The sequence below is a fragment of the Coleofasciculus sp. D1-CHI-01 genome, assembly GCF_040218875.1.
GTDB lineage: Bacteria > Cyanobacteriota > Cyanobacteriia > Cyanobacteriales > Coleofasciculaceae > Coleofasciculus.
Genome location: NZ_JAVJQP010000150.1, coordinates 1 through 57671, shown reverse-complemented (window position 1 = coordinate 57671; position 57671 = coordinate 1). Strand labels below are relative to the sequence as shown.

Annotated in this window: 46 protein-coding genes and 1 pseudogene; 20 read left to right on the top strand and 27 right to left on the bottom strand. The window is 46.1% G+C overall.

What is annotated here, in order from left to right:
- Positions 1-337: 337 nt before the first annotated feature.
- Both pckA and RIB93_RS26410 read right to left on the bottom strand, forming a co-directional pair.
- On the bottom strand, positions 338-2005 hold the full coding sequence (gene pckA, locus RIB93_RS26415; RefSeq protein ID WP_446377260.1) for a phosphoenolpyruvate carboxykinase (ATP): 1668 nt from the start codon (positions 2003-2005) through the stop codon (positions 338-340).
- 540 nt (positions 2006-2545) lie between these two features.
- Positions 2546-2773 carry a hypothetical protein gene (locus RIB93_RS26410; protein ID WP_446377258.1) on the bottom strand — a complete coding sequence of 76 codons (228 nt, stop codon included), beginning with the start codon at positions 2771-2773 and terminating at the stop codon, positions 2546-2548.
- Between the two features lie 418 nt (positions 2774-3191).
- On the opposite strand from RIB93_RS26410, the gene RIB93_RS26405 reads away from it, so the two are divergent.
- Positions 3192-4892, top strand: a complete 1701-nt coding sequence (locus RIB93_RS26405) for a glycosyltransferase family 39 protein (RefSeq protein WP_446377256.1) — start codon at positions 3192-3194, stop codon at positions 4890-4892.
- A 140-nt stretch (positions 4893-5032) separates the two neighbouring features.
- Positions 5033-6241 (top strand): glycosyltransferase, encoded by a 1209-nt coding sequence (locus tag RIB93_RS26400; RefSeq protein ID WP_446377254.1) that lies wholly within the window; start codon positions 5033-5035, stop codon positions 6239-6241.
- A gap of 169 nt (positions 6242-6410) precedes the next feature.
- Here RIB93_RS26400 and RIB93_RS26395 read toward each other — a convergent pair whose 3' ends face one another.
- The 5 genes from RIB93_RS26395 to RIB93_RS26375 all read right to left on the bottom strand — a co-directional run bounded on the left by RIB93_RS26395 (position 6411) and on the right by RIB93_RS26375 (position 10950).
- Complete coding sequence (locus RIB93_RS26395; protein ID WP_446377252.1) at positions 6411-6863, bottom strand: DUF2267 domain-containing protein; 453 nt, start codon at positions 6861-6863, stop codon at positions 6411-6413.
- Between the two features lie 317 nt (positions 6864-7180).
- Positions 7181-7714 (bottom strand): cation transporting ATPase C-terminal domain-containing protein, encoded by a 534-nt coding sequence (locus RIB93_RS26390; protein WP_446377250.1) that lies wholly within the window; start codon positions 7712-7714, stop codon positions 7181-7183.
- Positions 7680-8072: an HAD family hydrolase gene (locus tag RIB93_RS26385; protein ID WP_446377248.1), complete on the bottom strand. Its 393-nt coding sequence runs from the start codon at positions 8070-8072 to the stop codon at positions 7680-7682. The genes RIB93_RS26390 and RIB93_RS26385 overlap by 35 nt, the downstream gene beginning before the upstream one ends.
- Positions 8069-9307, bottom strand: coding sequence for an RNA-guided endonuclease InsQ/TnpB family protein (locus RIB93_RS26380; protein ID WP_446377246.1), 1239 nt, complete (start codon positions 9305-9307; stop codon positions 8069-8071). Before RIB93_RS26380 ends, RIB93_RS26385 begins: the two co-directional genes overlap by 4 nt.
- A 116-nt stretch (positions 9308-9423) precedes the next feature.
- Positions 9424-10950 (bottom strand): cation-translocating P-type ATPase, encoded by a 1527-nt coding sequence (locus RIB93_RS26375; protein WP_446377244.1) that lies wholly within the window; start codon positions 10948-10950, stop codon positions 9424-9426.
- An 836-nt stretch (positions 10951-11786) separates the two neighbouring features.
- Between RIB93_RS26375 and RIB93_RS26370 the strand changes: the two genes are divergently transcribed.
- Together RIB93_RS26370 and RIB93_RS26365 are read left to right on the top strand one after the other, a co-directional pair.
- On the top strand, positions 11787-12788 hold the full coding sequence (locus tag RIB93_RS26370) for an adenosine kinase (RefSeq protein ID WP_446377242.1): 1002 nt from the start codon (positions 11787-11789) through the stop codon (positions 12786-12788).
- Positions 12789-13139: 351 nt separating this feature from the next.
- Positions 13140-14252 carry a matrixin family metalloprotease gene (locus tag RIB93_RS26365; protein ID WP_446377240.1) on the top strand — a complete coding sequence of 371 codons (1113 nt, stop codon included), beginning with the start codon at positions 13140-13142 and terminating at the stop codon, positions 14250-14252.
- Between the two features lie 225 nt (positions 14253-14477).
- Here the strand turns inward: RIB93_RS26365 and tumE are convergent, their stop codons facing one another.
- From tumE to RIB93_RS26330, 7 genes are all read right to left on the bottom strand, one after another.
- Positions 14478-14855, bottom strand: a complete 378-nt coding sequence (tumE, locus tag RIB93_RS26360; RefSeq protein ID WP_446377238.1) for a toxin TumE — start codon at positions 14853-14855, stop codon at positions 14478-14480.
- Positions 14845-15075 (bottom strand): antitoxin TumA, encoded by a 231-nt coding sequence (gene tumA / locus RIB93_RS26355; protein WP_446377236.1) that lies wholly within the window; start codon positions 15073-15075, stop codon positions 14845-14847. Before tumA ends, tumE begins: the two co-directional genes overlap by 11 nt.
- Positions 15076-15118: 43 nt before the next feature.
- The gene (locus tag RIB93_RS26350; protein ID WP_446377234.1) at positions 15119-15385 is read right to left on the bottom strand and encodes a ribbon-helix-helix domain-containing protein; all 267 of its coding nucleotides are present in this window, start codon (positions 15383-15385) and stop codon (positions 15119-15121) included.
- Positions 15386-15486: 101 nt separating this feature from the next.
- Positions 15487-16446: a ribonuclease Z gene (locus RIB93_RS26345; protein WP_446377232.1), complete on the bottom strand. Its 960-nt coding sequence runs from the start codon at positions 16444-16446 to the stop codon at positions 15487-15489.
- A gap of 127 nt (positions 16447-16573) precedes the next feature.
- Entirely contained in the window at positions 16574-16726 is a 153-nt protein-coding gene (locus RIB93_RS26340) for a hypothetical protein (protein WP_446377230.1), read from the bottom strand.
- Positions 16713-17288, bottom strand: a complete 576-nt coding sequence (locus RIB93_RS26335; RefSeq protein ID WP_446377228.1) for a DUF421 domain-containing protein — start codon at positions 17286-17288, stop codon at positions 16713-16715. Before RIB93_RS26335 ends, RIB93_RS26340 begins: the two co-directional genes overlap by 14 nt.
- Positions 17289-17302: 14 nt before the next feature.
- A complete protein-coding gene (locus RIB93_RS26330) occupies positions 17303-17965 on the bottom strand; it encodes a DUF389 domain-containing protein (RefSeq protein ID WP_446377226.1) in 663 nt (220 codons plus the stop codon).
- Between the two features lie 322 nt (positions 17966-18287).
- On the opposite strand from RIB93_RS26330, the gene RIB93_RS26325 reads away from it, so the two are divergent.
- The 3 genes from RIB93_RS26325 to RIB93_RS26315 all read left to right on the top strand — a co-directional run bounded on the left by RIB93_RS26325 (position 18288) and on the right by RIB93_RS26315 (position 20581).
- Entirely contained in the window at positions 18288-19436 is a 1149-nt protein-coding gene (locus tag RIB93_RS26325; protein WP_446377224.1) for a SpoIID/LytB domain-containing protein, read from the top strand.
- A 442-nt stretch (positions 19437-19878) separates the two neighbouring features.
- Positions 19879-20178, top strand: a complete 300-nt coding sequence (locus RIB93_RS26320) for a type II toxin-antitoxin system HigB family toxin (RefSeq protein WP_446377222.1) — start codon at positions 19879-19881, stop codon at positions 20176-20178.
- On the top strand, positions 20162-20581 hold the full coding sequence (locus RIB93_RS26315; protein ID WP_446377220.1) for a helix-turn-helix domain-containing protein: 420 nt from the start codon (positions 20162-20164) through the stop codon (positions 20579-20581). Before RIB93_RS26320 ends, RIB93_RS26315 begins: the two co-directional genes overlap by 17 nt.
- Positions 20582-20609: 28 nt before the next feature.
- Here the strand turns inward: RIB93_RS26315 and RIB93_RS26310 are convergent, their stop codons facing one another.
- Both RIB93_RS26310 and clpX read right to left on the bottom strand, forming a co-directional pair.
- Complete coding sequence (locus RIB93_RS26310; RefSeq protein ID WP_446377218.1) at positions 20610-20747, bottom strand: hypothetical protein; 138 nt, start codon at positions 20745-20747, stop codon at positions 20610-20612.
- A 39-nt stretch (positions 20748-20786) separates the two neighbouring features.
- Positions 20787-22127 (bottom strand): ATP-dependent Clp protease ATP-binding subunit ClpX, encoded by a 1341-nt coding sequence (gene clpX / locus RIB93_RS26305; protein WP_446377269.1) that lies wholly within the window; start codon positions 22125-22127, stop codon positions 20787-20789.
- A 423-nt stretch (positions 22128-22550) separates the two neighbouring features.
- Here clpX and RIB93_RS26300 point away from each other — a divergent pair, with 423 nt between their 5' ends.
- Together RIB93_RS26300 and dxs are read left to right on the top strand one after the other, a co-directional pair.
- Entirely contained in the window at positions 22551-23078 is a 528-nt protein-coding gene (locus tag RIB93_RS26300) for a transcriptional repressor (protein ID WP_446377216.1), read from the top strand.
- Positions 23079-23339: 261 nt separating this feature from the next.
- Complete coding sequence (gene dxs / locus RIB93_RS26295; protein WP_446377214.1) at positions 23340-25247, top strand: 1-deoxy-D-xylulose-5-phosphate synthase; 1908 nt, start codon at positions 23340-23342, stop codon at positions 25245-25247.
- Positions 25248-25321: 74 nt separating this feature from the next.
- On the opposite strand, the gene RIB93_RS26290 is transcribed toward dxs, so the two are convergent.
- From RIB93_RS26290 to RIB93_RS26280, 3 genes are all read right to left on the bottom strand, one after another.
- On the bottom strand, positions 25322-28549 hold the full coding sequence (locus RIB93_RS26290) for a response regulator (protein ID WP_446377212.1): 3228 nt from the start codon (positions 28547-28549) through the stop codon (positions 25322-25324).
- A gap of 123 nt (positions 28550-28672) precedes the next feature.
- The gene (locus RIB93_RS26285; RefSeq protein WP_446377210.1) at positions 28673-29515 is read right to left on the bottom strand and encodes a DUF3598 family protein; all 843 of its coding nucleotides are present in this window, start codon (positions 29513-29515) and stop codon (positions 28673-28675) included.
- A 106-nt stretch (positions 29516-29621) separates the two neighbouring features.
- Positions 29622-30404 carry an ABC transporter permease gene (locus RIB93_RS26280; RefSeq protein WP_446377208.1) on the bottom strand — a complete coding sequence of 261 codons (783 nt, stop codon included), beginning with the start codon at positions 30402-30404 and terminating at the stop codon, positions 29622-29624.
- Between the two features lie 91 nt (positions 30405-30495).
- On the opposite strand from RIB93_RS26280, the gene RIB93_RS26275 reads away from it, so the two are divergent.
- The 4 genes from RIB93_RS26275 to RIB93_RS26260 all read left to right on the top strand — a co-directional run bounded on the left by RIB93_RS26275 (position 30496) and on the right by RIB93_RS26260 (position 37400).
- A complete protein-coding gene (locus RIB93_RS26275; protein WP_446377206.1) occupies positions 30496-30855 on the top strand; it encodes a response regulator in 360 nt (119 codons plus the stop codon).
- A 251-nt stretch (positions 30856-31106) separates the two neighbouring features.
- Positions 31107-32000 (top strand): tetratricopeptide repeat protein, encoded by an 894-nt coding sequence (locus RIB93_RS26270; RefSeq protein WP_446377204.1) that lies wholly within the window; start codon positions 31107-31109, stop codon positions 31998-32000.
- A gap of 112 nt (positions 32001-32112) precedes the next feature.
- Positions 32113-34047, top strand: a complete 1935-nt coding sequence (locus RIB93_RS26265; protein ID WP_446377202.1) for a GTPase family protein — start codon at positions 32113-32115, stop codon at positions 34045-34047.
- 122 nt (positions 34048-34169) lie between these two features.
- Positions 34170-37400, top strand: a complete 3231-nt coding sequence (locus RIB93_RS26260) for a patatin-like protein (protein WP_446377200.1) — start codon at positions 34170-34172, stop codon at positions 37398-37400.
- Positions 37401-37472: 72 nt separating this feature from the next.
- On the opposite strand, the gene RIB93_RS26255 is transcribed toward RIB93_RS26260, so the two are convergent.
- The 4 genes from RIB93_RS26255 to RIB93_RS26240 form a co-directional block, all read right to left on the bottom strand.
- Positions 37473-38117, bottom strand: coding sequence for a hypothetical protein (locus tag RIB93_RS26255; RefSeq protein WP_446377198.1), 645 nt, complete (start codon positions 38115-38117; stop codon positions 37473-37475).
- 355 nt (positions 38118-38472) lie between these two features.
- A complete protein-coding gene (locus tag RIB93_RS26250) occupies positions 38473-39012 on the bottom strand; it encodes a DUF421 domain-containing protein (RefSeq protein ID WP_446377196.1) in 540 nt (179 codons plus the stop codon).
- A 327-nt stretch (positions 39013-39339) separates the two neighbouring features.
- Positions 39340-40596 (bottom strand): cation:proton antiporter, encoded by a 1257-nt coding sequence (locus RIB93_RS26245; protein ID WP_446377194.1) that lies wholly within the window; start codon positions 40594-40596, stop codon positions 39340-39342.
- Between the two features lie 252 nt (positions 40597-40848).
- A complete protein-coding gene (locus RIB93_RS26240) occupies positions 40849-41964 on the bottom strand; it encodes an N-acetylmuramoyl-L-alanine amidase-like domain-containing protein (RefSeq protein ID WP_446377192.1) in 1116 nt (371 codons plus the stop codon).
- 256 nt (positions 41965-42220) lie between these two features.
- Between RIB93_RS26240 and tpiA the strand changes: the two genes are divergently transcribed.
- The 3 genes from tpiA to RIB93_RS26225 all read left to right on the top strand — a co-directional run bounded on the left by tpiA (position 42221) and on the right by RIB93_RS26225 (position 45333).
- Complete coding sequence (tpiA, locus tag RIB93_RS26235) at positions 42221-42946, top strand: triose-phosphate isomerase (RefSeq protein WP_446377190.1); 726 nt, start codon at positions 42221-42223, stop codon at positions 42944-42946.
- A gap of 209 nt (positions 42947-43155) precedes the next feature.
- Complete coding sequence (folP, locus tag RIB93_RS26230) at positions 43156-44004, top strand: dihydropteroate synthase (protein ID WP_446377188.1); 849 nt, start codon at positions 43156-43158, stop codon at positions 44002-44004.
- Between the two features lie 921 nt (positions 44005-44925).
- Positions 44926-45333, top strand: a complete 408-nt coding sequence (locus tag RIB93_RS26225; protein ID WP_446377186.1) for a hypothetical protein — start codon at positions 44926-44928, stop codon at positions 45331-45333.
- Positions 45334-45387: 54 nt separating this feature from the next.
- On the opposite strand, the gene RIB93_RS26220 is transcribed toward RIB93_RS26225, so the two are convergent.
- The 4 genes and pseudogenes from RIB93_RS26220 to RIB93_RS26205 all read right to left on the bottom strand — a co-directional run bounded on the left by RIB93_RS26220 (position 45388) and on the right by RIB93_RS26205 (position 54634).
- On the bottom strand, positions 45388-46500 hold the full coding sequence (locus RIB93_RS26220) for a tetratricopeptide repeat protein (protein ID WP_446377184.1): 1113 nt from the start codon (positions 46498-46500) through the stop codon (positions 45388-45390).
- A gap of 59 nt (positions 46501-46559) precedes the next feature.
- Entirely contained in the window at positions 46560-47444 is an 885-nt protein-coding gene (locus tag RIB93_RS26215; protein ID WP_446377182.1) for an RsmE family RNA methyltransferase, read from the bottom strand.
- 19 nt (positions 47445-47463) lie between these two features.
- Positions 47464-52890, bottom strand: a pseudogene (locus RIB93_RS26210) (CHAT domain-containing protein); the annotation flags it as partial.
- 181 nt (positions 52891-53071) lie between these two features.
- Positions 53072-54634, bottom strand: a complete 1563-nt coding sequence (locus RIB93_RS26205) for a DUF1565 domain-containing protein (RefSeq protein WP_446377179.1) — start codon at positions 54632-54634, stop codon at positions 53072-53074.
- Positions 54635-54820: 186 nt separating this feature from the next.
- On the opposite strand from RIB93_RS26205, the gene RIB93_RS26200 reads away from it, so the two are divergent.
- The 4 genes from RIB93_RS26200 (at position 54821) to RIB93_RS26185 (ending at position 57433) form a co-directional block, all read left to right on the top strand.
- Entirely contained in the window at positions 54821-55900 is a 1080-nt protein-coding gene (locus RIB93_RS26200) for a thiamine phosphate synthase (RefSeq protein WP_446377176.1), read from the top strand.
- Positions 55897-56118, top strand: a complete 222-nt coding sequence (gene thiS, locus RIB93_RS26195) for a sulfur carrier protein ThiS (RefSeq protein ID WP_446377174.1) — start codon at positions 55897-55899, stop codon at positions 56116-56118. Before RIB93_RS26200 ends, thiS begins: the two co-directional genes overlap by 4 nt.
- Complete coding sequence (locus tag RIB93_RS26190) at positions 56108-56230, top strand: hypothetical protein (protein WP_446377172.1); 123 nt, start codon at positions 56108-56110, stop codon at positions 56228-56230. The genes thiS and RIB93_RS26190 overlap by 11 nt, the downstream gene beginning before the upstream one ends.
- A gap of 252 nt (positions 56231-56482) precedes the next feature.
- On the top strand, positions 56483-57433 hold the full coding sequence (locus RIB93_RS26185) for a DUF1517 domain-containing protein (protein WP_446377170.1): 951 nt from the start codon (positions 56483-56485) through the stop codon (positions 57431-57433).
- Positions 57434-57671: the final 238 nt, after the last annotated feature.

The following is a 57671-nucleotide window of genomic DNA, read 5'->3' as shown; positions in this document are numbered from 1 at the left end:
TTTCACTATTCTGGTAGACTTTTCTATTCTGGGCAAGAAAGACTTCCCAAGTCAATTTTTTATGATAGTCTAGTGTAGTCTAGTCCTTCTATGTGCCCAGCGATCTCTCACGCTTGGGTTTCCTCAACTCTGCAAAGCTATTGCATCTCTACATCCTTCCCCTATAGGGGCGGGTTCAGTAGAGTTATCGGTTTTTTTCCAAAACGTTATCGGTCAAACCCGCCCCTACAGACCTAACTGGAAATGTAGAGACGTAGCATGCTACGTCTCTAAACGTTCATATTCTTGTCCACAACAACCCTAAAGTAAAGGGTGTTGCGGCAAAAACTGGGAACAGTTACTCAAAAACGGGTGCAGCTTCCTTCACTTCACGCGGCGCATTGGGAAACTTCTTAAAGTTTTCCACAAATCGTTTCGCCAAATCCTTCGCTTGTGTCTCGTAGGCTTGGGGCTCACTCCAGGTATTTTGCGGATCAAGAATATTGCTGTCAACACCGGGAACTGATTTTGGCACTAAGATTTTGAAGATTGGATGGTGATAGTATTGCACCTTTTCCAACTCTCCACTCAACGCCGCCGCAACCATGGCGCGACTGTCTTGAATCCGGATACGTGTACCAACGCCGTAAGGTCCACCTGTCCACCCAGTATTCACTAAATAGACATTGGCATCATATTTCACCAGTCGTTCAAATAACATCTCGCCGTAGACAGTTGGCGACAGGGGAAGGAATGGTTGACCGAAACAAGCGGAAAATGTAGCTTGGGGTTCAGTAATTCCCCGTTCTGTACCCGCTAGTTTGCTGGTGTAACCCGACATGAAGTGGAAAATTGCCTGATTATTGGTCAGCTTTGTAATCGGGGGTAATACTCCAAAAGCATCTGCGGTGAGAAAAATGACAGTTCCGGGATGACCACCGATACCCGGAATTACACAATTGGGAATATAATCGACCGGATAAGCGACTCGTGTATTTTCTGTGAGGTGACCATCATCATAGTTGGGATCACGGGTGGCTGGGTCAAGCATCACGTTTTCCATCATTGACCCAAAGCGAATCGCTGACCAAATCTGGGGTTCATTCGTCCGCGACAGCCGAATGGTTTTGGCGTAGCAGCCTCCCTCAAAGTTGAAGATACCCCGTTCTGACCAGCCATGTTCGTCATCCCCAATTAGATGCCGTGTGGGATCAGCTGATAAGGTGGTTTTTCCCGTACCCGAAAGTCCAAAGAATAACGCGGTGTTCCCTTTTTTGTCCATGTTGGCGGAACAATGCATGGGCAGAACATCGCGCTTCGTCATCAGATAATTCATGAATGAGAATGCCGATTTTTTGATTTCACCGGCATAGCGCGAACCACCAATCAAAACCAGCCGTTTGGCAAAGCTGACGACAATAAAGGCTTCACTATGGATACCATTAATCTCTGGATCTCCCTGTAAACCAGGAATCGCAATAATGGTTAGTTCGTGGTTATGGGTATTCAGTTCCTCTGGAGTGGGGCGGAGGAACATTTGATGAGCAAACAAATTTTGCGAGGCGAGTTCGTTAACAACTCGTACACCCAGGCGGTATTGCGGATCAACGCCGACATACCCATCAAAGATAAACAGATCTCTGCCTTGCAAATAAGCCAACATCTGTTTATAGAGTAAGTCAAATTTTTCCTGTGATATGGGAACATTGACTTTATTCCAGTTCACTTCCTCATGCAGCCCTGGCTCATCAACGATGAATTTATCCGCAGGAGAACGTCCGGTGTATTTGCCTGTTTCTACACAAAGAGCGCCATTGGCAGCGAGAACGCCTTCATGCCGTTTTAGGGCTTCTTCAATAAGCTGGGGAACCGGGAGATTGTGATACAGATGACCCAGGTTCCTTAATCCCAGAGATTCTAGTCCATAACTCCCATCATTCATGTGAGGATTGACTTCAGACAAGGTTTGATAGACGTGGTTCAACGTTTTAAGTTCGGATTCCAATTCGTAAGTATTTTCGTTCATATCAGTACCTTTTACACTCTATAAGCGTGAACTTGCGTTTGCCATAAGAAATATTTCCTAGGTCTATTTGTATCAGAAAAATCGTGTTGTATTTTACGAATTCACAATTATTTAAATTAGTTAATATTTTTTGTTTATTTTTTGTAAATATAAATGAGCATCAGTCTTCTTCCTGCTGAAATCCTAAAATTTGTCAAGCTTAAATGGTGCAAATATCAACGTTTGATGACAATTCAGCTTGGCTAATTATCGGGAATATATTATGCTGACAAAAAGTATAATACACTATTGTCGGAACAGCTCCATGTTCCTCGGTTTATCATGGTTGATAAACTTAACGGCAACGACGCTATCGCCACTGAACAACGGTTCGACCCAAAATCCTGCCAAATGGTAACATTCGCTACATATACCGCCCTTTTATGACGAGGGGCGGGTTTTGTTGAGAGGTTATCGGTAGGATTCCAACATTAAACGGCTAAACCCGCCCCTACAATTGATTATCTAAAGATACAAATTGAGATCATAAATTATCGCGATTTATTGAGCGGCTTGCTGACAATCATTAGTTTCGACATACCGGAGCAAAGTCTGAACAGTATGTTTAGCGCCTCTTGACAGCTTCTCTTGATTGAGACACCAATCCATAAAGGTTCTAAATTCAGTGGTTGATTGAGATAGCGCCGCCTGTCTAAAAGTAGGAAAGGAGAAAGGATTTAAACTGATAGCTAATCCTAAACCCAGCAATTGCGATAATTTTGTAATCATTTTATTTATACTACTTATTCAGTTGACCAGTAAAATGAGTGATCAACTCTTAGACTATTACTGGCGTGGGACTGAGTAGCCAGAAGAAGCTTTCACGGGAATTCACGAAACCTGGGAATCGGGGCGGGTTTAGTCGCATCTGGGTGCAACCTAAAAGATAGTAGTGAAACCCGCCCCTACATATTTACGTACCATGCCTGATTCTTCAGCGCGTTGGGTCAAAATTATATGCCGTGAAAAGTCAGATAGGGAAGAGGGGGAACTCCCCAGGGAAAAGAGCGATCGCACGATAAACTCTCTGGGAGGATGGATTGCACTCCCGCCTTTTTCGTCAAGATTAATGTAGCTACAGAAAAATACCGCCAAATGATCGATTAAACTGGCAAAGAACCTACTCTTGTGTCTATCGCCCTCTCTGATGAGCCGAAGTTTTCCCCTCTCTAAACTCTCCCGGACATTTTCTTGGGCATTACTGATCGCGATCGCGATCGCAGTACTGTTAAGACTCGTTAACTTAAGTCACCGAGAATTTTGGTACGACGAGGTGTTGTCCCTGCTGCTGTCTACGGGTCAAAAAGGATACTATTCTACGCCCAAGGAATTGCCTGTTACCTTAGCTGACTATACCCCGTTACTGAGTTTACCTGTAGAAAACGGCATCGGCGATATCCCCGCCACCTTGAAGAAATTACTCCAAGGATTAGCGGCTGAACCCCATCCCCCTCTATTTTTTCTGGGTCAACATCTGTGGTTGCGATTGTTCGGTAATGGGGTAGCCGCTACGCGCAGCTTAAACGTTTTATTAAGTATCGGTGCGATCGGTAGCGCTTACGGTTTAGGTCGTCGTGTGTTGGGTCATTACGGGGGCTTGTTATTGGCGGCTCTTTTAGGCACTAATGCCTATTATCTCTTTCACTCGCTCAATGTCCGTATGTATAGTCCACTGTTGCTATGGGTGATTCTCAGTGCTTGGGCGGCGCTGGAATTAATTGATCCCCAAAAGCAGAGGTTTCCCGACAAGGGACACCAAGACGGTAAGTCTTCGAGTTTCTACATTCAACTCTTATGGAATCTGGTCTTCATCGGTTCTATCACCGCCGGGTTTCTCACCTTTTATTACTTTGCCTTTTTTATTGTGGCTCTGGCTGTCTTAGTCTTATGGTTAGATCGGCAACATTGGTGGCAACATGGACTAAGGTTTGTGGCGGGGATCATATTAATGATTCCTTGGGTATTATGGGGAACCCGACAACAGCTACGAAATGCTGATTTAGAGCGGTTTGGCGGGACTCAAACCTGGATAGAAACGGTAGGGAAACATCTAGAAGGAGTGGTACAAACCCTAGGAATTCATTTAGTGTTGGGGGATTGGATTACCAGTTTGCCCGTGGAGAGTGCTACTATCGCTGGGATAGGCGCGATCGCACTCTTGGTTGTCTGTAGTATCAGGCTGTGGCGTCAGCATCACTACACAGTTTTGGGTGTGGCGTTGCTATTGGGGATTTTTCCCCTGGTTCTGGCGCTAATGGTAGATATCCTCAAAGGTCAGTTCACCGTTGGCTTTGGCTGGGGGCGATCAATGATCTTTATTTTACCCGGATGCTTGCTCTTAATCGCTGCCTGGATTGAGCGGACAATGGGAAAATGGCGACCCCTCGCCGCCGCGATAGTGTTAGGGTTCTATCTAGTGATCAGTATCGGGGATTTCACATTACGCGATCGCCGGATGTTCCATCAAATTGCCGACATCATAGCCCAAGAACCCACAACTCCCACCTTAATCGCTATGAATTCTCAGGCTTGGGGTCACGTCCTCCGCTTAGCCTATTATATTCCCCCAGATTTGCCCGTAACCTTATTGGCGCAATCCCCTGCGAAACTGGCTCCGGTATTAGAGAAAACCTTGAATACTCAAACGGGTAATTTTTCTCGTGTACTCTGGTTAGATAGCGGTGATCCGATATGGTCAAAGCCCAAAACAGAAGCCGAAAAACTGAAGTTTCAACAAAACATCCAGACCACTTTAAAGTCCCAATTCCAGTTGCTAGAAACCCAGCCACTAGTGGGAACAATGGAAGAAGACCAATTCATTCTTCACCTCTATCAACGTTCTCAATAAGTCGGTGAGAAAGATGAAAGTTAATGGATTTGATCGTCTTATGTCTTATGTTATACTCGCTCCTGCAAAGAAGCAAACTACGTCATACTCGCTGCGCGAAATGCAATAAAGCTGCTTAAATCAAACGTCAAAAACAGCTAATGAATGTCAATCCCCCGAATTCCCTGCTCCCTGTTCCATCCGGTTCCTTTGTGGTTCCGGATGTAACTACTGTCTTATCCACAACGGAAGAACGTCCCTTACGGTTTTCCCTAATTATTCCCACTTACAAAGAAGCGAAGAATATTCCCCAGATTGTCGAGCAATTGAGCCGATTACTCGATTCCCAATTAGCGGGAGACTATGAACTCATTGTCGTGGATGATAATAGTCCAGACGACACCTGGAAAGTGGCGCTGGAACTCACGGCGGATTATCCTCAGCTACGAGTCATGCGGCGGATTGATGAACGAGGACTGTCTACTGCTGTAATTCGGGGATGGCAAGCGGCGCGGGGAGAGGTTTTGGGGGTGATTGATGCGGATCTCCAGCATCCCCCAGAACTGTTATTGCAGCTATGGAGTGAGATCCAACGGGGAGCCGATTTAGCCGTTGCTAGTCGCCATGTTGAAGGCGGTGGCGTGAGTGATTGGAGTATTATCCGCCGACTTTTATCCCGTGGCGCTCAAACGATTGGGTTAATTCTTTTACCAGGAGTCATCGGGCGGGTTTCTGACCCCATGAGTGGTTATTTTATGGTGCGCCGTCAATGTTTAGTCGGTCGTCCTCTGAGTCCCCTGGGTTACAAAATTTTAATTGAAGTCTTGGGTCGAGGGAAAGTCCCTTGGATTGGGGAAGTGGGGTATGTGTTTCAAGAGCGTCAAGCGGGGGAAAGTAAGGTAACCTGGAAACAGTATGTAGAGTATTTGCAACACTTACTACGCTTACGTTTATCTCTCGGACATATTGGTCGATTTATTCGCTTTGGTGTAGTCGGCTTTAGTGGTGTATTTGTGGATATGGCGGTCTTTTATCTGCTGCGAGAGCATGTAGAATTGGGATTAACCCGCAGTGCGATTCTGTCAGCCGAAGTCGCGATTTTAAACAATTTTTTGTGGAATGATGTATGGACGTTTGGCGATATTTCTCGACATCAACGGGGATGGCGTAAGCGACTGAAACGATTTTTAAAGTTCAATTTAATCTGTTTGGCCGGACTCATTCTCAATGTTTTACTTGTGAATTTATTGTTTAATGTCTTTGGCATCAATGAATATGTTTCTAAGTTAATCGCGATCGCGGCGGTTACGGTGTGGAATTTCTGGATCAATCTTAAGCTGAGTTGGCGTGTAACCGATGTGCGACAGTAATTGACTACCGATTTGACCTCTCCTTAAATATTTAAAATTATCGGACTTGGTCGGGGCGGGTTTAGGTCAGTTAGTGGTTGGAACCCCAGGGTTATCGGTAAAACCCGCCCCTACACATTCAAACAAAGGACAAATGACCAAGGACAAATGACCAAGGACAAATAACTAACTACGCTTGCTGCCACATTTGTTTAATTTTAGGCGGTAAAAACTCAGCAACTTCTTTGACTCGTTCCTGAGATAACTCATCTTTTGTGGCGGAAAAGATAGCTTGAACCACGGTTTCTGGGCTAACGCCTTTGGGTAAGCTGGCTTCTTGACGGATTCTAAACAAGAAGGTATCAGCATCAAATTCGAGAGGGGGACGAATCCGACTCAGGAAGCTGACAATTGGATTAGTATCTTTCCAAAGATCGGCAATTTCTTTCTGCTGTTCTTCGGCTGGAGTCGGCACAGATCCATCATTTTGACGCAATTCTGATTCGACCCGATCTGAAGCGTCTGTGTTCATTAAGTCGCGCATGGTGCGGAATACGACTTCAGTTACATCGCGGGCGTCATAGATGTCTTCTAAGGAACCCTGCTTTTTGACTTTTTCTAAGAAAGCTGTATTGTCGGGCATAGTTTTCTCCTTGTGTTTCAGGTCATGGTTAAGGACTTTGAATGTCCTGATTTCCCAGTTTTATGTGAATGATCCAGTAAAGACAGAAAAACGATTTGTATGAATTTCAGATTATTTTGAGGATTTTTCATGTTCTGGGTTAACACTTTAACCTAGGATAGCAGCGTTAGGGCTGGCATCTACCTCAAGAGGCATATTTCATCTGTCAGGAAACAGGGAACAGGGAACAGGGAACAGGGAACAGGGCAATTGTAGAAACCTTGTCCTTTGTCATTTCACAGGGTTTGGTAACCCAACCGGGTTTTGGAACCAAACCCCTACGAGGATTTCTTTTGATCCGCGATTAACTTGGCAATTTGCCCAATGACTAAGGGAACTAAACTCATTCCCATGATGAGTAACCAACCCTGTAGGCTAGGGGCATGAGTTTGCAGGATATCGGAGAGGATGGGCAGATAAATGGCAATGGCGAGTAATCCAGTACACAGGATCAGGGCACCCCAGACGTACTTATTGCGGGTGACTTCGTTAACCAGTACACCTGATCCGCGATCGCGCATATTGAAGACGTGCCACAGTCGGGAAAAGGCGATGGTGAGAAAGGAAATGGTAACAGCCTGATTTTTGTCCAATCCTAACCAGTTGAATGCCAGGTAAAAGGAACCCAAAACCGGGGCAGCTATGATTAAACCATATCCCGCGATCGCAAACCAGTGACGCTTGCTGATAATCGACTCCTTAGGGTCACGGGGAGGTTGTTCCATGAGGGCGGGAGACCCTTCCCCCACACCCAGCGCTAGGGCGGGGAAAACATCGTTAATGATATTCAGATATAAGATTTGTAGGGGCAAGATGGGTAAGGGTTTTGATTAAACGCTGACGTTCCTCAGAAGAAGATTCATCGGGGCTTTTTAGGTCTTTCCCCTGCACCACATTCGCTTGTTGATCATCGGTTAAACCCACCGCTACACCAATATTTCGGGCGGTGACGGGTTGATCGCCTGTCACCATAATTACCCGAATTCCGGCGTCTTGACATTCATCTATTGCCGCCCGTACCTCTTGGCGAGGGGGATCAAGTAAGCCCACGACACCTAAAAAGGTTAGGTCTTCGTAGGGTTTAGCCTCTTCACTATTCACCCTTTTCTGTGCCAATGCCAGAATCCTTGACACTCCCCCGGCTGGAAGCACGGGGGATTCTTCGTTCATCCAATCACCTTTGAATATTGATTTTCATCAATACTCAAGAGGGCGAGTTGTCCCGAAGCGTTTATCCAGTATTCCTGGAGAGTTCCTGTATGCCCTACAGTACGAAGTGCTTCTTTGAGTATGTTTATTGCAGCGTTCCAATCACGGTCTAAAACACATCCACACTGACATTTATGTGTCCGAGTCGAAAGTGATTTTTTCACAACACAACCGCAATTGGAGCAATTCTGAGAGGTGTAGTGAGGTTTGACAGCGACCGTCGCCACCCCAAACACTTTCCCGAAATACTCAAGCCACCGCCTAAATTCAGACCAGGCGGCATCGCTAATCGATTTAGCTAGGTGGTGATTTTTGACCATGTTCCGCACTTGCAAATCCTCATAAGCTACCAAGTCGTTAGACCGGACTACGCACAATGCAGTCTTTACCGCAAAGTCTTTACGCTGCCTACTGACTTTCAAGTGCTTCAATGCTAATTTCTGTTTAGCCTTTTTGTAGTTGTTAGATTGGGGTTGACCCTTTTTAAACTTCTTAGATACTCTCTTTTGAAGCCGCTTCAGTTGTTTTTCCGACTTCCTTAGAAATCTTGGATTTTCAACTGTCTGTCCGTTAGAGTCAGTATAGAAATGATTCAACCCGACATCTAATCCTACGGTATTGCCCGTTGGCTTCTTGTCCTCTGTCCTGTCATGGTCAATACAGAACTGAGCATAATAACCATCGGCGCGACGCACTACCCTGACTCGCTTGATTTGGCTGAGTTGGTAGTCGTTCAGGTCACGAGTCCCATAAAGCTTGAACGTTCCCGCTTTGAACCCATCAGTGAATGTGATGGCGTCACGATTCTCTGATAGTTTCCATCCTGACGTTTTATACTCTACTGAACCATGATTGGGAAGGTTCTTTTTGTACTTAGGGTAGCCCTTCTTTCCGTGTACAGACGTGCCATGGCACGTCTGTACCTTTTTGCAGTTGTCAAAGAATCTAGAAATAGCTGCCCAAGTTCGCTCAGACATGGCTTGTCGAGCTTGAGAGTTTAATTTTCCCGCCCAGGGGAACTCTTTACTTTTACCAAGAATCGTACAATACTTAGAAAAATCGTTGCGGGTCTTAGCCTGACCATCTTCCCAATAGCGAAGGCAGGCGTTACGAATAAACAAACCAGTACGGATGGCTTCATCAAGCCTTCTATACTGATACTCTTTACCTTTTAGCTTACCTTCGTAGACAATCATTTTACCGCAATTAATTTATGGTAAAATTATAACACAAGATACCTAACACTCGCAACTAAAGTTGCTAAACTAAACGTATCGCTTGGTTTCATCTCCCGGTTGAAACGCGGGAGCTTTCACCATCGCTTATGCTGTAACCCTTGCGCGGCGAGGTCATTACTGCGTTGCTTCCAGGAATCGCGATCGCGAAGTTCTTTTTCCCCCTCTGAGGTTAAAATCTGAGTACACACCTTTAGCACAGATTCCGGTGCGCCTTTGACGGCAAAGCGATAATCACCATTGCTTTTGTGCAGCGTCGCCATCATTTTAGTGTCGGGATCAAATGCCTCTTCCCGCACTTCGGGCATATCTTCTAATAAGGCGTCACGCTGGAGATCAGCTTTTGCTCCCGCAATCAGCAGCGCTACTTCCATCGGATCACCGACAACTCTACTTTCATTAGAGTCCTCCGGTTGTAATGCTGCATTATTACATAAGACGCCAACTTCTAAGGCGGGGCGGAGACTATCATGCTCTAAGGGGTTCAGGGTTTCATCATCTTGGCTGAACTCTCCTTCGGGTTCTAATCCCTCCCCACTAATTTCAATGTCACCGGAGTCGAGGACAACATGACTCACTGTCATCCGGTTTTCGGTTAACGTTCCGGTTTTATCAGTACAAATAACGCTAGTCGCCCCTAGGGTTTCCACCGCCGCCAGTTTATTAATTAAGGCATTCCGCTTTGCCATGCGCCACATCCCCCGCGCTAGGGCAATAGTCGCCACAATCGGTAGTCCTTCGGGAATTGCGGCGACAGCGAGGGCGACAGCCGTTTCCACCATCAGGCGAATATCCTTGCCTACAATAATGCCGGAAATGGCAATTAGGGCGACAATAATCAGGGTTACCCAAATCAAACGGCGTCCCAGTTGATTCAGCCGTTTTTCCAGGGGAGTACGTTCCTCGGTTTTGGCTTCTTGGGCTAATTCAGAAATGTGACCCAATTCGGTCTGCATTCCTGTGGCTACAACCACCCCTTCCCCGGAACCACGAGTTAGGGCGGTTCCTTTGAACAGCATATTGGTGCGATCGGCAAGTTCCACCTCCCCTTCGATGGGTTCTGTGGTTTTAGTCACAGGAACCGATTCCCCCGTCAGGGAAGACTCATTCACCTGCATTTTAGAGGTTTCCGTCAACCGCAGATCCGCCGGAATCATATCTCCGCTTTCCAGGAGTACCATGTCTCCAGGTACTAAGTTTTCCGCGTCAATCTCCTGCATCTGTCCTTGGCGACGCACTTTGGCTTTAGAACTACTCAGGTTTTGCAAGGCTTCCATGGAACGCACAGCTTGATATTCCATGAAAAAGCCAATAGCGGCGTTAATTAAGATAGCAAAAACAATGGCAAAGCCTTCAATCCACTGAGCAAAGGCAAAGGATAGAATGGCGGCAATGGCGAGAATCCCAATGACTAAACTTTTGAACTGTTCGATCAGGATTTGTAAGGGACCTCGACGTTGGGCTTCTTGCAGACGGTTCGCGCCATACTGTTCCCGTCGCTGTTGCACCTCGGCGTCAGAGAGTCCGTCATCCTCAGAAACATCTAGTTTCTTAAATAAATCGGCTGATGAAATTGTCCACGGTTGGTTGGGAAGATCCGCCATGATTGCTTTGATTGTGGTTAACCTAACTGAGATCGGGTAACGAATTTGGGGATTGTGCCAAGGGGGGTTAGAGGTCAGCGCGATCGCACCACAGGATTACCATATTATGGTTATATACTAGAGAGTTAGGCTAAAGAATCCTCCTTTTGAAGGAAGATTCAGCTCATTCGGGAGAACAAACGGCTCTAGCGTGGTAGAGCGTAAGCGTTACCCAATCGGCTAACGATGGCATTGAGTTTCGTTTCTCAACCCTTTAATCAGTCGCCCATTAATATTCTGCCTCCACCATGCGGTTAAATTGAATAAGGGCGGATTTTATTGTTCAGTTATCGGTAGGGAGGGCGGGTTTTGTTGTTCATTAATCGGTGACTAGCTGAATTGATTCCCTAAACCCGCCCCTACAGAGTTTTGGCTTTTTGTAACCGCTAATTCTCGTTACACCAACCGATGATCTAGAATAGTCGGCAAGAACTTTAGGCAAAATCTTGTAACCGTTTTTCTACATGCCGACGTAATGCCGACGTAACCCCAAATAGTGGCGATAATCATCCGCCCACTTAATAAAAAGTGCTGCATCTGAGAAGGGTCAAGCAGCTAGAGAATTAATTGGACTTTGGTGTTTAACGACTGGAAACGAAACTGAGTCGGTTTTAACCGACTTGAGCTTTTAGCCAAGAACTTGAGTTCTTGGCGGATAATGGAGGCTTACTCACACTTGAGTCGTAACGGATGGCAATATAGGATAGCAGTTGGATTGAACAGGACTATAATTAGGAGCTTGGCTTTCCTCCGTAACCCATACCCGGTATGGACGAGGGATTTAGCCACGAATGAAGATGACTCAACAATACGATGTATATGGTCTCGGTAATGCCCTACTGGACATTGAATTAGAAGTTTCCCCAGAGTTACTCCAGGAACTGAACATTGATAAAGGGGTGATGACTTTAATTGAAGAAGATCACCAGTACAAGATCCTGAAACGCTTAGAGGGTCAGTCAATGAAGCGCGGCGGTGGGGGATCGGCGGCAAATACAATGATTGCCCTGAGCCAGTTTGGGGGTAAAGCCTTCTATTCGTGTAAAGTCGCCAATGATGAAGACGGACAGGTTTACCTGGGGGATTTGCTCCGCTTTAATGTTGACACAAACCTGCAATACCATGCCCCCGAAGCTGGAATTACGGGTAAATGCTTGGTGTTTGTGACACCAGATGCCGATCGCACGATGAATACGTTCCTGGGAATTTCCGCGAGCTTCTCAGAAGCAGAATTAGTCCCTGACGCGATCGCCCAGTCCAAATATACCTATATTGAAGGGTATTTGGTCACGGGTGCTGCTAGCAAAGCGGCGGCGATTCAAGCCAGAGATCTTGCCAAAGCAGCGGGTCAAAAAATCGCCCTATCCCTGTCTGACCTGAATATGGTGAAGTTCTTTAAAGATGGATTGCTCGAAATCATCGATTCAGGAGTGGATTTCCTCTTTGCCAATGAAAGCGAAGCCCTAAAAATGGCAGACACCGAGGATCTCACGGTTGCTGTTGATTACTTGAAAGGGTTAGCTAAAGGGTTTGCAATTACCCGTGGACCGAAAGGATCGGTAATCTTTGATGGACAAGAGATAATTGAGATTGATGCATTACCTGTTAAAGCAGTTGACACTGTTGGCGCCGGAGATATGTATGCTGGCGCGGTTCTTTACGGACTGACGCATGGGATGAGTTATGCTCAAGCTGGAGAGTTAGGCTCTAAAGCGGCGGCAAAGTTGGTGACGAGTTTCGGTCCTCGCATGGACACCCAAGAGACTCGTTCTTTATTAGAGAAGAGCGGGGGGAGATGAGGGAGATAGGGGAGATAGGGGAGATAGGGGAGATGGGGAAGCAAATGACATAAGACCAATGACGCTTAAAATCCCAATCATCCTATTTTGATGAGAGAACTAAATTCTCTGTGTAATCAGTGTCAATAAGCTCTCACCTCCCCACCTCTATCTCCCCAAGAAATCCGTGAAATCAGTGTTTTGACGAATGACAAATGACGCTTATAATCCCAATCATCCTATTTTGTTTTGATGAGAGAACTAAATTCTCTGTGTAATCAGTGTCAATAAGCTCTCACCTCCCCACCCCTATCTCCCCAAGAAATCCGTGAAATCAGTGTTTTGACAAATTACTAAATTAGGAGAACTCTGATGGTTCAATCAAATACCAACCCATTCAATGAACAAGAGCAATCAGCGGCATCCATATCGGCTGATCAAGGAGGGAACTATTCCTATTGCTCACTCCCTGAAGTTGCGTCGCGTGACTTGTCAGGGATTGTCAATCGGAATCGTGCCAATCTAATCCAATTCCTGGACAAGAAATGGGTGAACGGCACAATCTTACATTACTATTTCTTCGATCAGCCAACAGAGTGGGCAACGACTGATACGGAAAAAAATGTTGTGCGTCAAGCCTTTGACACCTGGAAACAGATAGGTATGGGTCTCGAATTTAAGGAAGTCAATTCACCAGATGAGGCAGAAATCCGGATTGGTTTCTTACGTGGAGATGGCGCTTGGTCTTATATTGGCAGAGATATTCTCAATATCGGGCGAGATGAGCGAACCATGAACTTTGGTTGGGATTTAACCCGATTTCCTGGAGAAATTAACACCGCCATTCATGAGATTGGTCATACACTCGGACTCCCTCACGAACACCAAAATCCTAATGCTGGAATTGTTTGGGACGAAGAAGCGGTTTACGCTGCACTCGCTGCACCTCCAAATAATTGGGATCGAGAAACCACTTATTACAATATCATTCGCAAGATTAGCCCGGATATGGTGCAAGGGTCAAACTGGGACCCTAACTCAATTATGCACTATCCCTTTGGCGCGGGTTTAATTCAAGAACCCCCAAAATATCGGAATGGTTTAACTCCAGCACCTGGGTTATCAGAACGGGATAAAACCTGGGTCAAGCAGTTTTATCCACTTTTAGATGAGAAAGATTACACCGAACTAAAACCCTTTCAATCAGTTCCCTTAACCCTCACACCTGGGGAACAGATGAACTTCCGTATCGAACCTGATGCGACACGATCCTATATGATTCGCACCTTTGGCATATCAGATACCGTTATGATTCTGTTTGAAGAGGTCAATGGCGAACTTCGTTATCTTACGGGGGATGACGATAGTGGCGAAGACTACAATGCTGAGATTAAGGTCAGGTTATTTCGGGGGCGTCGCTATGTATTACGTATCCGCATCTACTATAGCGATCGCGCCGGAGAAACAGCCGTGATGATGTGGTAGGTTGTTCAGCATTTAAATTGAGATACCTACCAAGGAAGGCAACAGGGAATAACCAATTTCAATATGTTTTAACTTAAACCTTTTCCCCCGCTATATTCGCTGGAATTTAGTGGGGGTTGCACTATTTCAAGGACGAGATACCTATATTCTTATGAAAGAATTATGATTGCCTCTTAGGAAAGCTCTCGTTGTGTTTCTACCATGCAATTCACTAAACCTGTGTTTTTATACATTAACCGCCTCCTGTAAAACCTGATAGATATCTGGCTTTTGGCTAGCAATTACCTCATCTGGTAAATGTTTATGGTGAGGAAAACTTGGCAAATCCGGGAAATGAGGTGTACTATCGTAGCGAAAAATCAGACGATTTTGCTCGTCCTGACAGTGATAGCGATAATCCAACCACACCAAAGTATTGGTTTCCACAACCATTGCCTCATTGATTTCCAGCAAATGTCCCGCCGCAAAACGAACACGAATTCGCAGGGTTACCCGTTGCGGTGTTAAAATTTCTTCAACATAGCGTTCGACATAAGCATCCTCCAATGCTATAAGTGTTTGTTCTACATTTTCTAGATAGTCTACCAGAGCTTTATGCAACATTTTGCAACTGCTTTTCTAAGTCCCGGCGTAACCCTAAATAGTGGCGATAATCATTCGCCCATTCAATAAAAATTGCTTCATCTGAGAGTTGACCTTTGCTATAGCGATCAAAAAAATCCTCAGAGTCCATATTTTGCTGATTTTCGTACAAACTGAGTCGCTTGGCTACGGCTATCAGTGCATCCAAAGGCGACGTATATTGCACTCGTTCTTTTCGCATTCCCCCTCCTAACTTACAATGAATCTTTCGTACTGATAACGACTCATTCTACCTCTTGACGTGCTTGTTTAAATCTTTCTAAAATCCCCGCGACAACAGCGTCCCCATCTAATCCTTCCCCTCGATCAAGTTCTGCAATCCCTACATCAATCTTATTGCGCGTTTCCTCTATCCATTGTTCATACTCACCCTGAAGCTTTTTTAACAAGTGAAAAGCCATATCAATTACTTGCTCCTGATTGGCAAATCTCCCACTCAGCACTTGAGATTTAATGAATTCTTCATGTTCCGGTTTTAAACTAATATTCATGGTTCCTCCTACAATTTCAATAACTGCGCCATATTCTCTGCAATCTTCTCTTCCAACTCCCGCGCCTTACCATTAAGACTTTCGAGAATCTCACACACCCCTCATCTCCCCTCTACCACCAACTCCGGCGCACGACGTCGGGGTATTTCATAAGTTAAAAAATCATACGCCAACTTGGTCTTCGGAAAAATGGCTTGGGCTTCCTTAAGCAAATCCTCTAACCCAATGTTATTTCCGGGGGCATAACGCGGGCTAAAATGAGTCATAATTAGCTGCTTAACTCCAGCACTTAATGCCACTTGTGCCGACATCGTAGATGTGGAATGTAACCGTTCAAATGCCAGTTGGGAATCCTGATGAGCAAACGTTGCTTCATGAATTAACACATCAGCATCCTGAGCAAGGTCTACTGCTCCATCACAATAGACTGTATCCGTACAGTAAACAAATTTACGCCCAATTTCGGGTTCTCCACACAAGTCTTTGCCCTGAATTTTACGTCCATCGTCTAGGGTGACGGTTTCTCCCCGCTTAAGTTGACCATAAATCGGTCCGGATGGAATCTTTAATGCCTTCGCTTTTTCCACATCAAATCGTCCCGGACGATCTTTTTCAACGATGCGATAGCCAAACGCCGTCACACGATGCTTTAGCGCTCCACAGATTACCGTATATTCCTCATCGTCGTAAATAATACCGGGGCTAACGGTGTGTACCTGAGTGGGGAATGAAAAACGGGTATGAGAGTATTTGCCGCAAGCTTTTAAGTACTCATTAAGACCGGGAGGACCATAAAGATCAACCCGATCAACATTACCCGCTAAACCACAGCTAGCCAATAGTCCCATTAAGCCAAAGATATGGTCACCGTGCAAATGGGTGATGAAAATGCGGCGAAGTTGACTGGTTTTGAGTTCACTGCGTAAAAGCTGATGCTGAGTGCCTTCACCACAGTCAAACAGCCAAAACTCTGCCCGTTGAGGGAGACGCAACGTCACACTGGACACATTGCGCGATCGCGTGGGTACTCCGGAACTGGTTCCTAAAAACGTAATTTGCACAGGCTTGATCCTTGAACCTTAGTCGGGAAACAGACTCTCCTATTCATGTTACAGTTTTGCTTTGTCATTCGTCCTTTGTCATTTGTCCTTTGTCCTTTGTCATTTGTCCTTTGTCATTTGTCATTTGTCATTTGTCATTCGTCCTTTGTAAATTCTCTCCCCCAGCTCCCCCAGCTCCCCCAGCTCCCCCAGCTCCCCCAGCTCCCCCAGCTCCCTCTGCTCCCTCTGCTCCCCCATCTTCCCCATCTTCCCCATCTTCCCTGCGCTCAATCCACCTCAATTCGCACCGTTTGCACCCCCCCTTGCACAGACACCTCGATCACCCTTGGTGGCTTAGGTTTGGGCATGACACTGATTTCACCATTGCTTTCTAAACGAGCGATTTCCACCTGAGTAGGTTCAGTGATTTTTCCCTTGAGACGCAACGATGACTCTAAATCTCTGTCACTAATATGACTTTTTCGCATCGCCTTGCGATTCACTTGACCCTCGCGAATTAACGTCCGGGGTCTACCTTTGACCCAAACATCAAGACGCTCAACATGAAACGCCAGTGCTGATACTAACCCATGCATTCCCACTAATACTAACGCTGCGCCTAATGTGGGAAAATAGGGCGCAGCCCCATTAATCGCCCGACTCAAGGTAGACCCCAGAATCACACCCAACAGCACATCCATCGCTGCATGTTTGCCAATAAAGCGGCGATCGCCAATCACCCGCACCATGATCAGCGCCGCCCCATAAATAACCGCTGCCCGTAATCCCATCTGCCACACATTGAGCGTTGGGGCTTCGAGTCCCAATGCCCAGCTAATTGTATCCCCAAGTGCCTGCATCATCTTAATCCCTGACGTTAACTTGACGGCTCAGATCCGATCATCAGCACCGTAATCATACCTGCCAAGATAATCAAGCCAACATTAATCGCCAGCAATTCTAAGCCACCAACCCCCCGAAGCGGATCATGAGACATAAACGCGATCGCAGCAGCCGCCGCCGCCGGGACTAATGCTAAAGCCGCAACCGTTCCCACTAATGTATCCACTTTCTGCTTCACTAAAGCAATTGTCCCAGCCACACCCGCCGCCAAAGCCACCACAACACTATACCAACCCGGTTCTACCCGTTCTTCCAGTAGGGGTTTATTCAGGAGATTGTCATGAGAGGGTAAAATTTCGCTGGTATTGAAAACCCATACAGTCGCCATGGCTGAAATTGTCGCCACGAATAGCCCGACTAGAGCCACCATGAAACCCCGTAGCGCCAGCCTGGGTTGACCTGCAACTAGGGCAAAGGCGACCAATGATAACGGTAGAAATGCTGGGGCAATAATCATCGAACCAATCAGAATTGGAATCGAATTGGTCAACAAGGCAATGGCGGATAAAATGCCCGCCATGCCCATTAACACTAAATAAGAGGGTGAAAGCAGCACTTCTTCCGAGAGTTGCTGGAGAATCTTGGGTTCAACCAGAGGGGGCTGGGGAGTTTGAATCAACTCGTTTGGTTTGTCCATGATTAGAAAATAGGGAACAGGAACTAGGGAACAGGAACTAGGGACTAGGATTCTAGGCAATAGGAAATGGGATGGGAGAGATTTTCCCGACAGGAGATTATACCGCGGGGATCGCCCCGCACTAGCCGATGAGCAAGAAACATGTTAAAAATATGCCTGTCAATCTTTTTCAGGGATGTAATCTTAGCCAGAGAAAAAATCAGCGTGCGGATTCTTGGTTCCAGTATCGGGAACGGAATAATCTAGCGACGACCAAGATTGGCATTTCCATCTCTGTTAATTATGAAACCGAGAGTAGTCTTCGGATGAGGAAGTTTTACAGATGACATCTAGACGTTTTCCCTTCACTTTGGTAAATATGCTCAAGTTAATGATTCGCTCTGGAGGGCGTCATTGGTGGCTCTCTTTTTTATTGTGGATGATTTTAGTCAGTCCCGCCCAAGCTTTAACGGAATTACGGGTGGCGATTGAAGAGGGCGTCAGCCGCGTTAAGGTAGGAAGTTCAACCAAAGCCATTGTTCGCGATAGCGCAGGTCAAGCGGTGGGAGAACTTGCGCCGATGAATGGGTTTGACGCCCAATCTGGAGGCAGTGGGGTTCGTTTAGGGCGTTGGAGTTCGGGATCACTGTGGATTGAACCCACTGAGGATGGTTTGGTTTGGATAGGCGATCGCTGGTATCGAGGGCGGACTCGATTAGTGGCGACGGGTGGGCGATTAACGGTGGTTAATCATGTTGATTTTGAGCAATATCTCTACAGCGTGATTGGCTCCGAAATGAGTCCGAGTTGGCCCCAAGAAGCCCTAAAAGCCCAAGCGGTTGCGGCTCGTACCTACGCTCTCTATAAACGAGCTGAATCAGGGAATAGCGTCTACGATGTTGGTGATACGGTCAAGTGGCAAGTTTACAAGGGAATGAACACTGAAGCCGAAAGCACTCATACCGCTGTCAACGCCACAGCCGGACAGATTTTAACCTACGGCGGTGATGTGATTCTATCCGTTTTCCATTCCTCGTCGGGTGGACATACAGAAAATGTCGAAGATATTTGGAGTAAACCCCTAGCCTATCTGCGAGGAGTTCCCGATTATGATGTGGGCGCACCTGTCTATCAATGGACTCAAACCTTTTCCGGTAGCGAATTGGGACGCCGGATTGGTGGAGTTGGGCGCGTCACTTCTATGACCCCAGAACGGACAACTCCCCATGGGCGCGTTGTCACCATCAGAGTAAAGGGAACAGGCGGGAGTAAGCGGGTTAGTGGCAATGATATGCGTAAGGCGCTGGGACTGAAAAGTACACTGTTTACGGTGAGTAATATGGGTGGGAGTTTTCAAGTTAGTGGTCGCGGCTATGGTCACGGATTAGGATTAAGTCAATGGGGGGCGCATAATTTAGCGCAACAGGGTGTTAACTATCAACAGATTTTGAGTCACTATTATCAACAGGCAGCAATTTCTCAGCTTCCGTAATTTAAGAACAGTAACCCAGCTTTGAGGGGCTTGGTAACCAAGCCCCCACCATTACAACTTGAAATATGGGAAGAAATGGCTAAAGCTCTTACTGTTCAATGTTCGGACTAATTAAACTAACAATTTAGCACACTAAGTACGGAAGACCCGGATGGAATAAAAATGCCAATTGGGATGAGGGCGCGGGTTGGTATTTGGGCGCACCGACGTGCGCCCTATTGCAAACGTTGCGCCCCATGATATATTTGACTTTATAGACGATAGCGATCGCACTCTCTCCCTTCAACCCAAAGAGCGTTAGCGGAGCAGCTCTGAAAGATCTAGCGCAGATCGCGCTTTTTTTCTGGTATACTTTTGGAGTGGAAAAATGTGTGCGCCTGTAGGTAGAAATTTAGTTCTGTTGAATGAGGGTAACGGATACAGGCTATAGAGACAAAAAGGGATGCATGTAATCAGCAAAGTAAAGTTGCGGGAATTCTGGGTTGAACACGCTGATTCTGAAGGCGCTCTCAATGACTGGTATAACTTTGCGTCTAAAGCAAAGTGGTCTAATTTGTTAGATGTTCAGAAAAAGTATCCCAAGGCAGAAGCGGTTGGGAATTTTACGGTGTTCAATATTAAAGGCAATAACTATCGGTTGATTGTAGATATTAGATATTCTCGCCAGACAATTTTTATTAAATATATTCTGACCCATGCTGAATACGATAAGGAAAGGTGGAAAGATGCTCCATACTTCTAGTGAAAAAACCTACACGGACTTACTGATTCAGTATCAGCCTAAGCTAATTAAAACTGAGGAAGAGTATCAGAGAGCATTGTGTGTCGTAGAGGGGATGATGTCGGGTGAGTTGACAGAGGCGGAAACAATGCTTTTTGATTTGTTGGTTTTTCTCATTGAGACTTACGAGGCTCAACATTATCCGATGGGTGAGTCTACTCTTGTGGCGACAATGGAGTCTCTAATGCACGAGTTTGATGTGCAGCCTGCTACTTTAGTGGAGATTTTTGGTTCTCTTGAGCTTGTCAGGGAGATTATTAATGGTGAAAGGGGGGTGAGCAAAGCTCAAGCCAAATCTCTAGCCAAGTTTTTTAATGATTTGAATCCTGGACTTTCCCTGACTTCTAAAGACTTTGGGAAATAAGTCAATGTTACTAGGAACGAAACCCATTTTACAAGTTATGCGATCGCACTTCCTCCCCTCTACCCAATGCCCCTTCATCAGCTTCGATATCCCCTCCCTGACAGGCAATAGGCAATGGGCAATAGGCAATAGGCAATAGGCAATAGGCAATAGGCAATAGTTTCAACCTTTCCCCACACCCAACACCCCGTCAAGCCATTGATCCTCACGCTGATTCAGGATTAAGCAACCAAGAGGGATGGACTAATAATTCCGCCGCCGATCGCTTCTCAACCATCTCACGGGTAATGGCGCAACGGGTAATATCTTGGCGCGAGGGAATCTCGTACATGACTTCTAACATCACCTCTTCTAAAATTCCCCGCAGCGCCCTAGCCCCGGTTTTGCGACGAAAGGCTTCTTGGGCGATCGCACGTAGGGCTTCTGGGTGAAATTCCAAGCGCACGTTATCCATGTTCAGCAGTTTTTGGTACTGCTTTACTAAGGCGTTGCGGGGTTGGGTTAAGATTGCTACTAAGGAGTCTTCATCTAGGGGTTCCACGGCGGTAATCACAGGTAACCGCCCAATAATTTCCGGAATTACCCCAAATTTGATTAAGTCGTCTGGTTCTAAATGTTTGGACAATTCCGCCGAAGACAGTTGGGGCGATCGCGTCTCACTCGATTGAATGAAGCCTATCGAACGTTTCCCTAAGCGTTGTTCGATAATTTGCTCTAACCCGACAAACGCCCCGCCACAGATAAATAGAATATTACTCGTATCCAGTTGAATGAACTCTTGATAGGGATGCTTGCGCCCTCCTTGGGGCGGTACATTCACCACCGTTCCTTCTAAAATTTTCAGCAAGGCTTGCTGAACCCCCTCACCGGAAACATCCCGCGTCATTGAGGACTTTTCACTCTTGCGAGTAATTTTATCAATTTCATCAATATAAACAATACCTTGCTCGGCAGCTTCTATATCAAAGTCTGCCATCTGTAACAGTCGCAGCAGGATATTCTCAACATCATCTCCCACATAACCCGCTTCTGTTAGCGTTGTCGCATCCGCGATCGCAAAGGGAACCTGTAACAAATTGGCGAGAGTTTGAGCTAAAAGGGTTTTACCGCAACCCGTGGGACCAATTAATAGAATGTTGGACTTTTGCAGGGTGATGCTGTCATCTAGTCCACTAGCGTCATAATCATCCTGAGCCAGGTTAAGCCGTTTGTAATGATTATAAACCGCAACGGAGAGGACTTTTTTGGCTTGGTCTTGACCAATAACATACTTGTCTAGCACTTGTTTAATTTCAACGGGCTTGAGCAAGTCATATTGGGGGCGACGGGGAGAATAGTCAGGTTGTTGGTAAGGGGGTTCAGCCGTTAAGGGTGGATAATTGGGGCTTTCTGAGTGAGACGTCAGCAGTTCTTCCTCTAAAATTTGGTTGCACAGTTCCACACATTCATCACAGATGTAGACGCTAGGACCAGCAATCAATTTACTAACCTGTTCTGAGGATTTACCACAAAAAGAACATCTTAAATAGGAATCGTATTTGGACATATCAATATCCGAGCTTTTGGGGTCAGTGACAGCAATCTGGCTTAAGGGGAAAGTTCGGCTATCCAAACCGCTCTACTTCAATTGTAGTTTCCAGCGATCGCAAAAGGGGAGCTTCAGGTGAGGAGGTGAGAGGGGAGCGGGGGAGCTGGGGGAGCTGGGGGAGATGGGGGAGCTGGGGGAGATGGGGGAGATGGGGACAGTCATGGTAGAAACGTACCATGGTGTATCTGTGTGTAGGGGCGGGTTTAGGGACTAATATTGATGGTTTTCCTTAGTGTGGCTGCAAAACCCGCCCTGACCAAATGACGAATGACGAATGACAAATATCGACTGACATTAATTGTCAATTAACCGATTTTCTTGCAAATGGGTGGGATCAGTAACTATCATTGTCAATAACATGGTTTTTTTGAGAGGGTGATTATGCCTCCGTATACAGCCGCTTCGCTGAAAGCTGAACTTAATTCCCGGGGTTGGCGGTTGACGCCGCAGCGAGAAACGATACTCCACGTTTTTCAGAATCTTCCCCGAGGAAACCACCTCAGTGCTGAGGAACTCTTCCATTTGCTGGACAAGCGGGGAGAACCCATCAGCCTGTCTACAATTTACCGTAGCGTCAAGTTGATGGCTCGCATGGGTATCCTGCGAGAATTGGAGTTAGCCGAAGGGCATAAACACTATGAACTGAATCAACCGTTCCCGAATCATCACCATCATCTAGTTTGCATTCAGTGTAACCAGACGATTGAATTTAAGAATGATTCAATATTAAAACAGGCAATGAAGCAGGTGGACAAGGAAGGCTTCCAGCTCATTGACTGTCAGCTTACCATACACAGCATTTGTCCCGAAGCTCTCCGTATGGGATGGCCCTCCGCACTTCCCAGTAATTGGCGCTGCACTCGAGCGATCGTGGCAGAAGATCCCCACGAGGTAAGCACTCACTATTAACACGTCATCAGGAATTTGTCCAATGGTTGAACCAAGGACAGCCAAGCGGTGAGGTTGGGTGAGTAAAACTTCAATATAGTGTGATTTTTATCACTGACAACGGTTGAGTGGTAGCTAAATCCGTGCGTTTTTAGCTGTTTTCGCCAGATAATCTAGGGATTTGTTAATTTCATTTTCCCCTAACCCCTAAATTGTTAGATACTTTAGACTATCAAACAGACGAATAATATCCAGTAGCGATTTAAAGAAGATTACGGCGGTATGCATATCAGCGAAATTACCCATCCGAACCAGCTACACGGTTTGTCGCTCCGTCAACTGGAGGAAATTGCCCGTCAAATTCGGGAACGGCATCTGCAAACGGTAGCCAAAAGCGGTGGTCATTTAGGTCCAGGGTTAGGGGTTGTCGAACTGACGTTGGGATTATATCAGACACTCGACTTGGATCGGGATAAGGTGATTTGGGATGTCGGTCACCAAGCCTATCCCCATAAGATGATTACGGGACGCTATAATCACTTCCACACCCTAAGGCAAAAGGGCGGGGTGGCTGGTTACTTAAAGCGTTGCGAGAATCAGTTTGATTACTTTGGTGCGGGTCATGCGTCTACCAGTATTTCAGCCGCCCTAGGGATGGCGCTGGCGCGAGATCGCAAAGGGGAAAACTTTAAGACAGTAGCGGTGATTGGTGATGGTGCCTTAACCGGGGGTATGGCATTAGAAGCGATTAACCATGCTGGACATTTACCCAATACCCGGCTGTTGGTGGTACTGAATGATAATGAAATGTCCATTTCGCCCAACGTAGGCGCGATTTCCCGGTCTCTGAACCGGGTACGCCTGAGTAAGCCGATGCAGTTCCTGGCGGATAATTTAGAGGAACAGTTCAAGCATTTTCCCTTGTTTGGGGAATCCTTGACTCCCGAATTACAACGGGTGAAAGAGGGGATGAAGCGGTTAGCTGTACCCAAAGTTGGGGCGGTGTTGGAAGAACTGGGCTTCACCTACATGGGACCAGTAGATGGTCATAACCTAGAAGACTTGATTACCACGTTCAAATCGGCACATACATACTCAGGTCCCGTCTTGGTGCATGTGGTAACGACCAAAGGTAAGGGTTATGCGATCGCAGAACAAGACCAAGTCGGTTATCATGCCCAAAGTCCCTTTGATTTAACCAGCGGGAAAGCGATTCCCTCCAACAAGCCGAAACCCCCCGGCTATTCCAAAGTCTTTGCCCACACCTTAGTCAAATTAGCCGAAAACAATCCCAAAATCATCGGCATTACCGCAGCCATGGCGACGGGAACCGGGTTGACTAAACTCCAGGAAAAACTGCCCAAACAATACATCGATGTGGGAATTGCCGAACAGCACGCCGTTACCCTAGCCGCAGGGCTGGCTTGCGAAGGAATGCGACCTGTAGCCGCAATTTACTCCACCTTCCTGCAACGGGCGTATGACCAGATAATTCACGATGTTTGCATCCAAAAGTTACCCGTGTTCTTCTGCTTAGATCGCGCCGGGATTGTTGGTGCTGATGGTCCAACTCACCAAGGCATGTATGATATTGCCTATCTGCGCTGCATTCCCAACATGGTGGTTATGGCACCCAAGGATGAAGCGGAACTACAACGGATGTTGGTAACGGGTGTGAATTACACCGACGGACCGATTGCTATGCGTTATCCACGGGGGAATGGGTCTGGCGTTCCCTTAATGGAAGAAGGATGGGACGGGCTATCCATCGGTAAAGGCGAAATTCTCCGCAATGGCGATGATATCCTGCTGATTGGCTATGGTTCCATGGTGTATCCCGCGATGCAAACGGCGGAAATTTTGAGCGAACACGGAATTGAAGCCACTGTGGTTAATGCCCGTTTTGTCAAGCCTTTGGATACCGAGTTGATTCTGCCCCTAGCCCAGCGCATTGGTAAGGTGGTTACCTTAGAAGAAGGCTGCTTGATGGGCGGTTTTGGGTCAGCCGTGACGGAAGCGTTATCGGACAATAATGTTTTGGTACCCGTGAAGCGGTTTGGCGTCCCGGATAAGTTAGTCGATCATGCTAAACCCGATGAGTCGAAAGCTGATTTAGGATTAACGCCGTCTCAAATGGCGGAACAAGTGCGCGAAGCGTTCTTTAATAAACAACCGTCGGTGGTGAGTTAATTTTCAATTGTGTAGAGACGTAGCATGCTACGTCTCTACAGGTACGGGGTTGATAACGACGGCTGTAAAAATGATTACCTCAAATTCACTGTTTCCAGCAGAAACGCTTGCACTTTCTCGAATTGTCGTTTTAAGGAATCCAGCCGCTCATTTGCTTTGACTAAGGTTTTTTCCCGCGCCTGTTGCTCTAATTGGGCGGCGATTTGGGGAATGAGTCGCACACCAATATTTGCACTCGTACCCTTGAGCCGATGGGCTTGTTGCTCAAGCATCTGGAAATCTTCCCTTTCGATAGCGTGATACATTTGTTCAAGTCCCGGTTGAGCATGTTTAATAAAGGCTTGTATGAGTTGCTTTTGCAGGATGATTTGACCTCTAGAGATCACCTCTAGACGTTTTGTATCGAACAACGTGTGATCAAGGTAGAAGCCTGTAGACGCCAAAGGACTCGAATTAATTTCTGCTCCCCCAGCTCCCTCTGCTGCCCCCGACTTTGCACAACGTTTGATCATTGCCTGTAAGGTATCTTGATCAAAGGGTTTACTGAGAAAGTCATCCATCCCCACCGCCAAACATTTTTCGCGATCGCTCTCTAAGGCACTAGCGGTTAAAGCAATGACAATCGTATGCCGATTTGACCCTTCTTGGCGTCGTAATTCACGAGTCGCATCATAACCATCCAAGATAGGCATCTGACAATCCATAAACACGATATCGTAGGACTGGGCTTGTAATTTCGCCAACGCCTCTGATCCGTTACTGGCGCACTCAGGCTGATACCCTAGCATTTGCAACTGGTTGACGATCACCGTTTGATTGATGGGATGATCGTCAACCAGTAAAATCTTCAAGTGGGATGAATCATTCAGATGAGTGGGTTGATGGATAGTGGTTTGCCAAGTCTCCAGATCTACCTCAGGTGTCACCGCAGCCAATAAACTCTCCCATAGCTGTGACGCTTTCATCGGTTTAGTCAGATACCCCAAAATCTCCATCGATTCCAACTCTTGCACCGTATCAAGCTGATGCATTGTTGTGATCACAATCAATTTAGTGGACGCCAAACTGGGATTACAGCGAATCATCGGCACAATTGACTCACCCTGACTTCCAGGGAGTTGCAAATCCAGAATCGCCACATCATAAGGATGACATCGGCTCACCGCATTCCGTAAAGCGTCCATGGTACTGGTACTATCCGTGGCTTCATCAATCTGCATCCCCCAAGCTTCCAGATGCGATCGCACAGTTTGGCGAGTTGTGGCATTTTCTGCTGTTACCAAAATTTTGAGCTGGCGTAGTGCCCAGGGAACGGCTTGGGCGGGTGGTAAGAGTTGCGTCTTAACGGGTACAGTAAACCAAAATGTTGATCCTTGACCCACCTTACTCTCAACCCCAATTTTACCCCCCAGCAACTCAACCAATTGCTGACAAATCACCAATCCCAAACCCGTTCCCCCATAGCGCCGTGTTGTTGAAGCCTCGACTTGGGAAAATGCTTGAAACAATTTGGATTGATCAGCCGCGCTAATACCAATTCCGGTATCGGTGACGGAAAATCGCAAGGTAACTGAAGATTGAGATAAAGTATCTGTGGGTTGATGCCCACTGACCGCTACCCGCACCACTACTTCCCCTGCATCGGTAAACTTAATCCCATTACCGACCAAATTCAATAGAATCTGACGTAAACGTCCTGGATCACTCTGTAACTGTCGAGGAACATTCGATTCAATCAGGATAGCTAATTCTAATCCCTTTGCCTCTGCCTGTACTGCTAAGACATCAATCACAGAATCCAAGCAACGTTCTAAGCTAAAGTCGATCTGCTCCAAAGCCATTTTCCCGGCTTCGAGTTTAGAAACATCAAGAATATCATTAATTACAGTGAGCAGATGTTTAGCACAGCTTTCGATCGTGCGCGTGTAATTAAGTTGCTGAGGGTTCAGATTCGTTTGCAAGAGTAACCGCATCATCCCTAAAACTCCATTAATCGGGGTGCGGATTTCGTGACTCATATTTGCCAGAAATTTAGACTTGAGCCGCGCCGTTGCTAAAGCTGCTTCTCGGGCTTCTACTAACTCATTAATCGGAAAACAGGCAAGCACAATTCCGCCAACGTCCCCAGTTGAGGTATACCAGGGATGAATCGCCCAATGTTCATAAATTGTCGTACCATCAGCCCGTTGCCAGACATCTTCACTCTTGGTAATAATCTCTCCCTGTAGCGCCCGTTGATGATCGTCTCGCCACGATTCGGGTAGATCGGGGAATATATCATAGTGACACCGATTGATCAGGGATTGTTCGTATAAGCCATAAATAGTGAGCCACTGTTGAGAATAAGCCAGATAGCGCATTTGCCGATCAAACATTGCCATCGCTACGGGTGCAACGGTAATAATTTGTCGGAGTTGTTGGCGTTCTTGTTCTAAATGTTGATTGAGTTGCTGTAACTGGGTGGTTCGTTCTTCAACGCGATGTTCCAATTCCAGATTGACTTGTTGAAGTGCCGTTTCTGCTTGCTTGCGACTGGTAATATCGAGTGCCAAGGATAAAATTGAGACTAAATTATCGGCGTCATCGCGCAGTGCTGAATTGTACCATTCACAATCAATGACTGCACCCTCTTTGGTGTAGTTACGGTTACAACAAATAGAGCGAGGCGTACTACCATCAAGTAAATTCGTCATCACCACATCAACGGCGTCTCTATCTTCAGTAAATACTAGTTGCAACTCATCAATCTGCCGACCTAAGGCTTCCTCTGCTTTCCAGCCAAAGATTTGTTCAGCCTGTTGGGACCAGCGTTGGACTCGATAGTGACTATCCCATTCAATCACCGCCAAGGGAGAATTTTCTACGTGAAAGGTGAGGCGTTGTAGAGTATGCTGTAATTCAGTTTCTGCTGTTTTGCGTTCTCTGATTTCTTGTTCGAGTTGAGCCGGACTGGGTAATGCTAGAGCTTTGGGGATTAATTGCACCAGCAGTACGGCTGTAGCCAGGGAAACGATCGCGGTGATTGCTTTGATCATTCCACTAAGCCAGTAATCGGGATGCCATAGCGTCCACACACCCATAATATGGGTCGTACCACAGGCTAAGATAAAGGCACTAAATAACCAAAATATCCAGTCAAAGGGCAGATCCTGTCGCTTGCGGACGAAGTAAACTAAGGTTACTGGAATCGAATAGTAAGCTAGTCCAGTTAACGAATCGGACAATAGATGAAGCCATACCAGTCCTGGCTGCCAAAGATAACAATGTCCATGGGGAATATAGTTCGCCAAGACTGTCCACATTATGAACCCTCCCTCTGGGGTGTTGTTACGCTGGGTATTTGACGTTCATTGCTCATTGTTCATGGTAGAACGACGAGCGATGAACCATTAATAATTTAATAGTTGATAATAATTGATAATGACTTACGCGAAACGTTTCACTTGTTGCTCTCTAACTAACGTCAAACTTACCCAAGATCCGCGATCGCTATAGCGGCGAATCAGTCGCTGGCGTAGGTTAGGTTCGACTAACCAACCGACTTCTAGGACAAAACTGTGACCGGATTTAATCGTTAATGGACAGTTAGAAGACGCGCCATCGGGGAGAAGTACGACCTGAACGGGTAATCCACCATCCGGGAAATAGAGCATCTCTCCGTCGATTCTAGCACTGGAGGTTAGGGTCTGAACGGATGCGCCGACGCCAAAGGTTAGCTGTTGGATCAGGCGGTTACTGTCTTGGCGTTCAATCGTGAGTTTAGTGGAATAGGTATCTGGCGATCGCAAGTCGGGATAGAGGGTAATGGCTTCACCTTGCCATTCTCCCAGTAATTGATCAACTCTTAGGGGAGGACGTTCTGGGGTATCGGTTCCGGCGCGTTTTTCCCGAATTAAGGTTAACTGAGACAGTTGAGCATCTTTATTGTAGAGTTGCACTAACCGTAGGCGGCGATTTCCGGCAATTAAGCCTAATTCAGCCCCAAATTCGGAAAAAGGACCCCACTGCATTGAGCCTTGAGAGAATGCGCCCGCCTCAAAAAATAGCACACTTCTGGCTAAGGTACTGTATTCTAAGACCGTTTCCTCGACAGCGCGATCAGGGGGATAACGGCGAATCACCTGGCGCACCGTTTTATTTTGATTGAGTCCCTCCAAGCTGACAACCGTTGGTGTATCCGTCAACGGTTCTCCTGGCGGCGAGAAGCGGGTAAACGAACCTTGCCATTCGCCTAAATTTTGTAGTAAACAGTCCCATTGCGATCGCATTGTTTTTCATTGGGTTGGGGCGGGTTTAGTAACATCTGGGTGAGAAAAAACGATAGTTGTGAAACCCGCCCCTACAGACGCTTTTGGCATCACATCTCTACAGGTATTAACTCGATGCACTGGTATAAAACCGTAGCGCAAACCGCCAAAAGACACCGGACACTAACAGTAATCCTAATGCCAGAATCGCCGCACCCACCACCCAGACGAACTCACCGCGACCTAATATTACCTCGGCGGGTATCGTGGTTAAGAACGCCACAGGGACAACAAAGGTAAAGAAAAATCGATAAACGGTGGGATAAGCCACCATCGGAAAACGCCCTGCTTCCAACAACCCGCGCAGCACTTCAGTCACATTATAAATTTTGACAAACCAAATACTCGTAGCTCCCAGTATAAACCAGAGGCTGTAAAGACTGATCAGACCAAACACCAGGGGAACAGCGCCCAAAAGGTAATCAACCCCACTGATGTTAAGGCGTTCACCTGCATAAGCTAGGAGGATTCCCGCAAAAATTAAATCGGGCAATCCCCAAGGCGACAGGGTGCGAGATGACAGCCAAAACTGGGAACTAATCGGCTTAAGTAAGATAAAGTCAAGCGTACCCTGCTGGACATGCTGGACAATGCGATTGAGATTAGGACTCAGCAGCGTCGCCGCAAATCCTTGGAGAAGGGTAAAAATACCTAGAATCACCAAGGCTTCTTCCCAACTCCAGCCCTTAAAGGTGTAGCCAGTGCGGTAAAACAAAAATAACCCAAATAAACTGCCCACTAAGTTTCCGAGACTGCTTAAGGCAGCAATCAGAAAGTTGAGGCGATACTCGAGTTCAGCGGCGAGAGCAGTCCTCCAGAACAACTGGAGTACGTTCAGATATCGTTTCATCTTGATTAAGATAGCAGAAATCACCGATGATGATGGCGGTTAGGTAGAGCAAAATTGTGACAAAATGTAAATTAAACCGTGAGGATATCCAATGAAGAAAATTTTAGTGATTGAAGACGAAAGCTTAATTCGAGATAATCTCTTAGAACTGCTGGAAATGGAAGGATTTGAAGCCATCGGAGCAGACAATGGTCAGGCTGGGGTAGAAATAGCCAAAGAGTTTCATCCGGATGTAATTTTGTGTGATGTGATGATGCCTAAACTGGATGGTTATGGCGTTTTAGAGGCATTGCGTCAAGATCCTAGCACGGCTGACACTAAATTTGTCTTTCTTACAGCCAGTGCCGATCAAATTAATCTGATGAAAATTAGGGGGTTAGGCATTGATCATATTCTCAAACCCTTTAATGTGGACAAATTCTTGACATTGCTGGAGCATCAAAATAGTTAAATAACGTAGCCAAAACAGCAGCCAATGCAGAACGCCGAACTGAGATAATTCATGACTGGATCGATTGTGGCGTTCAGACCTACTATTTTCTAGTCCTTTTCTTCCTTGTCCTATCTATCTACGCCGATCAACCGCAACTGAGTGTAAATTCTCAAATTCTCGAAGAAGCTAGCTTTCCGATCAAAATGCAACCATTGGCGCAAACGACGCCTTGGCGTTCATAATGTTCAGTAGAGTTCAAGGAATTTTTTGTGTCTCAAAAACGCAGGGTTTGGGTGATAGTCGTGTTAGTGCTAGCCGTGCTGGCATTTGTGGGTATATCGACGATTCCGCTGTTAAGGAGTGTTGTAGAGAGTAATCAGCCGTCTGCTGTTAGCACACCGAATGCCCAACCCAGCCTATCCACAGAACAGCAAGATCAACTTGAAGAACAAGCTAAAGGGTACGAACTGGTTTTACAGCGAGAACCGCAAAATCAAACCGCGTTGCGGGGACTATTAGAGACAAAACTACAGTTAAGGGATATTGAAGGCGCGATCGCACCGTTAGAAACCTTAGCTGAACTGAATCCCGACCAACCCGAATATGGGGTGTTGCTAGCTCAGGCGAGAGAACAAACTGGCGATCGCGAAGGTGCAGCCCAAGCTTACCGTCAAATTTTAGCCTCACAGCCCGGAGATATCAATGCCTTAAAAGGATTAGCGGCTTTGTATATTCAGCAAAACCGTCCGGAAGCAGCGATTGGTTTATTGCAAGAGACGATCACAAACGCTGGACAACAGAACCAGACTCAACCCGGTAGAGTGGATGTGAGTTCTGTCAAATTGTTGTTAGGAGAAGTCTACCTGAGTCAACAGCGTTTTACCGAAGCCCTCACCATTTATGATGAACTGATCGAAGAAAATCCCCAAGATTTTCGCCCAGTATTGGCTAAAGCCCTAATTCTCCGCCAACAAGGGAAAACTGAAGAAGCCAAGCCTCTATTTACCACAGCAGTTTCTCTCGCACCGCAGGAGTACAAAGATCAAGTCAAGCAACTTGCCACATTAAGCGAACAGCCTACACCTGCACCAACCGCATCCCCTGATAATAACGAGACACCTGATTTTCCCGAACCGCTTCCGGAAGGGAATGAAAATCCTTAACAGTAGGGTTTGGTAACAGTAACAGTAGGGTTTGGTAACCAAACCCCTACATTGGTTGCCATTTCAACTACGATAGCTATAACGGAGGCTTTTCTGGGGCAGGTATCAGACAATGGTGCGATTAAAATGGTGGCAGTGGATCGTATTGGCAATGCCGATCGCGTCCATGATTATCTTCTTACTCTTATCTGCGGGTTGGCAAATCCACGAGTGGGGAATTAATTGGATCTGGGGTATCTTTATCCTGATCTTCGCCGGATGGCGTTGGCTGCTAGTAAAATGGACGCGGACAACAGTCGATCAGGTAGAAGCAGCGGTAGCAGAGGTTAGCGATCAACTCGAGGCTACCACCGAGGAAACAACTGCTTTACCCGCCACAGATGAGGCGACTCAAAACGCCGAAGCCGCCCTGCAAACGGTGCTGAAAAAAGCACAGGATGATCCGCCCATCTGGGAAGACGGGCAAACCTTTTGGCAACGATGTCAGGAACTTGTGATCGCCATCGCCCATATCTATCAGCCGGAGGCGAAATATCCCTTACTCAATATCTACATTCCCCAAGCTTATGGGCTGATTCGGGGGACGGTGGATGACTTAGATCAGTGGATGCAGAAGTTATCGCCAGCGTTGAGTCAGGTGACAGTGGGACAGGGATTGCAAGCCTACGAAGTGTACCAGAAACTCGAACCCTCCGCCCGCAAACTCTGGCAAGCCTGGAGTTGGGCGCAGTGGGTAGTCAATCCGGTGGCGGCGCTAGCCAAACAAGCGAGTAAGCGTTCGAGTAACCAAGCTACCCAGCAACTGTTGATGAATTTGGCACAGATGCTGCGCGAAGCGGCGTTAAAGAATTTATCTCGACAAGCGATCGCGCTTTATAGTGGAAGTACCCCACCGGGTTCAGCTACCGTCTCCCCACCCAAACCGCAACTCCCCCAGGTAAAAACCCAAACCCTGCGCGATATCCTAGAACAAGCTGAACCGGTAGAAGTGGTTGAACAAAAGCCTGTAAGTATTTTGCTGGTGGGGCGTACTGGATCGGGTAAAAGTAGCCTAATTAATACATTATTTCAGGCAGAACGAGCCGAAGTTGATGTCTTACCCAGTACCGATCGCATCCAAAATTACCACTGGCAAACTCCCACTGGAGAAACCCTGAAGCTGTGGGATACGCCGGGATATGAACAAGTCAACCGATCCGATTTGCGGGACTTGGTACTCGATTATGCCACGAACGCCGATTTACTGCTACTGGTAACCCCCGCCCTCGATCCGGCGCTACATGTTGATGCGGAGTTTCTCAAGGAAATCCAAGCCGATATTGAAGACTTACCCGCCATTACAATCGTCACCCAAGTCGATCGCCTGCGCCCGATCCGGGAATGGCAACCTCCTTATGATTGGCAATGGGGTGAACGTACCAAAGAAAAAGCGATTCGGGAAGCGACAGAATATCGTGCCGAAAGTTTAGGGAAATGGTGCGATCGGGTGTTACCTGTGGTAACGGCGGATGGGAAAACCGGGCGCACCCCTTGGAATATCGAAGCACTATCGTTAGCATTAGTTGACGCGATCGCACCTGCCAAACAACTGCGTCTTGCCCGCTTTTTGCGAAACCGGGAAGCCCGTACAGCGGAAGTGGCTAAAATTATTGACCACTATACGTTTCAGATGGCAACGACTCAGGGGTTGACAGCATTTCTGAAAAGTCCGGTGCTACAGTTTGTATCCACAGTAACAACCGGAGCTCCCACGCTAGCCTTTGCCCTGGCTGAACAAATTCCCGTCGAACAGTTACCCGTAGTCATTGGCAAATTACAGATGGCGTATGACTTATTCTCCTTGCTGAGTGCAGGGGATACTCAGATGCCATTCGACTTGCGATCGCTGTGGTCATTATTGCTGGACAATTCATCTTCACCTGATCGCAATGCGTGGGCATTTGGTCACGCTTTGGTAGAGTATTGGACACAGAATATGAGTGTTGAACAATTACGCCAAAAGTTTAAGTTGTATCTAAATAGCTCTCAAACCCTTACACAAACATAGGACATAAGACGTAGCTTGCTGCTCAAGGCAAGCGAGTTCTCAGCCGTTAACTTTTATGGTATGAATAGGAAGTATCCTGGTCAAACACTTTTGTACCACTCACCTCAAGACGCGATCGCACGATGCCTACCTCTAGTCACCCCCTCCGAAAACCTGAATTTCGTCGCGAACATCGCTTAGGACTCGTCGTGTATGGTGGTGTTTCTCTCGCCATTTATATGAATGGTATCTGCCGCGAATTCTATAATGCGGTACGGGGTCGAGGTATCTATAAACTGATTAAAGCCCTAACGGATTCGGATATTGTTGTAGATATCCTCTCCGGAACCTCAGCCGGCGGTATTAATGGCGTGTTACTGAGTTACGCCCTTGCCAATAGCACCAAAGACACAATTGTTGACTTTAAAGAATTTGCCCAAATTTGGCGTGACAGTGGGAATATCCGCGAACTAATGCATCACCCCTCCACCCAGGAAACCCAACAAGAGTCTGTTTTGGATGGTGCCGGCTATTATCAAACTGCCCTAGCCGAAGCGTTTGAAAAAGGCATTTATAATCGCACGGATGCGCCAGATGGGGAGTGGGTTTCAGAGTTGAATGAACTCGATTTATTTGTCACCGGAACTGACATCCTGGGACGAATTCATAAAGTATTTGATGATACAGGTCAAGTCATTGAAGTTAAAAATCACCGCCAGATTTTTCACCTCAAGCATCGTCAGGGACGGCACGAACCCTTTAATCCGAATAGTGACCCAGCGGATTTAAATCGAACGCCAGAACAAACCTATCAATCCTTAGCAAAACTCTGCCGAATTACCTCATGTTTTCCGGTGGCTTTTCCATCGGTTAATGTTGGCTTAAATAGCGATGCCAATGACATTGATCAGCGACTGATTCGATGGGGGCAAATGGACAATCGTGATTTACCCGAACAACGACCGCCAGAGGGTTATCAACTCCATTTTATTGATGGTGGGGTGTTAGATAATCGACCCTTTAGTTACACGATTAAAGATATCTATTTTCGTACCGCTAATCGTCCCGTTGATCGCAAGCTGATTTATATTGATCCCAATCCTGATCGCTTCTTGGGAAATCCCAAATTTAATGCCATGGCGAAGCCTAGCACCTGGGACGTGCTTCAGGATGCGTTAGTTGGACTCCCGACGTATGAAAGCATTAGCAACGATTTAGAGTTGATCCAAGCCCAAAACGATAAAATCAGCCGCTATAACAGCATACTCGCTAGTGTGGAAGCACCCGATCCATCAACGCCTGGTATTTCCCACAAAATTACCGTTAATGAAGAGATTTACCTCCGCAGCCGCCTGATTGGTTTGCGCGATCGCATCCTCCCCCTAATTTTACACATGGATCGACAGCAAACCACGGCTTCAGGGACAGATAAAAAAGTCATTTTAGATAAAACAGGACAACGGTTAATTGCAGGTATCATCAGCCCGACCAATAGTCAAGATAAAGATATAATTCTTCAACAAGCTAGTCAGCATATTCGTAATCTGGATATAGACTATGCGTTGAGGAAGCATTTCTACATTATTGATAAGCTATTTCACCAGCTTGAGAAAACAACCGAAATCGATGAATATAATAAGCAGCGATTACTTGTCAGTCGGTTAAATCGACAACTTAAACTGCTAGAAGTAATCCGCTTTACTTTAGATACATTACTCAGTCATCCGCAGGTTAGTCAATCCTTCTACAGTTTACTGGAGCAAAGTTTAGAAAATTCTGATCCGGAATTTCAACAGCAGTGGCGCAAGCAAGTTTATGATCGTCTCTTGCGTTTGCACCGCTTTTTCTTTGATGCGGATGGTTTAAATGACCTGTCTCCATCCGGCTTAAACCAAAATCGCCTGGAGTTCGTTCCCGCCAACTTTTTTAAGACATTGCCCACCGCTGCGGAACAGTTAGGAGTAGAGTCAAACCAGCTTCAAGAAAAACAAAGTAACTGGTTACCGCAAAAACAGATTTCTAGTATTATTGCCCAATTCCAGCAAAAAATTCGCCAACTTGATGATGATCCATCACTACTCAACCGTGTTTGGTCGGATCAAAAATACCAGGATAGCGATCCAGAAAACTGTAGTCAACTGTTTTGCTCCATTCTCCATCAAATTAATCAGGCATCAGAACGGTTAATTCAAACCAGTAAACTCAACGATTATGAGGATATTCTCAATCGTTACCAACAGTTTAGTTACTTAGATCAGGTACTCTATCCCTTTGAATATTTAATCAATCTTTCTGAAAAAGATATAATTGAGACAATTCGCTTTAGTCCAGATGATGCTCAGCTAGGGTTAGGGAAGGGAAAAACATTAGATGATAAATTGGCTGGGGATACCTTACAAGCTTTTGGCGGATTTTTTAAGAAATCCTGGCGTTCTAATGATATGTTGTGGGGGCGATTGGATGGACTCAATCGTCTTGTTGAAGCCTTAGTGACTCGTGACTCATTGCAAAATTTTCCAATTTTCTTGGCGCGACAAACCCAAGCACAAGGATGTACAGAAGATGAATACTTAGAACAACTGGTTCAAGACTGTTTCCCCGATTCCACAGCCAACACTCGTCAGAAACTCAAATCCCATCTTCGCTTATTAGCTGATCCAGATCTGTCTGATGCAGCGATGCATATTATTTTAGACGATCTGGTTTTAGAAGGTCATCGCTCAATTTTAATGACCGACTTAGAAACAGTGATTGAAGATGAAATCAGCGAACAACTAACCTGGAATCGCCAACGGGTTAAACCCACTGATCCTGATGATGTGGAACGATTACTTGCTCAACTCGGTGATCAACCACCCAGCTATCAACCCGTTCCAGGTTATTTTGAGAAAACGGTGAATACTCTAGCGGCGGCAAAATTAGCCAAAGATGCGATTGGTAGGTTCTCTCCCCAAGCAAAAGAAGACTTCTTTCGCAATCAATACCGGATTGGCAAAGAATCCATTTTAAAAGATATTCCCGGAATTGTGCTGGCAAATCTTGCTACTCGTGCAGCTTTAATCCTGCGAGATATTATGATTACGACTCTAGGAAAACAACGTGCAAAGAAACTTCAAGGGCTTTTAAGTTATCAATTTGTGAATAAGTCATTACAACTTGTCTATTGGTGGTTACAATTGAAAAGTCCCACCGCGTTTCAGAGTCCCAAGTTTATCGGTAAGCGACCGCTAATATTAGTTCTACAGGTACTACTCCTACTCACTGCCATTATCTGTGTGGTAATTACTGTCTCCACTTCGCCCATAGCTACCGCCGTCGCCCTCATTGCTACAGTTTTGTTTTGGTTATTAGGGTATGCGTGGAAAAAGTCTTAGTTGTCATTTGTCATTTGTCATTTGTCATTTGTTAAAAAGAATAGAGACTTCCATTTTAAAATTCATGTCATGTTATGAGTGCCGATTTTGTAATGCTCTCATTTCCTGCTGCACATCCACAACAATCTGTAACGCCTCATTGAGTAAACGCCCATGTTCCGTCGCTTGGTCGCTAACTTGTAAAGCTGTCAATGCCATGAGGTTATTATCAAACAATTCAGAATTGCATTTGATAAACTTGTCATTTTCCCTAAGAATTCGTTCAGTTTTTAAGGCTCGAATAATATCGTCACGGGTTAGTCGAAGTGCTTGAATAACTTGTCCCCGATTTGTTAACGCCACACCAGGATTGCCAACGGCTTCAATTTTGTCATTAATATTAATGGCTTGAATCACTCGATTAAATCGGTTTACATCTTCAAATAGTCGGATTAAATTCTTGCATTTGCGGCTAATGGCAATTTTGCGAATGTCGTTGAAGAATAAGGTGATGGCAAAAGTGGAAGGGATAGCAATTAACAACTTAAGATGTTCCGGAAAAACCTGGAGAAGTACAAACCCGGTTAAACTAATCAGGATAATAATCAAAAGGGTTTTAGTAATCTCCGCGATAAATTTAGGCAGAGTCGGTGGTTTCAGGACAGTATCAACACTTACTCCACTCAAATGTTTGAGTTCTCCTTTGGTGATTTTGAGTCCCTGTAAGTCAGGTTGCATTTTAGGTATGATAGTTTGACTTTAGCGATTCGGGCTTGGCTTAAGCGGTGATACACCTAATTGTATCTTTCTCTGTATTAGCACAAATGACTTGATGGGGTAATCGGCGGGTCTTGAATTTCCCGTTCCCTGTTCCCTGTTTCTTTAAACACAGGCTTGGCTCTCCCGTATATAAAGTGATAAATTTTGCTTATGTGTTGTGCGATTAGCTTGATTTGAATAAAACCTCGCTTAATCGCTTGATTAGTTGGGTTTCCTTTGTCAACCCAACCTACTGGATTGACACAGCTAAAATTGTGGATTAGATGTGACCATTGAATCGGGCGCAAGTCTTTGCGCCCCTAAGGTTTCGCGGCTAATGGTTAATTTTTGGAATATTACTCAGTGCAGAAGTATCAGTTTGTTCTCCCACAGTTTCCTTTTTGATAACAGCAATTGTTCCAGTTGACTCCATGACAATCGCTTCTAAGTTTTGTAAAGAAGCAATTCTGTTTTCACGCACTGCCGCTAATAATTGGACTTGGGTAACCCGTTGCTGTTGCATGGCTTTGTGTAAAAATTGACCTCGAAAGTACAGCAGTGAGGGACTTGCTGTGACTACGTTCTGGAATGACGATGAGCGAACCGTTAGCCATGAAACCACGTATTGTAAGGAAAGTAGCGTCAAGAATGCGATGACGCTTTCAGCTAAGGATACACCTTTTGCCGTGATTAATCGTCCCAGAGTAGAACCAATCGCAATCGTAATTACAAAATCAAAGGCATTCAACTGAGCTAAGGAGCGTTTGCCAGATATCCGTAGCAAGAAGAGTAAACTGATATAGGCTAAGGTTCCGACAACAACGATGCGGATTAACGGTTCAATCCCTCCATAAAAGAAAACAACCTTGTCCATAATAGTAATAATTTATTTAGCGTTATTGAGTTTGAAAATTAGGATCTCAAGCATGGGAAAATAAACAGTATAACATTCACCGCAACCTGAAGGGGGACTTTGATCTACTGTACTTTATTACAGCGCAAAGAGCTGTATTGCCAACTTTGATACCAGAAAATAAATTTATTATTTTTTAGCTTAAGTAAGAATCGAGCTTACTGAGTAAATTTTACAACCCGTTTTAACGGGTTTTAGCTTTAAGCCAGAACTTTAGTTCTCGGCTTAATTATGGGAAGCATTCTCTGTAGAAAATTAAACCGAGTCTATGTTTAAATTATTATTCAGTCAAATATTTGAATTTTTCTCCTGAACGATTTGCTCATACCCTTTCATTAAAGGAGTCGCACTAATTCCATGTATGATGATAGATAGTACAACAGTTATGGACGTTATCCAAGCAATTCTTGCACCCAATTCTCCCTCTAAACTCTTACCAAGAGAATAGGAAAGATAGTAGAGAGAGCCGACTCCTCGAACGCCAAACCAACCAAATAACCAGCGGGTTGTGGGGTGAAACCGTGAGCGAGGTGACTTGGCAAAACCTAAGTTGGTGGTGCTAATCCAAGCGCCTAAAGGTCGGATGGCAAAAATTAATAACCCTGCAATTAGAAGGGCTTCGCCACCAAATTCTAGAATTGGTTCAATTCGTAGTAGGGAACCTATCAACAGAATCGTTCCCACTTCCATCAATTTTTCAACTTGTTCGGTGAATTCCAGTTGAGAAAGTCGCCGATTAGGATTAGAATGACTCCGCTGTACCATTAACCCAGCAATAAATACCGCCAAAAATCCGTAACCGTTAATGACTTCTGTTAGCGCATAGGTGATTAAAATAATACTGAGACCAATAAAATCCTCCATTAATACATCAATGGGTCGAAACTTTTGGAGCTGCTGCTTAATCCACATAACTCCCTTTCCAACCAAAATACCTATGCCAATTCCAGCCGCGATCGCCCAAATCAAATCAACAAAAATCCATTGTGTCAACCAAGTTTGCCAATTGTCGTTTTCTAACCAATGAATTCCAAAATAGACAAAAGGAAAGGCTAAGGCATCGTTCAATCCCCCTTCAGAAGTCAGACCAAATCGCAACTCATCTCTATCTCCTATATGTGCCAATTGGACTTCGGATGCCAACACCGGGTCAGTTGGTGCAAGAATTGCCCCCAACAAAACAGCCGCTCCCCAGTTCAGATTCAATAACCAATGGCTAATTGCTGCTATGGCAAAAATTGAAATCGGCATAAGAAAAGCGATGAGCCGAATTGTTGATTTCCAAGCTCTTAGTCTCAGAGGGCGATTCATTTTTAATCCGCAACTAAACAGAGAGACAATCACCACAAATTCTGTGATGCGCTCCAAAAATTCCGTTCGGATCTGAAGTTGAATCAGATTAGCTCCATAAGGACCAAGACAAATTCCCACAACTAAGTAAATGAGAGCGTAAGAAAGAGGTAATCGCTTAATCCAACCTGAACCTATTGAGACCAACAGGAGCAGTAAGCCAATGACCAACAAGGCAAGAATATAGATATCCACAAAAGTAATACCTTATTTAACAATCGGAAAGGTTTTCTAAGACAACACGAAGAGTCGGTATTTAAATCCGTCTCGAAGTAGTCTTTTAGAATCCCTGGTATGCATAAGCTGTTCGGCATTTAAATCTTAACCTTAACAATGGCGAAATGCTTGTAGTGCGTTTAGCGAAGCCATGCCGCAGGCTTTACATCTTGCTCGCTACTAATACCCAATTTAAATGCATGACAGCTTACCAGGGAGAGGTCAACGCACTTACTCACTAACGCCAATCGGACGAACGACTAAAATACCGATCGCGTTTTTGATCTTGCCTACATACTGCTGTAAATCTTGGGAAATCGTCACCTCTCCAGCGGGTGAGGCATGAATCAAACGAATTCTACCATCTGGCTGGCGATCAATGAATCCGGTATGGGTAACATCTAATCCCGCAATAGTCGTAGCGATGCCAATAATATCTCCAGATTGTAGCTGATCATAGCTGTGGTGAATTTGCTCGGTGGGAATATAGTTAAAGGGAACAGCATTAAGCTGATCTTCCATCTCTAAAATACACTGGTAATTTGCCTGATTATTAACCAGTTGAGGATAACGGTGGCGGTGGGTACTCATGAAATTAAGCCGCTTATTTAAGGAGATTCCTCCCAGCGCCTGGGTAATATTGGCTACAGTTCCTCGTTTCTGGTTATCCTGAATCCAGGCTGAGAAGTAATGCAAACGACTACAATAGCCATCGAGTTGACCATTTTGGTAACGCTGATTGCGAAGGTGATTGACAAAGGTGGGATAGGAATAATCCTGTTGCGCTAGAGTTCGTGCGATCGCGAGTACCGTTTCCACAAATAGCACACAGTCAAATGCCTGAAGCGTTACCACCAAGGTTTCCTCTGGCGATTGGTCTAATAAGCCTGCCTTATAGGGTGTCCCCACAAATCGGTGTGCGATCGCCTGTATAATATCCGTCATCGGTTGCTCATCCAGGTGTTGGGCAATTGCCCAGTCCATGACGTGCTGGAATTGTTCCCTCTCCTCTGGTGCAGGATTCATCGATTCTGAGACGGTAATAGTTGAAGTATCGGTCAGTAACGTCTGGGAAGGGGGGAAAATCAAAGCCTCTTTTCTGGTAAGAGAGAGGTTTTCTACATCCCGTGACAAGTAAGAATAATCTATCAGTTCCTCGTCCTCTGTTTCCCAGACGTAGCAAGGGGCTTCTGTACAGACTTCCCCTCCTCTAGAAGCATCCTCAGCACGATTTGCCGCTTGACTAACTGGAATAGAATCATAGTCCTGAGCTTTAAAGGCAAGATCTGACGTAAAACCGCCAGAAATTGCCAATCCCACAAAAGCCCAGCCAAACATTGTTCTCATTATTCCTCCTACTTCTCCAGCTTAGAAGGGCGGGTTTAGTCAAGTTATCGGTAAAATCCGTCCCTACCCCCCTCCAGACGCGCCTGCTCATAGTTTGCCACAGTAGAGACGCGCCATGGCGCGATCGCTAGACCATTGATGCAGTAGGAGTTAGACTTCGATTGTCGCCCTAAAACAGCTAACTTGGGTCTGTCAATTGCGCCTCAAGGCTATAAACTGAAGGATGCATCAAGATTGAGACGATTTTATTTAAGCTGTGCGAAAAATAGTCATTGCCGGTAACTGGAAAATGTTCAAAACTCAAAGGGAGTCCTCTGAGTTTTTGCAAGAATTTATGCCCAAGCTGGAGCAAACACCCCCAGAGCGGGAAGTTGTTCTGTGCGTTCCCTTTACAGACTTGGGAGTAATGTCCAAAAATCTGCACAATAGCCGTGTGCAGCTTGGGGCGCAGAATATCCACTGGGAAGATGAAGGCGCTTTCACCGGGGAAATTTCTGGTCCCATGTTGACCGAACTCGGCTTGCGTTATGTGGTTGTCGGTCACAGTGAACGGCGTCAGTACTTTGGTGAAACGGACAAAACCGTGAACCAGCGCCTCCTCGCCGCCCAGCGTCACGGGTTAATTCCGATTCTTTGTGTCGGTGAAACAAAGCAACAACGGGATGCTGGAGAAACGGAATCTCACATCAGCCAGCAACTTGTAGAAGGCTTGGTGGATGTGGATCAGCAGCAACTGGTGATCGCGTATGAACCGATCTGGGCAATTGGCACAGGGGATACCTGTGAAGCCGCAGAAGCCAATCGGATCATGGGTTTGATTCGCTCTCAACTGAAAGTTGCAGATGTACCGATTCAATACGGGGGTTCGGTCAAGCCGGCGAATATTGATCAGATTATGAAGCAATCTGAAATTGATGGGGTGCTAGTTGGCGGAGCTAGTCTAGATCCGGGGGGATTTGCCAGAATTGTTAATTATGAATAGTTCATGGTTCATCGGTCAGGGTTCATCATTCAGGGGTCATTTGTCGAAAACAACCGATAAGCTGTCATGCATTTAAATTGGGTATTAGCACCGAGCAAGATGCAAAGCCTGCGGCATGGCTTCGCTAAACGCACTACCAGGATGAGAGCCATTCTTGACATTAAGGTTTAAACGCCGAACAGCTTAGTCGGACGAATGACAAAGGACAAATGACGAATGACAAAGGACAACTAACCATCCGAGAACGTTCGTTCTGTTGGGGAGAACGTACCTACCTCATGGGCGTTTTAAATGTGACGCCGGATAGTTTTAGTGATGGGGGAGAGTTTAATACCCCAGCAGCAGCTTTGGCACAAGCCCAACGGCTGGTCGAGGCGGGTGTGGATATTCTGGACATCGGCGGACAATCCACTCGACCGGGGGCTGAGGAGGTTTCGGAAGCCGCAGAACTCCAGCGTGTACTCCCTGTGGTCAAGGCGGTGCGTTCCTCCCTATCAATTCCGATCTCGGTGGATACTACGAGAGCCTCTGTCGCGAAAGCAGCGGTGGCGGTGGGGGCGGATATTGTCAATGATATTTCTGGTGGCACGTTTGACCCGGATATGTTTCCTGTGGTTGCCCAATTGGGTGTGCCGATTATTTTGATGCATATCCGGGGAACCCCCCAAACTATGCAAAAGCTGACCAATTATCATGACCTCATTGGCGAAATCTACGAGTTTCTAGAGGGTCAAATTCAGGTGGCTGTCAATGCGGGAATTTTGCGATCGCGCCTGCTCATTGATCCGGGGATTGGGTTCGCCAAAACCGCTGAGCAAAATATACAACTGCTGCGACAACTTGCTACTTTTCGTTCTCTCGGTGTGCCTATTTTAGTCGGCGTGTCTCGCAAACGTTTTATCGGTCACATTCTTAACCAACCTGATCCCAAGCAACGAGTCTGGGGAACGGCGGCGGCTTGCTGTGCGGCGATTGCGGCAGGATCTGATACTCTCCGGGTTCACGATGTTTCCGCCATGTATGATGTCTGTCAGGTAGCCGATGCCATCTGGCGGTAGTAAACAATGCGGCTCAGTTAAGAAAACCTGGAGAAGCTGCTGACTTTTCACGCCATTTGGAAAAATGAACATCAAACCTAACCCCTCAGCCCCCTTCGCCTTTAGATCGCCCTTCCGTCCCCCTTCAAAAGGGGGAAACCAGATGTTGCTTCGCTTTTATTGCATGGAAGGGGGAGAATTCAAAGCCTCTCTCCTTGCAGGAGAGAGGTTTGGAGAGAGGTTTTCTACATCCCGACCAAAAGTAAGGGAGAAGCTGGGGTAGAAAAAATTAAATTAGAGCTTATCCGAGGAGTATCGGGGTAGTAGAGTATTTGTTCTCGTCTGATTGTGAATTTTTGTAAAGAAATTTAGCGAAACCTTGCAATAGTTGCTCTAAAAACTCATAATTCTAATCTGACGGCGATGTGATGTATAGAGCAGCGTTATCCCAGAAGAGTCGGGATCAGCCTATGCCTTATCGATTGCTGTCAAGTCATCAAAAGCCGTATTTGAGTTAGCGAAAAAGTACCATCAAACGGTAAAATAAAAATAGTTATTGACCTCTCTACTGGAGTTTGGATGGTTCATTGAAGCTAGGTGGAACAAGTGTGTTAAGTCAAAATGATAGAAGACGATATAACGTTCGTCTATCTAAAAAAACCTGAATAAAAAGCCTTTGAATTATGAGGCAAATCAGACCCTTGAATTGCCAGACAAGTCAATTCCCATAGAGTAGCCATAAGAGCCAAAAAGTCTTAGATATTGTGAGTCTAAGCTAAGCGGTTGGCATCGTTCAGCCCAAAGCAAAAAAGCTAACAAAACTGATTGAGGTAGCGTTTTGCCTGTACAATCAGAAATGGCAGACGTTGGCATCGTTTGTTTTCATCTATCTTTCTTTGGCAAATTTGTTAACTTTTCTCTAAGAAACAGGAGTATCGCTAAATGTTCAGTTTTTTAAAATCTAAAGACAAATCGTCAGAAGCTCCGAAAAGCAAAAAAAGTAAAGACTACTTTTTGGAACTAGACGATGCGGGGGCGGTTAAATCGGAACCGGAAGCCAAGAAACCGGAACCCGCTAAAGCAACCAAAGCTCAAGAAGCAGAAGCGAAAAAGCCAGCAGCAAAGAAGCCAGCAGCGAAAGCGGCTAAAGCACCAGCAGCCAAACCGCAAAAAGCTGCACCCCAGGCGACGCCCGCAGCCAGCAATGGCAAAGTTGAACCTCAACCGGGACTCACCTTTGCACCAAACAACTTATTGCCACTCAAAACCAATAGTGGTCGGCGGCGTCCGGGTCCTTCTATGAATAATTTCCTAGAGATGGCACGTCAGGTGCAACCGCCTCGCTCATAAGCGATTTCATTTGGCAGTGCAGATTGTAGAGACGTTGCATGCAACGTCTCTACATTAATTATTTTTCAGAAAAACCAGTCCACTGTATAGTTCAAAAGCAGAATCCCAGAGGCTTTCTTGACGTCGAAACAAGTCAATGTGAGCGGGTAAACGAGTCAGCATTTCTCGATAATCGAGAGCCGTTTCAGCAAAATTGGTGAAATCTGACCAAACTGGAGTTTGAGGAAGTTGACGGTTGAGAAAATCCCGCAGCTTATTCCAGTTGATTCGATTAGTTGTCTGGCTTAGGGGAGACGGGGATTTTCCCTGAGTTAGGTGGTTCTTTGGCTGGGGGGATAATTCAGTTCCCTGTTGAAATTGATAATCGCGATCGCATAAACGCAGGATAGTTTTTCTCGTCAGTAAATGCAAGTCGCAAAACTGGGCGTAGTCTTGGGTTTGAGTCTTACGCTGTAATTTACCACGAGCGTCAACATCCACCACTTGTTCAAAAATAGGTAAGCGTCCCTCCACCAGTTGACTCACTTGGGACCACTGGAAGGGGAGAGAACCCAGTTGACCTTGATCATCTTCGCAGACAACGGTAGCTTCCTGAGAACTAACTTGGGAAAAATAATGAACCCTAAACACATTGAGGGATTGAATCTCCGCCAAAATTGCCCAAAAACAAGGAACTGAACCCTGCTTGAGGGATGACGCATAAAATTTTAATTCGCCAATGGGTCCAACTCGATACAACCGCCATCCCCGTGTTGGGAGTTGTAGGCGGGCGGTATAGGGATCGATTTGCATAATCTTCGCCAAGGTTTGGGCGGCGGTGGGTTTGGCTTCGGGTTCTATGGGTTCGAGGACTAAAATACCGAATTGAGTATTTTCGGCGTCAGCCGTGGCTTGGGCTAAGGCTTGGCGGCGTTTTTCCTGTTCCATGGCTTCTAAACGCCCCAATCCTTGACGCGCTTGGGTCATAACTTTAGGATGCGTTGTATTTTTAAGTAACTTGCGGTAAGCGGTTTCGGCGGCGTCTAACTTACCTGTGGCTTCGTGTAAGCGTCCGATATAGAATTGCACCCACGGGTTATTGGGGTCTTCCTGGGCTAACTGTTTGAGTAACCGAGCCGCTGTGCGGTAGTCTTTTTGTTTAAAGGCATTAATAACTTGGTCAAGCATAATTTTGTCTTATGTCTTATGTCTTATGTCTTATGTCTTATGTCATTTGTAAAAGATTGTCACTTTTGTACCTCTAAACTAGCAGCAATTAACGAAAGAGCCATGAGGGGGGCGGTAACAGCTCGTAAAATTCGGTGTCCTAGGGAAACAGGTTGAAATCCAGCCGCGATCGCTTGTTCGATTTCTGCGGGAGTCCAGCCGCCTTCGGGTCCTGTAGCTATTGCAATAATAGGAAGGTTTGACCCTTCGCTGCATTCATCTGGAACCGGGTTTTGAATGTAGGGGCGGGTTTCACTATTATCGTTTGTTGTCACCCTAATGGTGCTAAACCCGCCCTCATCTCCCTTATCTTCCCCATCTCCGGGATCAATAACCTCTAGCTTAGGTAAGCAATTTAACAAATGAGGAACGTTACCTCGTGCGACACAAATATAGCGGTGGGTGGTGGAGTCGATAGCTTGTTTAATCGCTGATGTAAAGTCCAAGGGATCAAGAATTGTGGGTACAATCTGACGTTCCGATTGTTCGGCGGCTTCTTGGGCGATACGTCGCCAGCGTTCCAGTTTGCGGGGACTGGGGTTAAGAATCGTGCGATCGCTCTTAATTGGTATGATATCGGTTACACCGAGTTCGGTTGCAGCGGAGATAACATCCTCAAATCCACTCCCCTTGGGCATCGCGGTCATTAGGGTAATTGCACAAGGTAATTCGGTTTGGATGGGGATCGATTCAATAATTGTAGCTTCGGTCAAGTTAGCCACCAACTCACTCAACCACCAGTTTTCTTGTCCATCCATAGCAATAAAGCGATCGCCTTCAGTTAGTCGCAAGACTCGCACCAGGTAATGCTGTTGGCTGTCGGTGAGGAAAATCTGTTGGTTTTGTCGTTGCGTGGGTGAGATGACTAACCGTTGCAGGTTCATCGTTGATTGGTCATGGTTCATTATTCATCGGAAATTGGGGTTACCAGGGACTCCCCACTAGAGTAAACGCACTCCAATAATAAGGATGGGTAAGTTCCTTATCCGGTAATTCAGCTAACTGGGGAGGTAGGGGGAAGATACCATTCGGCGTCACAATTTGACCCTTTTCTAATCGGACTTTTCCCTGAATCATCGCTAATTGTGCTTGTCGCAATGCTTCAGCTTTAATTGGGGCTTGTTTTAACTGTTCATAGAACCCCATCATTAACCCTAATGTCCCCTCATCGCTCACATACCAGAGACTCCCCAACGCCGATTTAACCCCAGCTTGTACCGCCAACCCCGTAAAACCTAACTCTGCCTCTTCATCGCCCAACGCCGTGCGACAAGCGCTTAATACCATCAATTCAACCGGGGGATTATTCAAGCCCAATTCACGGATTTGATCCAGGGGTAGCTTTTGATTCCAAAACTGGATATAAGAATTTTCCGGCTTACCCGGTTTAAACTCCCCATGAGTGGCTAAATGCACAATTCCAAACGGTTGATTCGCCCGTGCTTGCTTGAGTATATCAGGAGTAAACGTGGAATTCAGGAAAGATCGACCCTGCCATAATTTATCTGCGATCGCGTCTAATTCCACAGGCACAGCAGGTAAAGGATTTTGGTCAGTAAATTCCGACGCCCCCATCGCCAACACTTGTAGATTTGTCACATCCACATAGCGGGTATCCGTCAGAGAAAGACTCGGCATAAAGCCAACACTATACCGTTCAATAATAAACCCATTACCATCATGCAGCACCGCCATAGGTAAGGAACGCAATCCCTGATCCATAATAAATACCAAATTATTAATCTCTCGCCGTTCTAACTCCTCCTCCAACGGCGAAATTAACCACTGATACAATTGCTGTGCAGCCGGCAAATAAGGGCGAGGAATACGAGTATCCGTCACCGCACGGCGCAAATCTTGAGTCATTTTCAGCACCTTCTCCCTTGTCGCCCCTGGTACAGAATAACTCATCGTTTTTCCATCAGCCGTAACCAAAATTAATGCCAACTGATCACTCTCTTGAGGCTCTGAATTAGCCAAATCCATTACCTCAAAACCGCCACCCCCCTCTGCGCCCCTCTGCGCTTCCCTCTGCGCCCCTCTGCGTTTTAATAAAAACTCCGATTTTGCCCCATTCAATGAACCTTCTTCTCGAACAGAAGTTGGCACAAAAATCGCATAAATCAAAGCCGGTTTAACCCCCGTCGCTTGTTCAATTTGATGTAACGTTGCCCTTGCTTGAATCAGAGTTGTTAGGGCAGTCTCCTCTAAATTCAGATAATTTTCAAACCTTAGAGTAAAACGTTCTTCAATCGGTGCAATTGCATCAACCTCTAGGGATGGAATAACTTGCTCAACTGTAGATGGGACAGATTCTTTTTCCTCTTCCTCTTGAACTTGGGTAATATCAACCGGATTAATCGGTAGCTCAGTAAAATTCGGCGTTGTGTCGATAGGAGGAATTGGGGGTTCAATTGGAACAATTGGCGGTTCAATCGGAATAATTGGGGGTTCAATTGGAGTGATGGGTTCATCAACACTGATAATCTGAATATTGCCCTCAACATGGGTAAACAAAAACGATTCAGAGGGAGAAATTGTAATATCGCCACTGGTAATTGCTCCAACTGTACCATTAACACTGGCATCACCAATCTGAAACGGAGTCTCTCCATTTCCACCATGGCGAATAATAATCTCTCCTCCTCCTAAATCACCCGCCGTAGAAAGACTCGCCTCTCTTCCATTATTATCAGTAAAACTGCCAGTGGCTCGGAAAAATTGCCCCGCCGTAATATCAACAGTTCCACCGTTCCCACTATTACCGCCTTGAGCATTAATCGAGGTTACTTCAATATCATTAATTGGGTCAAGGATAACATCGCCACCATCACCACTATTACCGCTGCTATTAATTTCACCTGTAGTTATTGCCGTTAAAGCACGAATGGTGATATCTCCACCACTCGCCCCAAAACTATTGAGATTATTCGTTGTAATCGCCCCATCACTACTTTCTACGGTAATCATTCCCCCTTGAGCATTACCACTAGAACTCGAATCAATATCATTGGTGGTAATATTACCAGGAGCCGTGAGATCAATTGCTCCGCCATTACCTGTTTCATTACTGCTATCAAGGATTCCCGCACGAGTATCAATAGTGCCAAGGGTACTGGTGAGAGTAATCCCACGACCTGGATTAATAATATCACCAGTGATAATATCTTGGTTAGCTTGTAATATTAGGGTAGCGTCATCGGCTCCAGTTATTGTGCCACCGGTAGTATTGATAGAACCCGAACCAACAGGCACTTGGAATGTAACAGAATCATTAAACGTGACATCACCCACCAATGTAATTAAACCACTACTGTTGCTTCGTCCAATCGCGATCGCACTAAACCCATTTTGCAGCACACTCAGTTCTGTCGCCGTCACCTCTAAAATACTAATATTGCCACTATCAGTACCCCCAACTTGAATCGATTGCGTCGGTGTCAAGGGTTGAATGGTTAAATTGCCTGTTCCCGATACAGTTCCCGCAATATTAATTTCATCTCCGGTAAGGGTTAAACTGCCAGCCGCACCATTAATGTTGCCACTGAAGTTTTCATTTGTGCTAAAAATAAAGGTGTCATCTAAGTTGCCACCAGTGAGATTTGAGACATCACTGAATGTTAGACTACTATTAACTGTACCGCTGTTACTCCCCGTAATCGTCCAACTATTAGGCGTGTTATCTCCCACTAGGGTAATGTCAGAATTGCCAATCACCGCTTCAATATTTTCAATTGTTGCCAAATTCAACGTCACTAGATTGACAGCCTTTGAATAATTAAGACTATCGCTACCAAGCCCTCCGTCAATTGTGCCACTAATTATTCCGTTGTTATTGAAAACGAACGTATCAGCAGCCGTTCCACCGATTAAGTTTTCAATAGAGGTGAACCCTAAACCATTACTAAACCCTGATAAATCCCCGCTATCCGTACCGTTAATTGTCCACGTCGTATCTTGATCAGAACCGACTAATGTTGAACCTCCAGAAATAATCACAATATCCTGAAACGGAGTTGAACCTGTATTCGTCACTGTATCAAATAGAGTTACTGTACCCGTACCATCAGCACGCCCTATATTAATTCTCAGAAAACCATCTTGCCAGCCAGCAATCTCCGTCGTGGTTAAATCCAGAGTGTCTACTCCCGTGTCACTGGCTGTACCAATAGCAATGTTTTGATTTGCTGTTGCTGGTTCAATGTTTAAATTGCCTGTGCTGACAACAGATACAATGCCATCAACGCCCCCTGTTAAATTAATTTCATTGCCAATTAGAGTGATATTTCCACCATCGGGAGAACCACTCGCATCTAGATCCCCGGCAATAATATTACTGCCCGCTTCAAGGGTAATAGTTCCACCCGTACCACTGGTTGATGAAGCATCAAGCAAGCCACCATCGCTAAAACCACCAAGAGAAAAGAAGGTACTCGTGTCGATAGTTCCACCAGCTTTGAGGTTAATATTGCCATTGGCAGCGATACCAGCCGTAGTAATGTTACCTGTTGCTTCAAGGGTAATATTGCCACCCGAAATATCGCAGAAACTAACACTGCCACAGAGAGTGCTAGCTAGCATAGTGATATTCCCACCTGTACTGGTAATGGAAATATCTCCGCCGCCAATATTAACAAGTTCAATGTCACCATCAGCTACAAAAGTAATATTTCCCTCCTGATTATCACCCGATGAATCAACAGAACCTTGTGAGGTTAGATCAATTTTGCCACCACTGGTTAAACTAATGTTTCCACCATTGCCAAATTCAGTGCTGGCACTAAGATTCTTAACGCTAATATCGCCAGCCGCCTCCAGAGTAATATCATCCGCATCACTGGTATTAGTACCGTCAGTCGATATCGTACCTGTAGAGATAGAACCGCCGCTACTAATTATTTCAATATCACCTCCACTCTCATTAGTTAATCTCTCTCCAGTTTGAATATTAAAAGTACTGATATCACCCGTAGCCGACAATATAATAGTTCCATCATTCGTAGGCGTCGTACTAATTTCCCCAACGGAAATACTGCCGGGATTGGTGGTTGAACCAGAGGAATCAAAGGGTGGCGGAATATTGACTGGATTATCTAAGGATGTTTTTCCCGCCTGCAAAATAACAGCGGCGGTACTGCTTAACAGGGAAAAATCTGGATCTGTCCCCACTAAATTCGCATCGGGTCCAGTAATAGTAATATCTCCCCCCGTAATACTTCCTCTCGTTTCAATCTTGAGAGATACGCCTGTATAATCACCAAATATTACATCTTCATTTGAGCTGATAATGGGGTCAAACTTACTGATATAGTTTCCCGGTTGACCTGATAAATTGAGGACAGAAAAGCGCCCACCACTGCTAAAGTGAGCATCCCCAGAAATAGCGCCATTACTTACTAAACTCAGATTCCCACCACTGACAAACGGTGTTTGTGGATGATTGAGTGCCAAAATATCAATGGCATGATTCCCTTGAATATAAAGATTACCGCCAGCTTGCGCCAAACAGGGATTCGTTACACTGTCTCGCACGAACACCGTATTTCCGGCTAGCAGAGTTAAATCATTGGTCGTATTGAGTTGGCTTTCTACCAAGGTTAAATTATTAATAGCTGACAGGATTACTGTCTGTGCTGTCGCGTTCTCAGATACGACATCGCCGTTCTCGACAGGGAAATTCGTATTAGCTAGTTGTACCTCTCCCTCTGTGGTAACATCAACCCCTGTCTCCACATTTTCCCCTGTCCCCGTTAACAAGCTGGCTAAATCTAAAGGTGTAAATGGTTGCAGTAATTCTTGATCATCCCTGGGAAGTTCCACCTCTAAACTTAATAACTGACCCTCCTGAGAAATTCTCACCAAATTAGAACCGGATACCGCCGCCACGGTAATTTGTCCTCCTGAGGCTGTCAGTTGCCCCGTGTTAATCACAGAACCTCCCAACAAGGTTAAATCCTGTCCCGGAGAAACGGCTAAATTTCCGGCATTAACAAGGCTTCCTCCGGGAGAAACATCAAATGCAAATTGATTAGGATTACCCACTAACTGCTGATAATTATTTTCGCCAAATGCATTAAACCAATGATTATCGCTAAATCCAATACCTGTCGCCGTTGTTGCGGTAAAATCAGCCGGAACATTTAAACTCGCTTGATTGCCAAAAATAATTCCTGCTGGATTCATTAAATATAAATTCGGACTTCCCCCAGTTATCTGAATCAATCCATTAATCATGGAGGGATTACCACTAATCACGCGCCCTAAGATATTTTGTAGATTAGGATTCGCCAGAAAGTTAGCAATTTGACCCGCATCTAAGCCAAAGTCTTGGAAACTGTGAAATAGGTTGGCTTATTTGAGTCCCTAAACCCGCCCCTACAGATTCCCTAAACCTGCCCCTACAATTGACTAATCTAAATCTGGGTTATCGACTTCCTTTATAATCCGGTCTTTCTCAAGCGGACTAATAAGTAGTCAGACAAAATTAAAATTAACAGTTGAGATTGGGAAAGAATGGGAATCACCAGTGATTCTAGTCCTGAAGTGTTTCTATGGTAACGGTTAATCCTTGCTCCTGAAGCAAATTAAGAATTTGTTGGGCATTCTCGCGACTACTAAATAATCCCACTTGCATCATTAACGTCCCATTGTAAGAAGTACGAAACGCCCCAGGAATCAGCGATCGCACTAAGGTTTGCTGATCGTCAGTTGCGGCGGCGACTAATACCCGATAACGCCCTTCCGGTGCGGTTTCAGGGGGCGGTTCATCGGGGGTGGCGGATGGGTTGTTGCTACTGAGTACAGGAATAGAATCCCGGTTGGGGAACTCTTGTGCATTAACTGTGATATCTCGGATCTCGGCTTCAGGTGTCGAGGTGGCTGGTGTGGATGTATCAGGTATCGCCGTCTCGGTTGGCGAGGGAACGGAAATATCGATGATCCGGGGAACGGTGGCGGCTGGTGTCGTTGGGTTAGTTGGGTTCTGTTGAGACTGGAGACTGGAGGGAACCGGAAAAGACGCGGCGGAAATGGGAGAGGTTGAGGAGGATTCGCCTGTCTGATCTCCGGCGGCGGGTTGAGTCTCAGTTGATTCTGGGGGATTCGCCACCGATAGGGAGATAGTTGTCCAGTCTGAGGGAAACGTGGTGGGAAGTGTTTCTAACTGGGAGATAGTCGTCTCCGGTTCAATGATGGGGGAAACAGTTTCAGGAGTTGGCGAAGGATTCGCGGTAGTTTCAACGGGTTCAGATACCGATTCGGTTTGGGGAATACTCGTAGTCGTGGGAGATTCAACCGAGGTTGAAGGACTGTTGCGATCGGCGCTTCGCAGGGGTACTTCGCGATCGCGACTTAATTCCAAAGTAGCGTTTTCCCGGTCAATAAACACATTTTCCCGCACATCTGCCTGTAATGTCCCCGCCACGAGAATACCATCACCACCATTGTTATAAAAGTAATTGCTGCGAATGGTTGGCGCACTATTTCCCTTAATCACAATTCCGGCGCTGGTATTTTCTGTAAATGTATTATCCACGACTACGGGGGAACTGGATTCAATCCATAACCCATAGCCTTGAGGATTGGGATTAGTAATCGTCACACCGGTTACTGTGGCGGGGTTTGCAGCCAGAATGGTAATATTCTGCTGGGCGGCGGTGGGACTCTCGAACAGTCCCCCCCCTTGGATGATAATATTCTCCCCTCTGGTTCGGGGATTCCCTTGCAACGTGACGCCGGGGGGCAAAATTAAAGGAAAGGTTTCATCGGTTTGGGAACTATAGATACCAGGCGTTAAAACAATCACCGTATTCGGTTGAGCGACTTGTAAGGCTTTGGCAATGGTTTTGAACGGGGAATCCATATTACCATTCCCATCAATATCATCCCCAGTTATGGGGTTGACCAACAACACTTGGGTGTCTTGCTGATTTTGGGCAACAAGTCGCTGGGGAGTTGGGGTTAACTGTGCTACAGTTTTTGGCAAACCTAGAGGAGTCAGGGTTAGACAGCCGATAGAAACCCCAGCGATCGCCCCTATCCTACATCGGATCAGGGGTTGGTGGTGGAACCATTGAATTGGGTAGGGCTTAACCATCTCCTGGGGGGTGAATCTCAACCTAATGCTTTGAGTTTACTGTACTCAGTTGCACTAGAATAGCTAATTAACAATGGTTCTACAATATCTAAATAATTCCCAATAGTTTATGAGTTACTCAAAACTCGGTCAACGATTAACAGCCACTACCCTGTTAGGATAAAAAATCATGTGGAGCAGTTGGCGATGAGTGGGTACAACGGTTGGATAGGGCAAGAACCAGCAGTTTGCCGGATTTTAGATGCGAATTTAGACCGAGCCAGAGAAGGCTTACGGATTATCGAAGAGTGGTGTCGCTTTGGTCTAAATAGCGTGCAGATGGCGAGTGAATGCAAACAGATGCGTCAAGAACTTGCCCGTTGGCACAGTCGAGAGATTCGCGCCGAACGGGATACGCCTGGTGATTTGGGGACAGAACTCTCTCATCCCCAGGAAGAACAACGCACCAATATCCAACAAGTTTTGCAAGCTAACCTGTGTCGGGTTCAGGAAGCCTTACGGGTACTAGAAGAATATGGTAAGCTTTGTAGTCCCACTATGGGAGCCGCTTGCAAACAAATGCGTTATCGGGTCTATACCCTCGAGAGTCAGTTGCTCATCTACCACCGCTATCAACTGCTGAAGCGATCGCAGCTTTATTTAGTTACCTCACCCTCAGACCAACTCTTGCCCACCGTAGAAGCGGCGCTACAAGGAGGACTGACGTTAGTTCAGTATCGGGAAAAGGGGGCTGACGATTTAGGCAGACTCGCTCAAGCCCAGAAACTGCGCCAAATGTGCCACCATTACGGGGCATTATTTATTATGAACGATCGCGTGGATTTAGCTCTAGCGATCGATGCCGATGGCGTTCATTTAGGACAGCAGGATATGCCCATTGCTGTCGCCAGAAAACTCCTGGGACCTCATCGAATTATTGGTCGCTCTACCACAAATCCCGACGAAATGCAACGGGCAATTACAGAAGGCGCGGATTATATTGGCGTTGGACCTATTTATGAAACCCCAACCAAAGTCGGCAAAACAGCGGCGGGGTTAGACTATGTGCAGTATGCAGCGCAACAAGCATCGATTCCCTGGTTTGCGATCGGTGGCATTGATCCGAATAATATTCATGAGGTCTTAGGGGCGGGAGCGAAACGAGTCGCGATCGTGCGTGCGATTATGCAAGCAGAACAACCGACACTGGTAACCCAGTATTTTCTCTCTCAACTCACCCAAAACCAGAACCTGCGTCGTATTGAAGCTGGTACTCCTCAATCATGACCAACAATAGTAATCAAATTACTCTACAAGTGAATGGTGAATCCCGTACCTGTGCGGCTGACACCAAATTGCCTCAGCTTTTAGAACAGCTTGACTTAAATCCACGCTTAGTGGCGGTTGAGTACAATGGCGAGATTCTTCACCGCCAGTTTTGGTCCGATACTCAGATGAAGGAAGGGGATCAGTTGGAAGTGGTGACGATTGTTGGTGGCGGGTAGGAGAGCAGGGGAAGCAGGGGAAGCAGGGGAAGCAGAGGGAGCAGGGGAAGCAGAGGGAGCAGGGGAAGCAGAGGGAGCAGGGGAAGCAGGGGACGAATGGCGAATGACGTAGCTTGCTTCTCGCGAAGGGAGTATAACGAATGACAAATGACGAATGACAAATGACAAATGACGAATCGGTAATCTCCACTCTTGGGATGTTTCAGCTCATGAAGGAGAGCGATACAGTGGAAGAGTAGTCAGTAATCCCACCCAGCTTGAGGTGAGTTGTTTCCCTTGGTTCAGACTGATGAGGGTAAAAATTGTTCATGGCTGATGTCAGCCGTTGGAAACTCACCTGAGTTGGAATAATCCTAATTAACTTATGCGTAACCATCTTTTTTCCAAGATCAAACCCTTTTTAAAGTCTCTGCTTGTTGTTGGTCTCATTTTTACCTTAGTCCTCGGAAATGCCAGTGACGCTTTAGCCGCTCGTAGTGGTGGGAGAATTGGAGGCGGTTCCTTCCGCGCTCCCAGTCGTACCTATTCTCGCCCTGGTGGGGGGTATCGCGGTGGCGGTGGCGGTTATGGATATGGTGGGAGAGGAATTGGCTTTCCGTTTCTCTTACCCTTCTTCGGCTTCGGTGGCGTGGGGAGTCTGTTCGGAATTCTGATCTTTTTTGCGATCGCGAATTTCTTGGTGCAGTCTTTCCGTCGTTTGGGTGAAGGAGGCGGAAATGATGTCCCTAGCACGATCAATCCCAAGGTTTCCGTGGGACGCTTGCAAGTGGGTTTACTTGCTAGTGCGCGTAATCTTCAGCATGAACTTGACGAGTTAGCTCAACAAGCGAATACCGATTCACCTCAAGGACGAGCGCAAGTGCTGCAAGAGTCTACTTTAGCCTTACTTCGTCATCCAGAATACTGGGTGTATGGTGCAACCCAATCCCAGCAAATTGCTTTAGACGCCGCCGAAGCTCGGTTTAATCAGCTCTCCCTTGCAGAACGCAGTAAATTTGCCGAAGAAACCCTATCTAATTACGAGGGTCAACTTCGCCAAGGGGCTGCTAAAGCGGCTGAAGGGGATGGAGCCTTGGTTGAATCTCAAGACCCCGGTGAATACATTATCGTCACCCTTTTAGTTGGTGTGCAAGGGAAGCTGGAATTACCCACCATTAATAGTTCCGATGACTTGCGTCAAGCCTTAAGTCAGATGGGTGGTGTGTCAAGCGATCGCTTATTGGCAATTGAAGTCCTCTGGACACCCCAAGCCGAAGGCGATACGTTAACCTCAGATGATGTATTAGCCGAATATCCCGATCTGAAACTGGTTTAACTCACATCTTGCACCTCGTCTGGCTGCTAAGACAATAGTGAGCGAGACGCTCCTGATTTTGTAGGGTGTCCAAAAAAAACACCGGATTTTCAACCGCGATCGCACCCCAAAGATGTAGGGGCAGGTTTAGGGAATCTGTAGGGGCGGGTTTAGGGACAATTGTAGGGGCGGGTTTAGGGAATCTGTAGGGGCGGGTTTAGGGACAATTGTAGGGGCGGGTTTAGGGAATCTGTAGGGG

Excerpts from the sequence above, each read along its gene's own strand:
- tumA (WP_446377236.1), bottom strand. The coding sequence starts at position 15,075 with ATGCGAAAAGAACGAGTGCAATATACGTCGCCTTTGGATGCACTGATA.
- RIB93_RS26285 (WP_446377210.1), bottom strand. The coding sequence starts at position 29,515 with ATGCGATCGCAATGGGACTGTTTACTACAAAATTTAGGCGAATGGCAA.
- RIB93_RS26320 (WP_446377222.1), top strand. The coding sequence starts at position 19,879 with ATGCATGTAATCAGCAAAGTAAAGTTGCGGGAATTCTGGGTTGAACAC.
- RIB93_RS26400 (WP_446377254.1), top strand. The coding sequence starts at position 5,033 with ATGAATGTCAATCCCCCGAATTCCCTGCTCCCTGTTCCATCCGGTTCC.
- clpX (WP_446377269.1), bottom strand. The coding sequence starts at position 22,127 with ATGTCCAAATACGATTCCTATTTAAGATGTTCTTTTTGTGGTAAATCC.
- RIB93_RS26380 (WP_446377246.1), bottom strand. The coding sequence starts at position 9,307 with ATGATTGTCTACGAAGGTAAGCTAAAAGGTAAAGAGTATCAGTATAGA.
- RIB93_RS26385 (WP_446377248.1), bottom strand. The coding sequence starts at position 8,072 with ATGAACGAAGAATCCCCCGTGCTTCCAGCCGGGGGAGTGTCAAGGATT.
- RIB93_RS26275 (WP_446377206.1), top strand. The coding sequence starts at position 30,496 with ATGAAGAAAATTTTAGTGATTGAAGACGAAAGCTTAATTCGAGATAAT.
- RIB93_RS26280 (WP_446377208.1), bottom strand. The coding sequence starts at position 30,404 with ATGAAACGATATCTGAACGTACTCCAGTTGTTCTGGAGGACTGCTCTC.
- RIB93_RS26330 (WP_446377226.1), bottom strand. The coding sequence starts at position 17,965 with ATGGACAAACCAAACGAGTTGATTCAAACTCCCCAGCCCCCTCTGGTT.
- RIB93_RS26185 (WP_446377170.1), top strand. The coding sequence starts at position 56,483 with ATGCGTAACCATCTTTTTTCCAAGATCAAACCCTTTTTAAAGTCTCTG.
- dxs (WP_446377214.1), top strand. The coding sequence starts at position 23,340 with ATGCATATCAGCGAAATTACCCATCCGAACCAGCTACACGGTTTGTCG.
- RIB93_RS26205 (WP_446377179.1), bottom strand. The coding sequence starts at position 54,634 with ATGGTTAAGCCCTACCCAATTCAATGGTTCCACCACCAACCCCTGATC.
- RIB93_RS26290 (WP_446377212.1), bottom strand. The coding sequence starts at position 28,549 with ATGTGGACAGTCTTGGCGAACTATATTCCCCATGGACATTGTTATCTT.
- RIB93_RS26225 (WP_446377186.1), top strand. The coding sequence starts at position 44,926 with ATGTTCAGTTTTTTAAAATCTAAAGACAAATCGTCAGAAGCTCCGAAA.
- RIB93_RS26260 (WP_446377200.1), top strand. The coding sequence starts at position 34,170 with ATGCCTACCTCTAGTCACCCCCTCCGAAAACCTGAATTTCGTCGCGAA.
- RIB93_RS26405 (WP_446377256.1), top strand. The coding sequence starts at position 3,192 with ATGAGCCGAAGTTTTCCCCTCTCTAAACTCTCCCGGACATTTTCTTGG.
- RIB93_RS26315 (WP_446377220.1), top strand. The coding sequence starts at position 20,162 with ATGCTCCATACTTCTAGTGAAAAAACCTACACGGACTTACTGATTCAG.
- folP (WP_446377188.1), top strand. The coding sequence starts at position 43,156 with ATGACGAATGACAAAGGACAACTAACCATCCGAGAACGTTCGTTCTGT.
- RIB93_RS26395 (WP_446377252.1), bottom strand. The coding sequence starts at position 6,863 with ATGCCCGACAATACAGCTTTCTTAGAAAAAGTCAAAAAGCAGGGTTCC.
- RIB93_RS26365 (WP_446377240.1), top strand. The coding sequence starts at position 13,140 with ATGGTTCAATCAAATACCAACCCATTCAATGAACAAGAGCAATCAGCG.
- RIB93_RS26370 (WP_446377242.1), top strand. The coding sequence starts at position 11,787 with ATGACTCAACAATACGATGTATATGGTCTCGGTAATGCCCTACTGGAC.
- RIB93_RS26240 (WP_446377192.1), bottom strand. The coding sequence starts at position 41,964 with ATGAGAACAATGTTTGGCTGGGCTTTTGTGGGATTGGCAATTTCTGGC.
- pckA (WP_446377260.1), bottom strand. The coding sequence starts at position 2,005 with ATGAACGAAAATACTTACGAATTGGAATCCGAACTTAAAACGTTGAAC.
- tumE (WP_446377238.1), bottom strand. The coding sequence starts at position 14,855 with ATGTTGCATAAAGCTCTGGTAGACTATCTAGAAAATGTAGAACAAACA.
- thiS (WP_446377174.1), top strand. The coding sequence starts at position 55,897 with ATGACCAACAATAGTAATCAAATTACTCTACAAGTGAATGGTGAATCC.
- RIB93_RS26300 (WP_446377216.1), top strand. The coding sequence starts at position 22,551 with ATGCCTCCGTATACAGCCGCTTCGCTGAAAGCTGAACTTAATTCCCGG.
- RIB93_RS26200 (WP_446377176.1), top strand. The coding sequence starts at position 54,821 with ATGAGTGGGTACAACGGTTGGATAGGGCAAGAACCAGCAGTTTGCCGG.
- RIB93_RS26410 (WP_446377258.1), bottom strand. The coding sequence starts at position 2,773 with ATGATTACAAAATTATCGCAATTGCTGGGTTTAGGATTAGCTATCAGT.
- RIB93_RS26220 (WP_446377184.1), bottom strand. The coding sequence starts at position 46,500 with ATGCTTGACCAAGTTATTAATGCCTTTAAACAAAAAGACTACCGCACA.
- RIB93_RS26250 (WP_446377196.1), bottom strand. The coding sequence starts at position 39,012 with ATGGACAAGGTTGTTTTCTTTTATGGAGGGATTGAACCGTTAATCCGC.
- RIB93_RS26255 (WP_446377198.1), bottom strand. The coding sequence starts at position 38,117 with ATGCAACCTGACTTACAGGGACTCAAAATCACCAAAGGAGAACTCAAA.
- RIB93_RS26375 (WP_446377244.1), bottom strand. The coding sequence starts at position 10,950 with ATGGCGGATCTTCCCAACCAACCGTGGACAATTTCATCAGCCGATTTA.
- RIB93_RS26325 (WP_446377224.1), top strand. The coding sequence starts at position 18,288 with ATGACATCTAGACGTTTTCCCTTCACTTTGGTAAATATGCTCAAGTTA.
- RIB93_RS26265 (WP_446377202.1), top strand. The coding sequence starts at position 32,113 with ATGGTGCGATTAAAATGGTGGCAGTGGATCGTATTGGCAATGCCGATC.
- RIB93_RS26335 (WP_446377228.1), bottom strand. The coding sequence starts at position 17,288 with ATGATGCAGGCACTTGGGGATACAATTAGCTGGGCATTGGGACTCGAA.
- RIB93_RS26350 (WP_446377234.1), bottom strand. The coding sequence starts at position 15,385 with ATGAATATTAGTTTAAAACCGGAACATGAAGAATTCATTAAATCTCAA.
- RIB93_RS26215 (WP_446377182.1), bottom strand. The coding sequence starts at position 47,444 with ATGAACCATGACCAATCAACGATGAACCTGCAACGGTTAGTCATCTCA.